Annotated in this window: 43 protein-coding genes (2 of these 43 cut by a window edge); 21 read left to right on the forward strand and 22 right to left on the reverse strand. The window is 67.0% G+C overall.

The genetic code is table 11. From position 1 onward, the window contains the following. The 9 genes from K5H97_RS16280 to K5H97_RS16320 form a co-directional block, all read left to right on the forward strand. On the forward strand, positions 1–733 hold the 3' portion of the coding sequence (locus K5H97_RS16280) for a PepSY-associated TM helix domain-containing protein (RefSeq protein WP_028692198.1). Its footprint begins 461 nt before the window's first position; 733 of the gene's 1194 nt are visible here — the last part of the coding sequence; its start codon lies off the left edge, out of view; its stop codon occupies positions 731–733. 114 nt (positions 734–847) lie between these two features. Next, positions 848–2047, forward strand: a complete 1200-nt coding sequence (locus tag K5H97_RS16285) for a PepSY-associated TM helix domain-containing protein (RefSeq protein ID WP_028692197.1) — start codon at positions 848–850, stop codon at positions 2045–2047. Next, positions 2044–2580, forward strand: coding sequence for a hypothetical protein (locus K5H97_RS16290; RefSeq protein ID WP_028692196.1), 537 nt, complete (start codon positions 2044–2046; stop codon positions 2578–2580). Before K5H97_RS16285 ends, K5H97_RS16290 begins: the two co-directional genes overlap by 4 nt. Next, entirely contained in the window at positions 2577–2894 is a 318-nt protein-coding gene (locus K5H97_RS16295) for a hypothetical protein (RefSeq protein ID WP_028692195.1), read from the forward strand. Before K5H97_RS16290 ends, K5H97_RS16295 begins: the two co-directional genes overlap by 4 nt. Beyond that, on the forward strand, positions 2891–3460 hold the full coding sequence (locus K5H97_RS16300) for a DUF6162 family protein (RefSeq protein WP_028692194.1): 570 nt from the start codon (positions 2891–2893) through the stop codon (positions 3458–3460). The genes K5H97_RS16295 and K5H97_RS16300 overlap by 4 nt, the downstream gene beginning before the upstream one ends. 10 nt (positions 3461–3470) lie before the next feature. After that, positions 3471–4382, forward strand: coding sequence for a metal ABC transporter substrate-binding protein (locus tag K5H97_RS16305; RefSeq protein ID WP_028692193.1), 912 nt, complete (start codon positions 3471–3473; stop codon positions 4380–4382). Then, a complete protein-coding gene (locus tag K5H97_RS16310; RefSeq protein ID WP_028692192.1) occupies positions 4379–5125 on the forward strand; it encodes a metal ABC transporter ATP-binding protein in 747 nt (248 codons plus the stop codon). The genes K5H97_RS16305 and K5H97_RS16310 overlap by 4 nt, the downstream gene beginning before the upstream one ends. Further along, positions 5125–6024 (forward strand): metal ABC transporter permease, encoded by a 900-nt coding sequence (locus K5H97_RS16315; protein WP_028692191.1) that lies wholly within the window; start codon positions 5125–5127, stop codon positions 6022–6024. Before K5H97_RS16310 ends, K5H97_RS16315 begins: the two co-directional genes overlap by 1 nt. After that, on the forward strand, positions 6021–6890 hold the full coding sequence (locus tag K5H97_RS16320) for a metal ABC transporter solute-binding protein, Zn/Mn family (RefSeq protein WP_028692190.1): 870 nt from the start codon (positions 6021–6023) through the stop codon (positions 6888–6890). The genes K5H97_RS16315 and K5H97_RS16320 overlap by 4 nt, the downstream gene beginning before the upstream one ends. A gap of 187 nt (positions 6891–7077) precedes the next feature. Here the strand turns inward: K5H97_RS16320 and K5H97_RS16325 are convergent, their stop codons facing one another. From K5H97_RS16325 to K5H97_RS16370, 10 genes are all read right to left on the reverse strand, one after another. Beyond that, positions 7078–8160 (reverse strand): DUF1615 domain-containing protein, encoded by a 1083-nt coding sequence (locus tag K5H97_RS16325; RefSeq protein ID WP_282718907.1) that lies wholly within the window; start codon positions 8158–8160, stop codon positions 7078–7080. Further along, a complete protein-coding gene (locus K5H97_RS16330) occupies positions 8157–8708 on the reverse strand; it encodes an isochorismatase family protein (RefSeq protein WP_028692188.1) in 552 nt (183 codons plus the stop codon). The genes K5H97_RS16325 and K5H97_RS16330 overlap by 4 nt, the downstream gene beginning before the upstream one ends. A gap of 867 nt (positions 8709–9575) precedes the next feature. Continuing rightward, positions 9576–10601, reverse strand: a complete 1026-nt coding sequence (locus tag K5H97_RS16335; protein WP_197867106.1) for an IS110 family RNA-guided transposase — start codon at positions 10599–10601, stop codon at positions 9576–9578. A gap of 248 nt (positions 10602–10849) precedes the next feature. Continuing rightward, positions 10850–11569: a thioesterase II family protein gene (locus K5H97_RS16340; RefSeq protein ID WP_028688760.1), complete on the reverse strand. Its 720-nt coding sequence runs from the start codon at positions 11567–11569 to the stop codon at positions 10850–10852. A gap of 4 nt (positions 11570–11573) precedes the next feature. Then, on the reverse strand, positions 11574–11795 hold the full coding sequence (locus K5H97_RS16345) for an MbtH family protein (RefSeq protein ID WP_003256222.1): 222 nt from the start codon (positions 11793–11795) through the stop codon (positions 11574–11576). A gap of 145 nt (positions 11796–11940) precedes the next feature. Next, positions 11941–13335 carry an efflux transporter outer membrane subunit gene (locus K5H97_RS16350; protein WP_036985697.1) on the reverse strand — a complete coding sequence of 465 codons (1395 nt, stop codon included), beginning with the start codon at positions 13333–13335 and terminating at the stop codon, positions 11941–11943. Then, the gene (locus K5H97_RS16355) at positions 13332–16415 is read right to left on the reverse strand and encodes a MexW/MexI family multidrug efflux RND transporter permease subunit (protein WP_028688759.1); all 3084 of its coding nucleotides are present in this window, start codon (positions 16413–16415) and stop codon (positions 13332–13334) included. The genes K5H97_RS16350 and K5H97_RS16355 overlap by 4 nt, the downstream gene beginning before the upstream one ends. Before the next feature lie 18 nt (positions 16416–16433). Further along, positions 16434–17528, reverse strand: a complete 1095-nt coding sequence (locus K5H97_RS16360) for an efflux RND transporter periplasmic adaptor subunit (RefSeq protein ID WP_036985695.1) — start codon at positions 17526–17528, stop codon at positions 16434–16436. A gap of 14 nt (positions 17529–17542) precedes the next feature. After that, a complete protein-coding gene (locus K5H97_RS16365) occupies positions 17543–18028 on the reverse strand; it encodes a DUF2165 family protein (protein WP_028688757.1) in 486 nt (161 codons plus the stop codon). A gap of 206 nt (positions 18029–18234) precedes the next feature. Further along, the gene (locus K5H97_RS16370) at positions 18235–19449 is read right to left on the reverse strand and encodes a sugar transporter (RefSeq protein ID WP_028688756.1); all 1215 of its coding nucleotides are present in this window, start codon (positions 19447–19449) and stop codon (positions 18235–18237) included. 210 nt (positions 19450–19659) lie between these two features. Here K5H97_RS16370 and K5H97_RS16375 point away from each other — a divergent pair, with 210 nt between their 5' ends. Next, positions 19660–20976 (forward strand): hypothetical protein, encoded by a 1317-nt coding sequence (locus K5H97_RS16375; protein WP_028688755.1) that lies wholly within the window; start codon positions 19660–19662, stop codon positions 20974–20976. A gap of 249 nt (positions 20977–21225) precedes the next feature. Then, positions 21226–22236 carry a TerC family protein gene (locus K5H97_RS16380; protein WP_036985693.1) on the forward strand — a complete coding sequence of 337 codons (1011 nt, stop codon included), beginning with the start codon at positions 21226–21228 and terminating at the stop codon, positions 22234–22236. A gap of 62 nt (positions 22237–22298) precedes the next feature. Here the strand turns inward: K5H97_RS16380 and K5H97_RS16385 are convergent, their stop codons facing one another. From K5H97_RS16385 to mqo, 3 genes are all read right to left on the reverse strand, one after another. Further along, entirely contained in the window at positions 22299–34790 is a 12492-nt protein-coding gene (locus K5H97_RS16385; protein WP_028688754.1) for a filamentous hemagglutinin family protein, read from the reverse strand. A 206-nt stretch (positions 34791–34996) separates the two neighbouring features. Then, positions 34997–36145, reverse strand: a complete 1149-nt coding sequence (locus tag K5H97_RS16390; RefSeq protein ID WP_028688753.1) for a substrate-binding domain-containing protein — start codon at positions 36143–36145, stop codon at positions 34997–34999. 350 nt (positions 36146–36495) lie between these two features. Continuing rightward, entirely contained in the window at positions 36496–38070 is a 1575-nt protein-coding gene (gene mqo, locus K5H97_RS16395) for a malate dehydrogenase (quinone) (RefSeq protein ID WP_028688752.1), read from the reverse strand. Between the two features lie 213 nt (positions 38071–38283). On the opposite strand from mqo, the gene aroQ reads away from it, so the two are divergent. Together aroQ and K5H97_RS16405 are read left to right on the forward strand one after the other, a co-directional pair. Further along, positions 38284–38733, forward strand: coding sequence for a type II 3-dehydroquinate dehydratase (gene aroQ, locus K5H97_RS16400; protein ID WP_028688751.1), 450 nt, complete (start codon positions 38284–38286; stop codon positions 38731–38733). Beyond that, positions 38730–39575, forward strand: coding sequence for a shikimate dehydrogenase (locus K5H97_RS16405; RefSeq protein WP_028688750.1), 846 nt, complete (start codon positions 38730–38732; stop codon positions 39573–39575). The genes aroQ and K5H97_RS16405 overlap by 4 nt, the downstream gene beginning before the upstream one ends. Positions 39576–39627: 52 nt before the next feature. Here K5H97_RS16405 and K5H97_RS16410 read toward each other — a convergent pair whose 3' ends face one another. From K5H97_RS16410 to K5H97_RS16425, 4 genes are read right to left on the reverse strand one after another with little or no spacing between them, the layout of a single operon-like run. Further along, positions 39628–40362 carry an amino acid ABC transporter ATP-binding protein gene (locus tag K5H97_RS16410; RefSeq protein WP_028688749.1) on the reverse strand — a complete coding sequence of 245 codons (735 nt, stop codon included), beginning with the start codon at positions 40360–40362 and terminating at the stop codon, positions 39628–39630. Then, on the reverse strand, positions 40349–40996 hold the full coding sequence (locus K5H97_RS16415; RefSeq protein WP_028688748.1) for an amino acid ABC transporter permease: 648 nt from the start codon (positions 40994–40996) through the stop codon (positions 40349–40351). Before K5H97_RS16415 ends, K5H97_RS16410 begins: the two co-directional genes overlap by 14 nt. Continuing rightward, entirely contained in the window at positions 40997–41662 is a 666-nt protein-coding gene (locus K5H97_RS16420) for an amino acid ABC transporter permease (RefSeq protein WP_028688747.1), read from the reverse strand. 11 nt (positions 41663–41673) lie between these two features. Next, on the reverse strand, positions 41674–42459 hold the full coding sequence (locus K5H97_RS16425) for a transporter substrate-binding domain-containing protein (RefSeq protein ID WP_028688746.1): 786 nt from the start codon (positions 42457–42459) through the stop codon (positions 41674–41676). Positions 42460–42720: 261 nt separating this feature from the next. On the opposite strand from K5H97_RS16425, the gene K5H97_RS16430 reads away from it, so the two are divergent. Then, entirely contained in the window at positions 42721–43419 is a 699-nt protein-coding gene (locus tag K5H97_RS16430) for a FadR/GntR family transcriptional regulator (protein WP_028688745.1), read from the forward strand. A gap of 6 nt (positions 43420–43425) precedes the next feature. Here K5H97_RS16430 and K5H97_RS16435 read toward each other — a convergent pair whose 3' ends face one another. Together K5H97_RS16435 and quiC are read right to left on the reverse strand one after the other, a co-directional pair. Continuing rightward, positions 43426–44088: a TetR/AcrR family transcriptional regulator gene (locus K5H97_RS16435; RefSeq protein WP_028688744.1), complete on the reverse strand. Its 663-nt coding sequence runs from the start codon at positions 44086–44088 to the stop codon at positions 43426–43428. Between the two features lie 105 nt (positions 44089–44193). Then, entirely contained in the window at positions 44194–46101 is a 1908-nt protein-coding gene (gene quiC / locus K5H97_RS16440; RefSeq protein ID WP_028688743.1) for a 3-dehydroshikimate dehydratase QuiC, read from the reverse strand. A gap of 409 nt (positions 46102–46510) precedes the next feature. Between quiC and K5H97_RS16445 the strand changes: the two genes are divergently transcribed. Then, the gene (locus K5H97_RS16445; RefSeq protein WP_028688742.1) at positions 46511–47884 is read left to right on the forward strand and encodes an MFS transporter; all 1374 of its coding nucleotides are present in this window, start codon (positions 46511–46513) and stop codon (positions 47882–47884) included. Positions 47885–48008: 124 nt separating this feature from the next. On the opposite strand, the gene K5H97_RS16450 is transcribed toward K5H97_RS16445, so the two are convergent. Then, a complete protein-coding gene (locus K5H97_RS16450; RefSeq protein ID WP_028688741.1) occupies positions 48009–49352 on the reverse strand; it encodes an OprD family porin in 1344 nt (447 codons plus the stop codon). Positions 49353–49632: 280 nt separating this feature from the next. On the opposite strand from K5H97_RS16450, the gene K5H97_RS16455 reads away from it, so the two are divergent. Beyond that, positions 49633–49956, forward strand: a complete 324-nt coding sequence (locus K5H97_RS16455) for a DUF2790 domain-containing protein (RefSeq protein ID WP_028688740.1) — start codon at positions 49633–49635, stop codon at positions 49954–49956. A gap of 1 nt (position 49957) precedes the next feature. On the opposite strand, the gene K5H97_RS16460 is transcribed toward K5H97_RS16455, so the two are convergent. Then, the gene (locus K5H97_RS16460; RefSeq protein WP_028688739.1) at positions 49958–51112 is read right to left on the reverse strand and encodes a GGDEF domain-containing protein; all 1155 of its coding nucleotides are present in this window, start codon (positions 51110–51112) and stop codon (positions 49958–49960) included. Positions 51113–51232: 120 nt separating this feature from the next. Next, complete coding sequence (locus K5H97_RS16465; RefSeq protein ID WP_028688738.1) at positions 51233–52117, reverse strand: LysR substrate-binding domain-containing protein; 885 nt, start codon at positions 52115–52117, stop codon at positions 51233–51235. Between the two features lie 105 nt (positions 52118–52222). Here K5H97_RS16465 and K5H97_RS16470 point away from each other — a divergent pair, with 105 nt between their 5' ends. The 5 genes from K5H97_RS16470 to K5H97_RS16490 all read left to right on the forward strand — a co-directional run. Continuing rightward, positions 52223–53179, forward strand: coding sequence for a DMT family transporter (locus K5H97_RS16470; RefSeq protein ID WP_028688737.1), 957 nt, complete (start codon positions 52223–52225; stop codon positions 53177–53179). Positions 53180–53302: 123 nt separating this feature from the next. Then, entirely contained in the window at positions 53303–54139 is an 837-nt protein-coding gene (yghU, locus tag K5H97_RS16475; protein WP_028688736.1) for a glutathione-dependent disulfide-bond oxidoreductase, read from the forward strand. Positions 54140–54342: 203 nt separating this feature from the next. Beyond that, a complete protein-coding gene (locus tag K5H97_RS16480) occupies positions 54343–56046 on the forward strand; it encodes an amidase (RefSeq protein ID WP_028688735.1) in 1704 nt (567 codons plus the stop codon). A 141-nt stretch (positions 56047–56187) separates the two neighbouring features. Beyond that, positions 56188–56883, forward strand: a complete 696-nt coding sequence (locus K5H97_RS16485; protein WP_028688734.1) for a helix-turn-helix transcriptional regulator — start codon at positions 56188–56190, stop codon at positions 56881–56883. Between the two features lie 15 nt (positions 56884–56898). Continuing rightward, positions 56899–57671: the 5' portion of a pyridoxal-phosphate dependent enzyme gene (locus K5H97_RS16490; RefSeq protein ID WP_028688733.1), read on the forward strand. Its footprint extends 142 nt past the window's final position; the window shows 773 of its 915 coding nt (coding positions 1–773); its start codon is at positions 56899–56901; the stop codon falls past the right edge of the window.

Genomic DNA, 57671 nt, shown 5'->3' on the forward strand with positions numbered 1-57671 from the left:
CCTGCCGATGCTGGCCTCGCTGGTCACCGGGCTGGTGATCTACAAGCGGTTCTGGAAAGGTTTCTTCAAGCCGACCCTGCGCTTCAACCAAGGCGCGCGGATCTTCTGGGGCGATTTCCACCGCCTGAGCGGTATCTGGTCGATCTGGTTCATCGCGGTGATCTCCATCACCGGCGTCTGGTTCCTGATCAAGGCCTTGCTCGCCGACAACCACATCTCCATCTCCAGCGAGCCGATCGTGCCGGTGATCGCCCGGGAAAAGGTGCCACTGACCGCCGACGGCAGCCCGACGCCGATGATCAGCCCGGACGAGGCCGTGCGCATCACCCAGCGCGAGATCCCCGGCTTCGACGTCGACTATGTCGGTTTCCCCAGCAATGCCTACGCCCACCTGAGCATCGGCGGCATCAGCTGGTATCCGCTGATGTACCAGAAGGCCGAGATCAACCCCTACACCGGCGAGGTGGACGCCACGCGCCTGCTCGCCGACCGCAAGCCCCTGGAGTTCGTCACCGAGTCCATGCGCCCGCTGCACACCGGCGACTTCGGCGGCCTGCCGGTCAAGCTGATCTGGTTCTTCTTCGGCCTGTTGCTGAGCATGATGGTGCTCAGTGGCCTGCTGATCTGGAGCAAACGCACCGCCCTGGCCACCGCCAACGCACTCAAGCGCAGCCAGAAGCAGGCGCGGGTGGTCAAGGCGCCGGTTTCAACGGAGGTCACGTCCAGCCCTTGAAACATTTTCTTTCATTTGCCTTGGCAGCTTTCTGATTCTCATTCGTCCTTACTGATGCAGCCTTCCAGGTTGAGCACAGACTCGACCGTATTTTTATATGCAGAAGACCGAGCGATGGCCCGACAATCGAGAAAGAAATCCAATTCCAAGCTGTGGTTTTTGGTCCACAGCTGGCTTGCCCTGCCGATCTGGTTCTTCGTCCTGATCGTCTGCTTCACCGGCATGCTCGCGGTGGTCAGCCAGGAGATCGTCTGGCTGGCCAACGCCGATGTGCGCGCCAGCAAGCCCGACGACGACAGCCAGCGCCTGAGCTACCAGCAGGTGCTCGACGCCATGCACAAGGCCGAACCGGACCTGGCGGTGCGCTTTTTCAGCCAGCCGGACGGTTCGCACTTCGCCCTGCAGGCCTCGGTGACCCGCGCCGACGGCACCAACGCACTGCTCTACGTCAACCCCTACTCCGGGGCTATCCAGGGCCAGCGCCCGGACTTCGACTTCGAAGCGTTCACCCGCGCCCTGCACGGCTGGTGGCTGGTGCCCTTCACCAACGGCTACAGCTGGGGCTGGTACCTGGTGTCTCTGCTCGGGCTGCCGATGCTCGCCTCGCTGGTCACCGGGCTGGTGGTGTACAAGAAGTTCTGGCGTGGTTTCTTCAAGCCCCTGCGCACCGGCCACGGCCCACGGATCTTCTGGGGCGACGTGCACCGGTTGGCCGGCGTGTGGTCGATCTGGTTCATTGCGGTAATTGCCATCACCGGTACCTGGTTCCTGATCCAGGCGATTCTCGCCGACAACCACGTGACGATTTCCAGCGAGCCGATCGTGCCGGTGATCGCCCGCGAACAGGTGCCACAGACCGCCGACGGCGGCCCCGCGCCGCGTATCGACCTGGACCAGGCGGCACGCATCGCCAACCAGAAGATCCCCGGCCTGGACATCAGCTTCATCTCGCTGCCGGCCACCGCCTACAGTCACTACAGCATGGGCGGGCGCGGCTGGTACCCGCTGATGTTCCAGACCGCCGAGGTCAACCCCTACACGTCCAACGTCGACAGCCAGTTCCTGCTCCGCGACCGCTCCACCCTGGAGTTCGTCACCGAATCCATGCGCCCGCTGCATACCGGTGACTTCGGTGGCCTGGCGATCAAGCTGATCTGGTTCTTCTTCGGCCTGGTCCTGACCCTGATGGTGTTCAGCGGCCTGCTGATCTGGACCAAACGCACCACCCAGGCCACCCTCGCCGCCCTCAAGCGCGGCGAGCGTCCGCGCTCACGCGCCACGGCCAGCCCAACCACCCTGGAGGCCCAACCTTGAGCCAGACCGACACCCTGCCGCCAAGCGGCCCGAAGCAGCTGTGGCTGAAATGGCGCTTCCATTTGAACATCCTGCTGATCCTCATTCCCCTGGGCTTCATGCCCAAGTACTTCGCCGACGCCAGCCTGTTCCGCGGCGACAGCGGCCTGGGTGCCAATATCGTCAAGGATCTCAAGGTCGGGCGCTGGACCCTGGACCTGGCCGAACTGCGTGACGAAGCCCCACGCGCCGAGGGCCCGGCCGGCTACTTCAAGGCCTTCAACGCCGCCTGCACGAGCTGCGACGAAGGCGTCAAGGCCATCTACCTGCGGGTGGGCAAGCCGCGCAGCCTGCGTGCCGCCGGCACGATTTTCTTCGGCGCGCCGGCGCGCATGGGCACCGCGCTGCCGATCCCGCCGCGCACCCGCCCCGACGCCGACATCTGGATCACCATCGAAGGCTGGGACGGCAAGATGTACCAGGCCTCGGTGCCACTGGCCAAGGCATCCCCCGCCACCGCGGCCTGGCTCGAGAAACAAGGAGGCAACAAATGAAACAGCTGATGCGCAGGCTCGCCCTGCCCCTCTTGGCCCTGGCCGCCACCCCGGCGCTGGCGCACAACCCGATGTGCGAGTGCACCGAACACGGCGAACAGATCACCTGCAAGGGTGGCTTCTCCGACGGCAGCGGCGCTCCCGGCGTGACTCTGGACGTGATCGGCTACGACGAGCAGGTGCTGGTGGCGAGCAAGCTCGGCGACGACTCGACCCTGACCTTCAAGCGCCCCGACGGTGAGTTCTACGTGCTGTTCGATGCCGGCCCCGGCCATGTGGTGGAAGTCGACCACGCCGACATCGGTGCGCCATGAGTCGCGCCCAGGTGGTGCGCCCGGCCGGCGCCGGGCACGAGACCCTCTACGTGCTGTTGGCCGCGCTGCTGATCGTGGTGCTGGCCGCCAGCGTGGTGGCCGCGCGCGGCGAGCGCGAGGATGAACAGGCCATCGCCGCCCACCAGCTCGACGCCCGTCGCGACCTCAATGCCGCCGAACAGGGCATCCACACCGACCTGTGGGTGGCCGTCGAGGAGATCCGTGCCCTGCGCGAGGATAACGGCACCGCCCCGGATGCACAGGCCCTGGCCGACGAGGGACTGCCGCCGTTCGTCAGCGACGCCAGCAGTCAGAGCCGCGGCAGCCACCAGTGGTCGCTGCTGGCCAACGGCGCCTACCTGGGCCGCAGCCAGGACGCCCAGGTGGCAGGCAGTTTCCTGGTGATCCTGCCCGCCGCCAGCGATGCCCAGCCGGATGTCTGGTTGCGCCGCGACAGCACCGCCCTACCCCCCGACGCGCTGGACAGCGACGCACTGATCGCCGCCGGCTGGCAACAGATCGTCACCCACTACGACGCCGGGGTCACCCGTCAACACCGTCACTAAGGACCTGCCCATGCTCCGCTTCGCCCGCCGCACCCTGGCGCTGCTCCTGGCCTGCGCCCTGCCCGCCGTGGCCCTCGCCGACAATGGCAAGCCACTGCGCATCGGCATCACCCTGCACCCCTACTACAGCTACGTGAGCAACATCGTCGGCGACAAGGCCGAGGTGGTGCCGCTGATCCCGGCCGGCTTCAACCCCCATGCCTACGAGCCCCGCGCCGAGGACATCAAGCGCATCGGCAGCCTCGATGTGATCGTGCTCAACGGTGTCGGCCACGACGACTTCGCCGACCGCATGATCGCCGCCAGCGAAAAACCCGATATCAAGACCATCGAGTCCAATGCCAACGTGCCGCTGCTGGCGGCCACCGGCATCGCCGCCCGCGGCGCCGGCAAAGTGGTCAACCCGCATACCTTCCTGTCGATCAGCGCCACCATCGCCCAGGTCAACAACATCGCCCGCGAGCTGGGCAAGCTCGACCCGGACAACGCCAAGTTCTACACGCAGAACGCCCGGGCCTACGCCAAGCGTCTGCGTGCTCTGCGCGCCGAGGCCCTGGCCAAGGTCACCCAGGCGCCGGACGCGACCTTCCGCGTGGCCACCATCCACGCCGCCTACGACTACCTGGTGCGCGACTTCGGCCTCGAGGTCACCGCGGTGGTGGAACCGGCCCACGGCATCGAACCGAGCCCAGCACAGCTGAAGAAGACCATCGACCAGCTCAAGGCCCTGGATGTGAAGGTGATCTTCTCGGAGATGGACTTCCCGTCAGCGTACGTCGACACCATCCATCGCGAGTCCGGCGTGCGCATCTACCCGCTCACGCACATCTCCTACGGCGACTACACCCAGGAAAAGTACGAGGTGGAGATGAAGCGCAACCTCGACACGGTGGTCCAGGCCATCCAGGAGAACCGCACGTGACCGCCGCCGCCAACCTCACAACCGCCAGCGGGCCACGCATCGAGTTCGACGGCATCGACCTCACCCTGGGCCGCACGCGCATTCTCGAGAACGTGCGCTTCAGCGTCGCCCCCGGCAGCGTGCACGCCATCGTCGGCCCCAACGGCGGCGGCAAGAGTTCGCTGATCAAGACCCTGCTCGGGCAGATGCCGCACCAGGGCCAGCTGACCCTGCACTGGCCCGGTGAGCGTGAAGTGATCGGCTACGTGCCCCAGGCTCTGGAATTCGACCGCGGCCTGCCGATGACCGTGGACGACTTCATGGCCGCCATGTGCCAGCGCCGCCCGGCGTTCCTCGGCCTGTCACGGCGCGTACGCCCGGCGATCGACGCGGCGCTGGCGCGGGTGGGCATGCTCGACAAGCGCAAGCGGCGCATGGGCGCGCTGTCCGGCGGCGAGCGCCAGCGCGTGCTGCTGGCCCAGGGGCTGATCCCCGAGCCACAGCTGCTGGTGCTGGACGAGCCGATGTCGGCCCTCGACGAGGCCGGCATCCAGGTGTTCGAGCAACTGTTGCACGGCTGGCGCCAGGCCGGCACCACCGTGCTGTGGATCGAGCACGACCTGGAAGCGGTGCTGCGCCTGGCCGACCGGGTCACCGGGCTGAGCCGCCAGGTGCTGTTCGACGCCCCGCCGGCCCAGGCCCTGACCCCCGAGCGCCTGCTCGGGCTGTTCTCCGTCCACCCGCGCAGCGAGAGCCTTGCCTGATGAGTTTCGAATCGTTCCGCCAACTGGTCCAGGACTGGGCCACCGCTGGTTACCTACCGGAAGCCCTGGCCTACGGTTTCGTGGTCAACGCCCTGCTGGCGGGCCTGATGATCGGCCCGGTGCTGGGCGGGCTGGGCACCCTGGTGGTGGTCAAGCGCTTCGCCTTCTTCTCCGAGGCGGTCGGCCATGCCGCGCTGACCGGCGTGGCCATCGGCATCCTGCTCGGCGAGCCCTACACCGGCCCGTACGGCAGCCTGTTCGGCTACTGCCTGCTGTTCGGCATCCTGCTCAATTTCCTGCGCAACCGCACCGGATTGTCCCCGGACACGCTGATCGGCGTGTTCCTCTCGGTGTCGCTGGCCCTGGGCGCGAGTTTGCTGCTGATGCTGGCCGGCAAGATCAACGTGCACATCCTCGAGAACGTACTGTTTGGCTCGGTGCTCACCGTCAGCGCCCATGATCTGCTGGTGCTGGGCATCGTCGCCGTGCTGGTGCTGGCCTTGGCCCTGCCGCTGTACAACCGCATCATGCTGGCCAGTTTCAACCCGCAGCTGGCGGCGGTGCGCGGGGTGGCGGTGAAGACCCTCGACTACCTGTTCGTGGTGCTGGTGACCCTGGTCACCGTGGCCTCGGTGAAGGTGATCGGCGCGATCCTGGTCGGTGCCCTGCTGGTGATCCCGGCGGCGGCGGCGCGGCTGGTCAGCCAGTCGCTCAAGGGCTTCTTCTTCGTCTCGGTGATCATCGCCACCCTGAGCACCCTGCTCGGCATCCTGCTGCCGATCGTCTTTGACCTGCCAGTGCCCTCGGGCGCGGCGATCATCCTGGTCGCCGGGATCTGCTTCGCCCTCGCGGCCCTGGCCCGCGCCCTCGTCCCCCGCCTGCAAGGAAACCCGGCATGACCCTGAACAAACTGCCCCTGGTCCTGGTCCTGAGTGGCCTGCCACTGCTGGCCAGTGCCACCGAAGTGCTGACCACCCTGCCGGTGACCCACAGCCTGGCCAGTGTATTGCTCGACGGCACCTCGGTGCAGCTCAAGCGCGCCGCCCCGGCCAACCTGCCAGCCAGCCGCCAGCCCTCGTACTTCAGTGGCCGTGGCGGCGCCAGCCTGCAGAAGGTGGCGCTGAAAGCCGACGCGGTGATCGGCGTGCGCTCGATCTGGCGTGACGATCCGCTCTACCCCATGGCCCGACGCAGCAATATCCGCATCGTCGAGATCGATGCCGCGCGTCCGGTGGACGGTGCCCTGCCCGGCATTGCGGTCAAGGGCGACGAGGCCTTCGCTGCCTACCCCTGGCTGAACCCGACCAACCTGGGGCGCATGGCCGATGTCGTCGCCAACGACCTGGAGCGCCTCTCGCCAACAGACAAGGCCAAGATCCAGGGCAACCTCGCCGGCCTCAAACGACAGATGCTGGAGCTGACCGCCAGCAGCCAGACACGCCTGGCCGAGGTCGACAACCTGACCGTGGTCAGCCTGTCCGAGCGCCTGGGCTACCTGGCCAGCGGGTTGAACCTGGATATGGTCGAACAGCCGCTGCCAGCCGACGGCAAGTGGGACGAAGCCGCGCTCAAGGCACTGGGGGAAAACCTCAAGGCGCAGGATGTGGCCCTGGTGCTGCACCATCGCCAGCCAGACGCAAAGGTGGCCGAGGCGATCGCCGCTTCCGGGGCGAAGTTGCTGGTGGTGGACAGCGATCCGGACGACACCGTGGCGGGGCTCAAGGCCAGCGTCGAGCAGGTGGTCAAGGCGCTGGGCGACAGTTGAACGCCTCTGTAGGAGCAGCCTTGCGTCGCGAAAGGGCTGCGCAGCAGCCCCAGCAATGTTGATGGTGGCTTAGAACCTGGGGCCGCTGCGCGCCCCTTTCGCGACGCAAGGCCGCTCCCACAGGGGAACAGTTCCCTGCGCGACTGCGCAGCCCCTAAGGGCTGGGCTATCGCCTACAGGGACCGCCTCAACGCTTCATGCAGCGCTGATAACGCTCATCCACCCTGCCGGCAAACCACGCCGTGGTCAGCTTGCGGGTAATCTTCGGGCTCTTCAGCTCGATCCCCGGCAGCACCGCCCGTGGCAACGCCTTGCCCGCCTTCGCCTCAGCCAGGGCGAACACCCCGCGATACAACGCGGTGTCCTCCAGCGCCAGGCCATTTTCCTTCTCCAGCTGAGCCCTGATCTGTGGATTGCGCAGCCCAAGCTTCGCTCCCAGCTTGCGCGCCGCCTGCTCGGTGGTGCCGGGCAGGATGGCGCCGGGGGCGATCAAGTCGCCGTCGAGCGCCAGCGACACCCCGCTCGCCCGGCTCAATGCCGCCTGGAACGCCGCGTTGCGGCTGGCGTACCAACCGGCATTGAAATCGGCGAAGCGGTACAGCTGACGCTCATAGTGGGTGGGATAGCCAAGCAGGTGGGCGATGCCGAAGTACATCCCGCCGCGACGGCTGAACACCTCCTGACGGATGCTGCCCGTGTGCTCGTAGGGATAGCCCTTGGCGTGCCGCTCGGCGAAATCCACGCTGACCTGCATCGGCCCACCGGTGCGCACCGGGTTCAGCCCGCCGAGCAGCGAGCGCCCCAGCGGCAGGCCGCCGATCACCTCATCGTAGAGGGCGCTGAGCTGCTTCTCGCTACGCACGGCGAGCAGCCGTTGCTGGTAGGTCTTGCCGTTGGCCGAGGGCGTGCTCAGGGCGCCATCGACCAACAGCCGGGGCACATGCAGGCGCGCCGCCCGACGGTCGATCTCCTCGCGGGCGATGCGCCCCAGGTTCGGTACCTGCGGGTCGGCGTTGAAGGTCGACTCCTGCTCGGTCACCGCCAGCACCGCGCACAGGTTGCTCTTGCTCGGGCTGAGGCCCTGGGCCTGGAACGCCACCTGGATATCCTCGGCCCAGCCCTGGCGGTCCTTGACCTGGGCCGGCAGCAGGTGCAGGAGCTGGGCGCGAACCTTGGCCGGGTCGGCCTCGCCGGCCTCCTCACGTCGTCCGGCGCAGCCTTGCAGCAGGCCCAGGGCCAACAGCGCGGTGGTCAGCAGGCAGGCGTTCAGGGCTGTTCACCGACCAGGTAGGTCTTGCTGATCTGGCGGAACAGCGGGTGGCTGGAGCTGCCCAGCAACTCGAACAGCACCATCTCGCGGGTGACCACCTGCGCCCCGGCATCGCGCATGCGCGCCAGGCCCGCTGCCTTGCTGGCCGGGGAACGGCTGTCGCAGGCGTCCTCGACCACGAACACCTGCTTGCCCAGGGCCCGCAGGCCGAGCACGGTCTGCAGCACGCAGACGTGGGTCTCCATGCCGCAGACGATTACCTGTTCGCGGTCGAGCAGGCTGGGGGGCAGGCATTCGGCGGCGACGCAGGAGAAGTGCAGCTTCTCGACGATCTCGGCGGCTGGCGCCGCGGCTTTGAGGGCGGCCAGGGTGTGGCCCAGGCCCTTGGGGTATTGCTCGGAGATCACCGTGGGGAGTTTTAGTTCGGCGGTGGCCGCGAGCAGCCAGCGGGCGCGGGCCGCGGTGCCCTCGGGGTCGCTCATGGCGCCTATCAGTTTTTCCTGGATGTCGATGACCAGCAGCGTGGCCTTGCGGGGATCGATCAGCATTGGCGGACTCATGGCTTGGGAGGAAGGGGTAGCCTTACCCAGGCGGGGAGTGGCGTCAATCAGAGGCTGCTGGTTTTGAAGGCGGAACCAGTAACTGCTGACATCTGAATTTAGTGCGCCTGTAGTTTTAAAGTTTGTTTTTATAGTTGTATACGCATTCATTGGCGATGGTGACGCATCGTCACCTTTTCGCCTTTACGGCGACCTACTTTTGCTCTTTCTTGGGCAAAAGTAGGCAAAAACCGCTGGCTCCATTCATCCGGCCCCTGCGCTTCGCTCCGGGGTTCCCTCGCTCCCACGCTATTCCCGCCCCAAGCTGAATCATCTGCGTGGGAGCGGGCTTGCCCCGCGAAACAATCGAGAGTTTAACTAAAAACCAACTAGCGACAGCTGCGCCAGTTCAGGCGCCGCCCGTAACTTCGCGACTTCAGGAGGCCGAACGCAGGACTTGCGGAGGGAGGTGACGGGCATGGATGCCCGTCAAGCGCTGGGGCCCAGGATGGGCCCTGCAGCGCGGTCCTCCCGGGAGCAAGGCCGGAGTGAGGGAACCCGGAGCGAAGCGGAGGGCCGGATGAATGGAGCGCCACGGCTTTGGTTACTTTGGCCACGACCAATCTATGGTCACCCCATTTTTTGCAATACTGTTCATCAGATGGAATGGATGGCTTGCTTCAATCTATCCGGCGTCTATTGGGCTCGCATCCCGCGCCACGATGAGCATTCGCACCTGGCGATCCTAACAAAGTAGGCGGCTTCCAAGAGCCAATTGGTCGTTCAGGATCATCGCCAGGCCGATCGGCCGTTTATTTCATCTGTTGTTCAGCTATCGCAAAACCTGATGGTGAAACTCGGTGCAGCACAACGGGGTCAGGCGTTTATCGCGTCTGGCTCCGTTTTATATTGCGTGTGCCGAGTGGCAATGGCCCACGCAATGCGTGCCAGTTTGTTGGCCAACGCGCAGGCCACCACATTGGAGTGACGTCGCGCGAGCAATGAACGCACCCAATCGGCCAATGGGCCTTTCTGATACTTCAGGCGAAGCATGTAGACCCGTGCGCACAGCACCAGCAAATGCCGAAGGTTCTTGTCGCCACGCTTGCTGATCCCCAGCAAAGCTGGCCTACCACCAGTGCTGTACTGGCGGGGCACCAGACCTACAGAGGCCGCAAAGTCCCGGCTACTGCCGTACTGCCGAGCATCTCCCATTTCTACAGCCAGCAGGCTGGCGGTGATCGGCCCAACACACGGCATGCTCAGCAAACGACTGCCTAGATCATCGTCAGCCAGTTGGCTCTCCAGCTCTTTGTCCAACACCTTGATCTGCTCGCTCAAGTAGACGAAATGATCATGCAGGCGCTGCAGTAATGCGACGAGCCGTATTGGCAGGTCGTGCTCTTCAAGCACCGAAGCAAGGCGTTTGACCACTGCCAATCCGGTCGGCAGGCTGACACCGAATTCGAGCAGGAACCCATGCATCTGGTTCACCGTCTTGGTTCGGTCGCGGATCAATGATTCACGCATCCGATGAGAAACAGAGAGCGTTTGCTGCTCAGGCGATTTTGGCGTCACAAAGCGCATGGAGGGTCGGGAAGCGGCTTCGCAGATGGCTTGCGCATCGACGAAGTCATTCTTGTTGCTCTTGACGAAAGGTTTAACGAACTGCGGCGAGATCAGCTTGGCCTCATGATCCATCGCTTTGATTTCTCGCGCCAGGCAGTGTGAACCGGCACAGGCCTCCATCACTACCGTGCAAGGGGGATGATTGGCCAGAAACCGCATCATCTGCTGCCTTGAGCACTTCTTGCGCATTACCTCTTTGCCGAACTTGTCCTGGGCGTGCAGGTGGAAGGTATGTTTACCAATGTCGATGCCGATCAGGGTCACGCTGCTCATGATGACGGTCTCCGAAGTAAAAGCACCCTGCGAAAGCGTACGCCTCGCAGGGTGCCGGGTTGACCATCTCATTAAGTAACCCGCCGTAAGGGCGGAAAGGTGAATAAGCGTCGACATCACAAATGAATGCGCATACAACTTCCAAAACCAACAACAACAACAACAACAACAACAACAACAACAACAACAACAACAACAACAACAACAGATCAAATATCAGCTATAGCCAAACACCCCAACCCCACCAATCAAGCACAAAGCCTCAAAGGCTCCAACGTCCGGCAAAGCACATCAAGCACCCGCTCTTCCTGCTCATGAATAAAGAAATGCCCACCCGGAAACTTCGTCAGCGAGTACCCCCCGCCAGTCTCCCGCCCCCAAGCCTGCAACTGTTCATCACTGGCCCGATCCTCTTCACCACCCAGCACATGCAACGGACATTGCAACAACTGACGCGGCTCATACACATACCGCCCACAAAGCAAAAAGTCCGCCTGCACGATCGGCAAGGTCAGGCTCATCAGCTCCTGGTTGGCCAGCACTTCTTCAGGTGTCCCCCCCAGCTTGCGCAGTTCGCCGATCAGTTCGGCCTCCCCCCGAGGCTCGGTCCATTTGCCACCGGCATAGTCCTCCCGCCGGGTCGGCGCCGCCGTCCCACTGGCGAACAACGCCACCGGCGCCGGACAACCCAGCGCCCGCAGCTCGTGGGCCAGCTCGAAGGCGACCAGCGCCCCCAGGCTGTGCCCGAGCAGCGCGTAGGGCGCCTGGGTGGCGCCACGCTGCTCATGGGCCAGCTGCCGGGCCAGCCCCCGCAGGTCGGTGTGCAGCGGATCGCCCATGCGCGCGCCACGCCCGGGCAACTCCACCGGGCGCACCTGCAGCCAGGCCGGCAGCTTGCGCCGCCAGCGGCTGTAGACCATGGCGCTGGCACCGGAGTACGGCAGGCACAGCAGGTTCAAGCTCGACACCGCCTTATTGCGCCGCGGCTTCGGCCATCTTCTGGCGCAGGCTCAGTGGGCGCATGTCGGTCCAGACCTCATCGATGTAGGCCAGGCAGTCCTTCTTCAGGCCGCTCTTGCCCACCGCGCGCCAGCCGTTGGGGATCGCCTTGTAGTCGGGCCAGATGGAATACTGCTCTTCGTGGTTGACCACTACCTGGAACTGGATATCGTCGCGGTCGAAAACGGAAGTCATTGCCTGTCTCCTTGAATGATGAGTGCCGAACGCGCCGGGCGCAGGGCGGCTTCCATGAAAACGAAGACCGCACCGGAAAAATTAGGCCCATCCTGGAACTCTTGCTCGCCGCCCATGGCGCCCACAGGGTAACAACCAATGAGGGCTACTGTGCCGCACTCCCCCACCCCAACGCCTTGTACAGCGCAATCGCATCCAGGTACGACGCCGTTTCCGCCTCGGCCACCTCGCGCTTGATCGAGAACAGCGCACGCTGGTTCTCCAACACCGCCAGGTAGGTCCCCGCTCCACGCCGATAGCGCTTGTTGGCAATGTCGATGGCCTCGCTGCCGTGGCCGGCGGAAGCCACCAGGCTTTGCAGCCGCGCCTGGTTGCGCACCAGTTGCGTCACCGCGTTCTCCACCTCTTCGCGGGCCAGCAGCACGGCCTGCTGGTAGCGTGCCTGACTGCCCTCGGCCAGCGCCTCGCGCACCCGCAGGCGGGCACGGGCGTTGCCCAGGCGCAGCGCCGGCCAAGTCACCACCGGCGCCAGCTCGTAGGCGCGGGCGGCACTGCCCAGGTCGCCGCCGCGCAGGGCGAAGAAACCGATGAAGCCGCCCAGGTCCAGACGCGGGTACAGCTCGGCGGTGGCCGCGCCGACATCCTCGGTGCTGGCCGCCAGCTCACGCTCGGCGCTGACCACATCAGGGCGCTGGCCGATCAGCGCGTCGACATCGCCCAACGGCAACTGGCGCGCCAACGGCGGCAGGAACGGCGCGGCGCCCTGTTCCTGGCTGCCCGGCACCTGCCCGGTCAGCACGTCGAGGCGGTAGCTGGCCTGCTGGATTGCCGCCTGCAACGGCGGCACCGCCGCCTCGCTGAGCAGCAAGTTGGCATGGGCGTTCTGCTGGTCCTCGTACTGGCCGCTGCCGGCGCGCACCTGGGCGCTGGTCAGTTGCAGGGTCTCGCGCCAGGCCTCGACCTGATCCTCGGCCACGGCCAGGCTGCGTTTGAGCCCAAGCTGGAGGTAGTAGTTGCGGGCGACTTCCGCGGCGATACTCAGGCGCGCCTGGCGCAGGTCCGCCGCCGCCGCGTCGGCGCGGGCCTCGGCGGCGTCGGTCAGGCGTTGCAGGCGACCGAACAGGTCGATCTCCCACTGCACGTCGAAGCCGGCGCGGTACTGCTCGGTGCGCATGCGCCGCGGGTCGCTGCCATCAGCCGGTTGCTGCTGCTCCAGGCTCTGGTTGTAGCCGGCGCGGGCGGTGACCCAGGGATAGCGGTCGAGGCTGCGGTCGTCGAACAGCGCCCGCGCCGCCAGCAGGTTGGCATGGGCCTGGCGGATATCGTGGTTGTTGGCCAGGGCCTGGTCGACCAGGCGCACCAGCTGCGGGTCGTCGAAGAACCGCCACCACTGCGCCGGCAACTCGCCACGGGCGGCGAAGGCGGCGCGCTGCGGGCTGTGCACGCCACTGGCCGGTACCTCGGCCTTCTGGTAATCGGGGCCGACGCTGCACGCAGACAAGGCCAGGGCCATCAGGGAGACGACGAATACAGGCTTCATGGCTGGCCCTCCAGGGTTTCGGCCAACGACCGCGCCCGCGCCGAACGCGCGGTGCTGGCATGGTCACGGGCCAGCAGGCTGTAGATAGTCGGCAGCACGAACAGGGTGAACAAGGTCCCCACCAGCATCCCGGTGACGATCACCACGCCCAGCCCGAAACGGCTGGCAGCGCCAGCGCCCGAGGCGAACAGCAGCGGTATCAGCCCAACCACCATGGCTGCCGTGGTCATCAGGATCGGCCGCAGGCGGATCTGCGCCGCCTTGCCGATCGCCGTGCGCCGGTCCAGGTGCTGCTCGGCCTGCAGGGTGTTGGCAAACTCCACCATGAGAATGCCGTGCTTGCTGATCAGCCCGATCAGCGTCACCAGGCCGATCTGCGTATAGATGTTCACCGTGGCCACCCCCAGCGCCAGGGGCAGCAGCGCGCCGCTGATCGACAGTGGCACGGTGATCAGGATGATCAGCGGATCGACCAGGCTCTCGTACTGCGCGGCCAGCACCAGATAGATCACCACCACGGCGGCGAGGAACGCCAGCATCAGGGCGTTGCCCTCCTGCTGGTACTGGCGGGCGTCGGACTGCCAGTCAATGCTGAAACCAACGGGCAATTCAGCCGCGACCTGTTCGAGGAACGCCACCGTGTCGCCCAATGTGACCCCGGCCGCCGGGATGCCCTGGAAAGTCGCGGCGTTCTGCTGGTTGAACTGGGTCAGGCGGTTGGGCTCGACCTGCTCGCTGACCTGCACCACGGTGGACAACGGCACCAGCCGGCCCTCCTCGCTGCGCACGTACTGCCGGGTCAGGGCCTGCGGGGTCAGGCGCTGGTCGCGCGGGCTCTGGGCGATGACGTCGTAGGAGCGGCCGTCGAGGCCGAAGCGATTGAGGTAGTTCTCCCCCACCAGCACCGCCAGCGACTCGCCGATGTCCTGCATGCGGATGCCCATGCTGTTGGCCTTGGCGCGGTCGACCCGCACCTGCACCACCGGGTTGTTGTAGTCCAGGTCGCTGTCGACCACGGCGAACAGGCCGCTCTGTCGGGCCTTGGCCTTGACCTGCTCCATGGTGTCGAACAGCACTCGGTAATCCTGGGAGCTGCGCAGCACCATCTGCACCGGCAGGCCGCCCGTCGAACCCGGCAGCGCCGGCAGCTGGAAGGCAAAGATGCTGGTGCCTTCGACATCGTTCACCGCCGCCTGCAGGTCGAGCTGGATCTGCGAGGCGTTGCGCGCACGCTCGTCCCACGGTTGCAGGTTGATGCCGCCGATGCCCGAGGCGATGCCATCGCTGCCGTTGATGATCCAGGTGCTGACGGTCTCCGGCAGGGTGCGGTAGACCGCGTCGAGCTTGTCGGCGAATCGTTCGACATAGGCCAGGTTGGCATGCTGCGGCGCCTTGATCGCGGTAAGCAGCCCGGCCTGGTCCTCGGTCGGCGCCAGCTCGCGCTGCGGCAGGCTGTACAGCAGCGGCAGGCTGACCAGCACCAGCAAGGCGAAGCCGACACTGATCCAGCGATGTTTCAGCGAGAACCCCAATACATGGGCGTAGCGCTCGGCCAGCCAGTCGAAGAAACGGTTGGCGGCATGGGCCATGCGCCCTTCGGACTGACGCGCATCAAGCAGGAACGAGCTCATCACCGGCGACAGGGTCAGCGCCACCACGCCGGAAACCACGACCGCGCCAGCCAGGGTCAGGGCGAACTCGCGGAACAGCGCGCCGGTCAGCCCGCCCATCATGCCGATCGGCGCGTACACCGCGGCCAGGGTGATGGTCATCGCGATCACCGGCCCGGCCACCTCGCGGGCGCCGATCAATGCCGCCGCCACCGGTGTGCGCCCCTCCTCGATATGGCGGTGGACGTTCTCCACCACGACGATGGCATCGTCCACCACCAGCCCCACCGCCAGCACCATGGCCAGCAAGGTGAGCAGGTTGATGCTGAAACCGAACGCCAGCATCAGCGCCGCCGCCCCAAGCATCGACAGCGGGATGGTCACCACCGGGATCAGTACCGTGCGCAACGAACCCAGGCACAGGTAGATCACCACCACCACGATGGCCAGGGCTTCGAGCAGGGTCTTGGTGACCTCGTCGATGGAGGCCTGGATGAACCGCGCCGTCTCGAAGGCCAGCTCGGCCTTGACGTCCGGCGGCAGGGTCTGGCGAATCTGCGGCAGCAGCTGGCGGATGCCCTCGACGATCACCAGCGGGTTGCCGCCCGGGGTGGCGAACAGGCCCAGGTGCACCGCCGGCACGCCGTCCATGCTGGCGCTGGTTTCGGCCGAGGCGGCGCCGAGCTCGACGGTGCCGATGTCGCGGATGCGCACCAGGCCGTTGCCGTCGTTGCGGATCACCAGCTCGCGGAAGTCGCCGACCGAGGTCAGGTCGGTGTCGACGCGAATATTGGCGATCACGTACTGCCCCTTCACCTTGCCGGGTGCCGCCTGGTAGTTGTTGCGCCGCACCGCCTCGGCCACATCGGCGGCGGTCAGGCCCCGGGCGGCCAGGCGCGCCGGGTCGATCCACAGGCGCATCGACAAGGTCTGGCCACCGAACACCTGGACCTTGGCCACGCCTTCGATGGTACTGAGCAGCGGCTCGACCACCCGCGTGAGGTAGTCGGTCATGGCCGGAATCGGCAGGCTCGGGCTGGCAAAGCCGATATAGGCCACCGCCGTCGACTCCCCGGCCGAGCGCTCGATCACCGGGTCGTAGGCGCGCTCCGGCAGGCGGAAGCGCACCTGGTTGACCTTGGCCATCACCTCGGTCAGCGCCTGGGTCGAGTCGCGGTTGAGCTCCATGCGCACGGTCACCAGGCTGCGGCCCTGCACCGAGGAGGACGACAGGTAGTCGATGCCTTCCACCGACGACACCGCCTGGGCGATCGGCTGGGTGACGAAGCCCTGCATCAGCTCGGCCGGGGCGCCGGGGTATTCGGTGGTCACGGTGATGGTCGAGCTTTCCAGCAATGGGTACTGGCGGATCGGCAACTGCAGCAGCGACAGCAGCCCCAGCAGCAGGATCAGGGTGCTGACCACCAGCGCCAGCACAGGCCGGCGCACGAACAGGTCGGTGAATGTCATGGCGTGTTCTCCCTGGGGTCAGGCGCCGCTGGCCGGGGCCTGCAGGGTGTCTTCGGTGGCTTGCACGGCGGTGCCGTCGCTCAGGCGCAACTGCCCCGACACCACCACTTGGTCGTCCTCGTTCAAGCCCTGTTCGATCACCACCCGACCGGCCTGGCGCTCGCCGGTGCGCACCGCCACCCGCTGCACCACCAATGCACCGGCGGCGTCATCGTGGCGGGCGACGAACACCGTGTCGCCATAGGCGGTATAGGCCACCGCGGTTTCCGGCACGGTCAGCACCTGGCCGTCATCGGGGCTGGCCACCTGCACGCTGGCGTACATGCCGGCCGCCAGGCGCGCATCGGACTTGGCCAGGGTGGCCTGGACCTGCACGGTGCGCGACCGGTCGATCAACGGGTCGATGGCCGTGATATGGGCGGTGAACGGCGTGTCGGGGAAGGCATCCAGACGCACCTCGACCGGCTGGCCGGGGCGCAGTTGGGCACTCAGCTGCTCTTCGAGGGAGAAGTTGACGTACAGGCTGCGGGTGTCGATCAGGCTGACCACCGGATCACCGACATTGAGGTACTGGCCCTGGTTCACCCGGCGGATGCCCAGGCGCCCGTCGAACGGCGCGCGCACCGCTTTCTGGGCGATCACCGCCTCGGTGCGGGCCAGTTCGCCCTGGGCCATGTCGCGGGCCGCCAGGGCGTTGTCCAGCTGTTCCTGGGTGGCGGCGTTCTCGCGCAGCAGGTCCTTGACCCGCCGGTGGTTGGTCCACGCATTGTCCAGCTGGGCCTTCAGGCGCAGGCGCTCGGCCTGCTCGGGGGCATCGTTGAGGGTGACCAGCACATCGCCCTTGCGCACCTGCTGGCCGGACGTGAAGTTGATCGCCGTCACCCGTCCGCCGATTTCGGCCGACACCAGCACCTGGTGCACCGCCTCCAGCTCGCCGACGCCGGCGAAGGCACGTTTCTGTGGTGCTTTCTGCACCGTGGCCAGGGCCACCTTGACCAGGTGCCGCGCCGGTGTCGCCGTGGCCTGGGCCTGGCCGGCATGGCGCCAGGCCAGACCGCCGGCAGTCACAAGCGCCAGTACCAGGACGCTGCCGAGTATCGCCTTGCTCTTCATCGCGCGTCCTCGCCTCAGGCCCAATTCAGGTTGAACAGGAAGAACGCCAGGATCGCCCACAGCACCAGCACCAGATGGGTGAGCTGCAGGCCTTCCTGGCGAATCCAGTAGCCGAACCACAGGCCACCGAGCAGCATGGCAAAGGTGAAGGCGAGGAAGGCGGCGAGCGCCAGGTTCAGCCAGGCGCGGGCCATGAGCGGGTCCTGGGCAACGATCAGCCCGTAGCAACCGATCCAGGCCGCCACGCTGGCGACCACCTGCAGCAGCAGGATCACCAGCAGCGCGGCGCGGGCCAGGCCGGTCGACTGGCAGGCCCGGCGCAACAGGGGGAAGTCGATGGCCGGTGGCTGGCGCAGCGGCGCCATGGCCAGGGTGGCGCCGATGGCGCCAACGGAGCTGGCGAAAGCCTGCAGGTTGTTCAACACCGCGATGCTCAGCCACAAGGCCAGGCCCACGGCCTGGATGGCCTGGAACAGCCACAGGGAGGTGTGCAAATCCATATCAACGTCCGTATTGATGGCCTGGCCAGGGGGAACAGGCAATTACACAAGAAACCGCTTGGATATTAGTGGCAGCCTTGCCGATACACAAGCGCCCCTATTACAGGGGCGCATATTGTCTGAGGGATTGATGCGGATCAGTCGATGGGCATTCGCGTGCCGGGGCTGCGCTTCGATGCTCGGGCAGCCCCTACAGAGGTCGCGGTTCAGACCTGGCCGGGAACGCGCGTCAAGGCCTCACGAAAGCGCTGGGTGCTGGCCAGCGCCAGCACCAGGCCAACCACCGCCACGCCGCCACCGACCAGGCCGATATGCGCCACGCCCAGCTGGCTGCTGACGATGCTGCCCAACAGCGCGCCGCCGCCGATGCCGATGTTGTAGATTCCCGAGAACAGCGCCATGGCCACGTCGGTGGCATCCGAGGCGAGCTTCAGCGTCTTGGACTGCAGGGCCAGGCTGAAGCTCAGGATCGCCACGCCCCAGACCATGCTCAGCCCGGCGAACACCGGGAAATTGCCCGACAGCGGCAACAGCAACAACAGGCACGCCGCCAGGGCGCCGATGGCGCCCACCAGGAAGCCATGGGGGAACCGCTCGCTGTAACGGCTGAACAGCACCGAACCGAACACCCCGGCGCCACCGAACAGCAACAGCAGCAGCGTGGTGCGCTCGCCGCCGATCTGTGCCACATGCAGGGCAAACGGCTCGATATAGCTATAGGCGGTGAACTGCGCGGTGATCACCAGCGTCACCAGCAGGTAGGTGATCACCAACGCCGGGCGCTTGAACAGGATCGGCAGGCTGCGCAGCGAGCCGGAGTTCTGGCTCGGCAGCAGCGGCAGCGACTTCATCAGGCACAGCATGGTCGCCAGCGCCACCCCGGCAATGCACAGGAAGGTGATGCGCCAGCCCAGCGCCTCGCCCACCACCCGCCCCAGCGGGATGCCCATGACCATCGCCAGGGTGGTACCGGTGGCCAAAAGGCCCAGCGCCTTGGCCTGCTGGCCGGGCGGCGCCACGCGCACCGCCAGCGACGCGGTGATGGCCCAGAACACGGCGTGGGCCAGGGCAATGCCGATGCGGCTGACCAGCAGCATGGCGAAGCTCTGCGACAACCACGACAACAGGTGGCTGGCGATGAACACCAGGAACACGATCAGCAGCAGGCGCCGCCGCTCGATGTTGCGGGTCATCAGCATCATCGGCAGCGACGCCAGCGCCACCACCCAGGCATAGATGGTCAGCATCAGGCCGACCTGCGCGGTGGTCATCTCGAAACTGCGACCGATGTCGCTGAGCAGCGCCACCGGGACGAACTCGGTGGTGTTGAAGATGAACGCCGCCAGCGCCAGGGCGATGACGCTCAACCAGCTGCCGTTGCCGGCTGCAGGGGGCATGGAGGTGGGTACGGGTCCATTCATGTGAAGAGGTTTTTCTCCGCGGGCAAGGCAACAGGACGCACATCGCCTGCCCAGGTGCCAGGCCGGTGATGCACGTTTTTGATTATTGGAAGGATGCTCAGCATGGTACGCATCAAGCCCGGACCTCACAACCACGGACGCCGACGGAGTACCATGCACCCTTTTGTGGCAGCGCCACTCACCCTGCGGAACAAGGAGTTCGATCCGCCCATGGACAAGCAGCACCCCCAGCAGCAATGGCGCGAGGCGGTCATCGCCTACGCCGAGGCCATCAACCGCTATGTCGCGCAGGGCCGTGCGCAAGGCTGGGACGATCTGGAGGAGCCGCAGGCAGCGGCGACCGAACACCTGCTCGACGCCTGGCTGGCGGCGCTGCGGGCCATCAACCGACCCGGCGTCGAGCCGGCGCAGCGCCAGCTGTTCCGCGAAGCCTGGCCGCCAGCGCACCTGCCGCTGGTGCCCCTGTTCGAGGAACAGGCCCAGGGCATCGGCAACCTGCTGCTGCTCGACGACGGCAGCCTGCTGGCGCGCATCGGCATGCCGTTCGACCGGGGCCAGGTGCTGCGTATCGACGACCAGGGCATCACCCCGGTGATTGGCGTCGAGCACTTCGGCCGCTGCCCGCAGCGGCGCTACTACGCCCTGGCCAATGCCGAAGGGGTGCGCGTGACCGATGGCTGGGGCGGCCCGCAGGTGGCCAGGCTGGCCTGGCCCCATGGCCTGGAAGGCTTGCCCGCCGGCTACCCGTTCGACCCCTTCGACCTGCCGCCGACGCCCACCGCGCTGCTGCCCTTCCCTGACGGCCAGCGGGTCCTGCTGGTCAGCAGCGACGGCATCTTCGTCCTCGCCGCCAACGGTGCCACGCGCCTGCTGCCACGCCAGGAGACGATTCTCGAGGACCTGCGCCAAGGCACCGATCCGGACGACATAGCCCTGGGCCTGGCCATGGAGCACGCCGCGTTGTCACCGGATGGCCGGCTGATCGCCCTGGGTGAGCAGTGCGGCCGGCACCTGGTGCTCGACGAACACTTCAGGCCCATCGCCGAAGTCGGCCCGGCCAGCGAGTACCCGCACTTCGCCCTGTTCAACCGGCGCGGCGACCAGCTGATCCTCAACGCCTGCCATTTCTACCAAGGTGGCACCGTCGGCGTGCAGGTGGCCGACCTGCCGGGGCTGGACACCGGCTTCTACAGCGAGGACCCGCGCACGCCGCTGTTGCAGGACGGCGCACGGATCTACGCAGGCGTCACCCGCGAAGGCGAGTACATCGTCGGCGACGCCCATGGCTATCTGCGCGCCTTTGGCGAGGACGGCAGCGAGCACTGGCAGCACTACCTCGGCTCGACCATCAGCGCCATGGACATCAGCGCCGACGGCCGCACCCTGGCGGTGGCCAGCCATGCCGGCTTCATTTCACTGATCGCCCTGGACAGCGGCCGACCGCAATGGCAGATCGGCACCGGGGCGCATGGCGAGGTACGACGCTGGGTGTGCTGGAAGGGGTTCGAGCAGCCGCTGGCCTGGTAGGCCGGCGGCGCCCCGGAGATGTGCCCCTAACGGATACGCTGCAAGACCCGTCAGAACCCATAGCGCGCAGTCGGTCCGTCGCGCCGCTGGCCATTGGATCCAGGCAAAGAAATGTAACAGCCTGCCATTCGGCAAGCCCGAGGATCGCGACTAGGCTCAAAATCATGTGATGCCGGGCCCCTCTGACGGTTTGCGCCGCCATGTCGGAATCACTGTTGCCATGCAACGTCGACAATCAAGGAGGGGCTCATGACGGCTCTGCAGCAATTCCTCTTCACGCCTTTTCTCGGCACCAGCGCCTGGTTGTGGCTGGTCTTCATCACCATCGTCATCGCCTTGCTGGTCCTCGACCTGGGTGTGCTGCACCGCCAGGACCGCGAGATCGAGATGCGCGAAAGCCTGCTGCTGTACTCGGGCTACTTCAGCGTCGGCGTGCTGTTCGGCGTGTGGGTCTGGTATGAGCTGGGCGCGCAACCGGCGCTGGAGTTCTACACGGGCTTTCTGGTCGAGCAATCGCTGTCGATGGACAACGTGTTCGTCATGGCGATGATCTTCAGCTTCTTCGCCATCCCCCGCCGCTACCAGCACCGCGTGCTGTTCTGGGGCATCCTCGGGGTGGTGGTGCTGCGGGCGATCATGATCGGCGTGGGCGCCGCGCTGGTACAGCACTTCGCCTGGGTACTGTACCTGTTCGGCGCCTTCCTGCTGTTCACCGGGGTGAAGATGGCGCTGTCGAAGGACGACGCCCACCCGGACCTGGCCAACAACCCGGTACTGCGCTTCGTGCGCCGGCACATGCGCGTCACCGACGAGTTGCATGGCCGGCACTTCTTCGTTCAGCTCACACCGCCCGGAGCAACGCGGGCTATCCGCTATGCCACGCCGCTGTTCCTGGCCCTGGTATTGATCGAACTGGCCGACCTGGTGTTCGCCGTCGACAGCGTACCGGCGATCTTCGCCATCACCCAGGATCCGTTCATCGTCTACACCTCGAACATTTTCGCCATCCTCGGCCTGCGCTCGCTGTACTTCGCCCTGGCGGCGCTGATGCACCGCTTCGTCTACCTCAAGTACGCGCTGGCGCTGGTGCTGATCTTCATCGGCTGCAAGATCTTCTGGCACGGGCTGGTGGGCAAGGTGCCGGCCGGGGTGTCGCTGGGGGTGACGTTCGGCCTGCTGCTCGGCGGCGTGCTGCTGTCGCTGCTGCGCACCCGCGACAAAAAGGCGGACCCGACAGCGGTCGATGAAGCCCGACGATAACGAGCCGGGCAGCAGCGAAGGCCAGGACTCCTGGCCCATCGCCGCTGCCCGGCAGCCCCGGCTCATAGCAACAGGTTGCCCCGCTCCTCCTCGCTCAACTGTGCCTTCGCCCGTTCATCCAGCGCCCCGGCCCCGAGCACCTGCACCGGGCTCTGGCGATTGTACTGGGGGTTGAGGCTCGCCCCGTCCTGCCCCGGCACCAACCGCTCGCCACCGAAGCCCAGCACCTGCACGGTGATCACCGACGGCTGGCGCTGCCTGGACGCGGCCTGCTGCTGGCGCCCCGCCTCTTCGGCGGCCTGGCTGGCCGACGATGCCGCGGCGCTGGCCGAGGCGATCGCCCCGGTATTCACCGAGGCCACCGCCGGCATGCCCTTGGCGTCGCCCTGGACCTGGATGTTGGCGGCGTTGACCACCTGCAGCGCGGCGATGTTGACATTGCCCGATACGCGGATCCCGGCCTCGCCAGCGTCGATGGTGCCCTGCGGCGCGATCAGGTCGATATCCCCCGGCGGCACCTCGGCGATCGGGTTGAGCGTGGCGATGCCGGCGCCGGTGCTCGGCACGCTTGGCGCCAAGCCGACGTTGCCCCACAGGTCGTAGGTGCGTTTGGGCGGGGTATACACCACGGTGGTCTTCGAACCGCGACCGGCGTTGATGTCGCCCTGGGCCGACCAACCGAGGATCGAGCCGCCGAAGGTGGTCATGATCCGGCTCTGGCCGAGCAGGATGCTGCCGTGCGAGTACAGCTGGATATCGCCGCTGCCCTGGGTGATCACCCCGGCGGTGGACGGTGGCGCCTCGCCCTCGATGCCGAACACCTGCTGGCCACCGGGTGTCAGCACCTGGATGCCGCCGCCGAAGTCGGTATGGATGCCCGCCCCGCCATAGAACGTGGCGCTGCCGCCATAGCTGATCGGATTTCCGGCCACATCCCGCTCAGGGAACAGCGTGGCGATCGCCTGACGGCCGCGTACATAGCTGCCGGTACGCGGGCCGTTGACGTCGTTGTACTCGCGTCCGCCTTCGCGCAGTTCGCTGAAGTAGACCTGCCGGGCGAAGATGCGCTGCTGCTCGGCGGGCAAGGCGGCGAAATAGTCACCGCTTGCGGCGTTGTCGCCAGTAAAACCGAAACGTTCGCGCAGCCAGGCCTGCAGTTCCTGGTCGTAGACCTTGAACGGCTGGTCCGGCTGGCCCTGCTTCGTGCCCAGGTAACGCTCGAGCAGGCGGGTATAGTCCGGCCCGGTCTTGCCAGCGCCGACGACGATGGCGATGGCCGCGCCGTCGTTCCCGCCACCGCTACCATCGACCCGGCCAATGCTGTTGATCGCCGCCTCCTGGTAAGCCGAGCCCACGCCCTGGCCGGACTGGAACAGGTTGCCCCCGGCCACCACTTCCAGCTGGCCGGGCCCGGCAACATTGAAGGTGCTCAGGCGAATGTCGCGGCCGGCGCTGATCAACGAGACATCCAACGCGTCGCCATGAATGATCAGGTTGCCCGAGGAATGGATGTTGCCCTGATCCCCTGCCACCATGCCCGTCGCCCCGAAGCGCTCGGTCCCCAGCGCCTTGCCGGCATTGACGATATCGCGCCCGGCCATCACCCGCACCGGCCCTGCGCCCTGGTACAGCTTGAGCCCGGTCTGCTGGTATTCAATGATTTCGCCGGTGTTCAAGCCGAGGATGTCGCCCGCCAGGGCATAGAAACGCGCAGGCGCCTGCGGCCGCTGCCCGGCCCTGTAGGTGTTGAGCCCATAGGTGAACAACGGCGCCGTATCCAGGCTGGCGGCAACGTCCCCGCTCAGGTTGCCGGCCCGGTACACGAACGCGAAGTCCTGGCCCAGCATGGCAGGTCGCTGCGGCGTGGCGATGGCTGAGGTGTCGGTGCCGGCCTGGCTGATCACATAGCCACCGGCATAGATCGACTCGCCCGCGATCAGTTGCAGGGCGCTGCGCGCAGACGGCGCGGTCATCAGCGAGTACGCCGACGTCGCGACGCCCCGCTCGCTGGCCGAACTGCCGTAGTACAAGCTGCCGTTAGCCGCCAACACGCGCAGGGCCGTCGGGTAGAACAGCCGCCCACCGTAGAGCGGCAGGTTGCGCCCGGGTCGGGTGTCGTCGAGGTTGACCGGCGTGACATTGCCGCCCAGGGCCAGCAAGTCAACGGCGGTGGTCTCGCGCCACAGCGAGAACCAGCTGCTGCCCTGCCCGGCATAGCGCATACCGTTGTCGCCGAGGAAGCCGGTCATGTTGAACTGCGGCACCCGACCTGGGTCGCCCACGCCTTGCACCACCAGGTCGCTGCGGCTGTCCAGGCGCACGGCGGCATCGCCCGGCATCAGCGTCAGGCCACCCAGCGCCGCCGCCTTGGTCGAGGTGAAAGGGTCGTAGGCACGCGACTCGCTGCTGTCGTTGAAGGCGAAGCTGCTGCCATAGACCTGCCTGACCACGCCGATACTGCCCGCCTGCACATTCAGGGCGCCGCGCAGGTTGACCAGCGTGCCGCCCAGGTCGGGGGTGACGCGCGCCATTTCCAGGGCACTGGAATCTGGGTTGATGGCGCCGGCCACACGCAGGTTCAGGTCGCCGCCTCCGGTCTGCACCAGGCGGCCGTCCTCGGTCATCCGGCCACTGCCGCCTACCACCAGGTTCAGGCCCTGGCTGCGCTCGGCCTCGACGCCCGCGGTGTTGCTGCTCTGCAGCAGGCCCGCCGAACCGTCCACGCCGACATCCAGGTTGCCGCCGCCCAGGGTGCCGATGCCGGTGAAGCCCACCAGCCAGGGCTCGGCCACCGTGGCCTGGGGCTGCTGGGCGAAGGTGCCGAAGTTGACCCACCAGGCCGCCGGGGTATCGGCGCTGGGCTGTCCCTGGCGCCACAACCAGTTGCCCACCGCGGCCGACGCCACTTGCGGCCTGGCGAGGGCACTGCCGGTCCTGGTCGCCACCAGGTTGCCCGTCAGGTCGCCGCCGGCGGCGATGCGCAGGTTGCCGCCCTGCTCCGGATACCAGGCGCGGTACAGGCTGTCGGTCAACGCTTCATAGGCCGTGCCGGCGCCGCCCAGCACGCTGCCGTCGGCCAGCCGGCCACGGGCGACCTGGTGCGGATCACTGCCGTCGCGCCATAGCGACGGCGCCTGGGTGCCGGCGGTGTAGACTCCGAACAGCGAGTCCATGCGCCAGTCGCCGGCGCTGAGCAGGTCCAGATCGCCGGTGCCTGTACGCAGCACGCTGAACATCAGGGTCTGCGGCGTGACCTCGATACGCTCGGGCTCGCTCGGCGCATCAACCTCCACGCACCAGCCGGGGATTGAGCACAGGTCCATGTCGGCTTCCGCCACCGGGGTGCCGGGCTCCATGCCATAGGTGTTGTCCGGCCCCCAGACCCAGATCTTCTTGCCGCCCACTGTCTGGTCCACGCACCAGCCGGCGATGTCGCACAGCACCAAGTCCTCGGGCGCCACCGGGGTACCCGGCTCCATGCCATAGGTGTTGTCGGGGCCCCAGACCTTGATGGTCTTCACTGCCGGCTCGCACCAGCCGGCGATCTCGCACAGCGCCAGGTCCTCGGGCGCCACCGGAGTACCTGGCTCCATACCGTAGGTGTTGTCCGGCCCCCAGACCATGCCGGTGCCGGTATCCCCGCCGCCGCTGCGTTTCTGCTGCGCCATGTAGTGCAGGTCGGCCAGGCGCAACACGCCGGCCTCGGTGTCGGGGCGGGTGATGCGGCTGTCGGCGGCATCCAGGTCGGCGCCGGCCACCAGGCGCATCGACCAGGACTGCGAACCTTGCGCCAGCATCTGCGCCAGCGCCCAGTTGCGCCCCTGCTGGCCATTGACCGCGGGCCGCAACTCGATCAGGTCGACGCCCTCGGCCAGCTTGACGTCGGTGCCGGCCGGCAGCCGCGAGCCCACGGCCAGGCCCAGCACGCCGCGCAGGGTCAGACCGCTGCTGGGCAGGGCAACGCCCTTGCTCCAGGTGCCGCCCTGCACCGCCACGCTGACCGGCAGGCGGCTGCCCGCATCCAGACGCGTGCCAACGGCCAGGGTGACCGGCTCGCGCAACAAGGTGCCGGCGGCATACAACAGGTTGCCGCCGGCATCGCGCACCGGGGCCTCGAGCACCGTGCCCGCAGGCAGGGTCAAGGGCGCCGACAGGCTCAAGGCACTGGGCAGGCGCTGGTTGGCCGGCAAGGTGGTGGCGGCGAACGGCAGGTCGAAGTTGAGCAGGCTGCCTTCGGGGAACCGCGTGCCCTCGGCCAGTTCGACGCCGCTGCGCGGGATCACCAGGTCGCTGTCGAAGGGCTGCTTGCCGGGCACCAGCAACCAGCCCTTGCCGTCCGTGCGTGTGTCGTCGGTGGCCAGGTCCACCGGCATGAAGCCGTCGCTGATGCTGCCGTACACCTCCAGGTTGCCCCCGGCGCGCAGCACCAGGTTGCCCACCTCGCCTGAACCGTAGACCGAGGTCTGCGCGGTCAGCGGATTGAGGCTGGCGTAGCGATGGCCGGACAGGTCCAGGTCGCCCTGCATCACCAGGTCGGTGCGGGCATCGGCCGTGGCGATCTCCACGCCCGGCCGCAGGTGCAGGGCCTGGACGTAGCGGGTGTTGTTGAGCCCGGCCAGACGCACCTCGAGCAGATCGCGATTGCCCAGCAGGTGGTTGATGAACTGCACGCTCAGGTCGTGCTTGCGGTTCAGGTAATCCTGGTCGATGACCTGGACCGGCCGACCACTGACCGAAGTGCCGCCCGGCGCCGCGTCGGTATAACGCTGGTTGCCGACCACCGCGATGGAACGGGCACCGAGAATGTCCACAGGGCCGCGCACGTCGATGGCGATATCACCCGCGGTATCGCTGCCCTGGCGCGGGGCGATCAGCTCCAGGGTGCCCCGTGGGCGGCCATCGCCCTGCCCGGCGGCGGTGCCGTGGCGCAGGTCGATGCGCGCGCCGCTGGCCAGGGTCAGCTGGCCCTGGCCACTGTTGAGTTCGACCACGGCGCGGTTCGGCGCGTCGATGATCGCGCCGTAGCTGTCGACCCGCAGCCCACTGCCGTGGGCATCGAGCAGCGCCCCAGCGCCGAGGGCAAGGCCACGTCCGGCGGCCAGGCGGATGCTGCCGACTTGCTCGCCGCTGGCATCGACATGGCCCTCGATCCTGAGCTGGCCATTGTCCAGCGACACGTTGATCTGCCGTGCCTTGAGCTCATCGCCGATCACCAGGTCGCCCTGCTTGATCTGGAAGCTGCGCGCGCCGAACACTTCGTCGCGGTTCAGGCGCTGGTTGAGGCCGGCGAAATCGTCTAGGTGCCGGGCACGGATATCGACCGCGCCACCCGCGTAGGGGACCCGCGTGCCGGCGGCATCATACTGGCCGCTGGCAGCCCCAAGAATCCGGCCGAGCAGCTCGATGCCCCCGCCCTGCTCACCCAGGGCGATGGCGCTCAGGCGACCGGCGCGGTTGTTGCGGGCACTGAGGTCGATCAACGCGCCGGCGGCCTGGTGAATGTTGCCGAACTGACTGCCGAGCACCAGCTCGCCACCCCAGCTGTACTGGGTCACATCATTGAAGGTCAGGGTGCGCCCGGCCAGGTCCACCCGCGCGGCGTCGCCCAGGCGCAGGTCGTCCACGGCCTGCAGGGTCAGGCGGCCACTGGGCAGGCTGAAGGTGCCGTCGACCAGCAGTTGCCGCGCCTTGAGGCTCAACTCGGCCCCCAGTGCCTCGCGGCCGCTGGCCAGTGTGCCCGCAGCGCCTTGCACACGCAGGGTGCCGCCGGCCTCGATGCGGTTGAGCGAACCCGCGGTGCCGGTCCACAACGGCGTGTCCACCAGCAGGTCGCCACCGCTATAGGCGAAGCCGCCGTCGGCCTGGTAGTCGCCACGGCGGTGATGAACCAGCAGGCTGCCCTTGTGGTTGGCCGTCACCTGGTGGCTGGCGTGCAGTTCCACACGGCTGAAGCCCAAGGTCTGGCGCGCCATGTCGGCGCTGCCGTCGGGCTGGCTGTTGGCGCCATAGCCGAATTCCAGGTCCTTGACGCGGATGGCCAGCACGCCATCGCCACTGCCGGCCCCACCCGCGATCGGCGCACCCGCGACGTTACGGGCACCGCTCCAGATCAAGCGTTCGGTGCGGATGGTCGCCTGGTCGCCGGCCAAGCCACTGCCATGGATGGCCGGCACGCCGAGGACCAAGGCCTGCAGACGGTTCTTGCCGGTGACCGGGTCGTAGGTGTCGAGCGCGGTGGTACCGAAGAAATTCAGCGAGTCGGACGCCGCCAGCGTCAGGGTCTGCAGAGCAGGCACGCCATCGGCCGGGCTGCCCTGCAGCAGGCGGTCGAGCACCTGCTGGTTGAGGGTCAGGCCCTGACCCAGGACACCATTGGCCAGGGCCTGGGCCAGCGCCTCGGCGCTGCCGACGTTGATCCGACCGACCGACAGGCCCAGGTGACGGGTGCCGAAGGCCACGCCATCATCGAGGCTGAAGGTCTTGTCGGTGGCGGCGAACAGCGAGCCTTCCGAGTACAACCGGGTGCTGCCCTGGCAACCGCCAGCGCTGCAGCCGCCAATGAGAATGGAACCCGGCGCCCCGCTGGTGGTGAGTGGCGAAGACAGCACCTCCAGCCGACCATTGGACACCGCCAGCAAGGCGCGGCCATTGCTGTTGATGAAGTAGCCGTCATCGGCACCGAAGGGCACCGCGCCACGGCCAAGGGTGACGAGACCGGCCCCCTGCTCGACGACGATACCGCCGTGCGGATCGTTGCTGGTCAGGAACACTTCGCCGGCCCGCAACTCGGCCCCCGAACGCACCCAGATATCGCGGGTGCCTTCGAGGAAGGTCATCTGGTTGCCGCCCTGGCCGTAGAGCACATTGGCCCGCCCGCCCAGGGTCAGCCGGGGTGCCTGCAAGGCATTGAGCTCGCGTGCCGACAGCACCGCGATGTTGTCGCCGATGGCCTGGCCGCTGCCGCCATCGGCGACGATCTCCAGGCCCCGGGCGCCGAACACCGCCGCGCTGCCGGCATGACCGCCCTGGGCGGCGGCGAAGTTCACCCGCCCGGCGACACGCAAGGTACTGGCGGCGTCATTGTTGGTCTGCACCCGCAGGTTCAGCCACTTGCCATCGGCCTCGATCGCCGCGCGCGGCACGCCCTTGGCCACGGCATCGGCGCGCACGAAGTCGGCGTAGGCCATTTCGTTGTACTGCGAATAGCGTCGCAGCACGTCAGCTGCGATCAGGATCACCTGGCTCGGCAGCGCCTGGCGGATACCGGTGTTGGCCACCGACAGGCTGCCCGTGGTGGTCCATGAGCCGTTGCGCATCGCCTGGCTGCCAGAGCGTCCCACGGCCGTGGCCAGGCCATTGAGCTCGACCCTGAACGCGCCCGGCAGCAGGGCGTAGCTGGCCGGCAGCAAGGTGTAGGTGCCTGCCGCCAGGCCTGGAATGCTGCCATCCAGGGTAATCTGCTGGCCGATCCCCGGCGCTGCCACGCCGGCTTCGCCGGTGACCGGTGCGTAGGGGCCGGTGAAGCTTGGCACGATGGCATAGACCGGGTTGCTGTCCAGGGTGGGCAGGACCAGGCGCCCCTCGCCATCGAACTGCATCAGCGGGTGGTAGCGGGCATCGGTGGAGCCGCCACGTCCGGAGACGAATCCGGCCCCGGTCAACGTGCCGCCCCCGGACAGGTCGATCAAGGCGTCCTGGCGGACATCGATCGATTTGCCGTTGAGCGACACCCCATAAAGGCTGTCGCCTGCCGCCCCCACCAGCTTCACCGCCTCGCCACCGAACAGGTAGCTCAAGCCGTCCACCGTTGCGCCATAGGGCATGACCAGCCCGGCCGCGCTGACCGAAGTGATGCTGCCCGGCAGCAGGGTCACGGACTGGGTGCCCCCCGTTTCCTGCCCCAGCGACAACCCGCCCAGCGGCGCCCGCAGCACGCCGCCCTGCTCCACCTTGCCGGCGATCAGCGCCAGCCGGCCGAATACCGAGAACGGTTGCTCGGGCGTGTTCAGGCCACGCCTGCCAATGCGCAGGGTGGCGTTGGCGCCCGTCTCGATCTGGCCGAAGGCACCGGTGGTCGGGTAGATCTGCGCGGCGAGCAGCTCCAGGTCGGCATTGCCGCGCAGCAAGGTGCGGTCGGTGCCCTCGCCGACCTTGCCCAGCACGCGCAGGTCGCCCTGGCTGCGCAGGCTGCCCAGAGCAAAGCCACGCCGATCGAAATCCAACGTGCCGCCCGTAGCCAAGGCCAGGCTGCCATGGGCGCCCAGGGTCAGCGCATCGCGCAGGTCCAGCAGCTGCGCGTCGACCTGCAACAGCGCCGCGCTGTCCTGGGTCGACAGGCCGCCCTTGAGGGTCGGTCGGGTCGCCTGCTCAGCGCTGCGGTGGTTGCTGCCCGCGAGCCGCACATAGGGCGCCTGCAGGTGAACACGGGCGTTGCCTGCGCTCCCCTGGGCCAGCACCAGCGAACCGGTGTACAGCTGCAGGCTGCGGGCCATCTGCAGATCAATGTCGCCATCGAACGCCACCACGCCGTCGCTGAGCAGCGACAGGCTGTCGAAGCCCCCAGCAGCGATCCTGGCGACGTCGAGGCGCCCCTGGCCATAGCGCAACGGTCCGTTCTCAAGGCCAGCAGCGCCCTGGGCAAGGGTCAGCTCGCGGGGTGCCTTGACCCCGTCGACCAAGCTGGCATTGAGGTACAGACCGGTGTCCAACGCCACCTCCAGGCTGCCGCCCGCAGCGCCACGACCACCGGAAGCGGCACTGAAGCTGCCGTTCAGGCGCAACCCATGGCTCGACGCCAGGCTGATGCGCCCGCCGTTGCTGGCCACGGCCACCGGCCCCTGGCCACGGATATCCAGCGTGGCCTGGGCGCCATCGGCGCGCAGGCGGGCGCCTTCGGCCATGTCCAGGAACAGGTAGGCGCCGTTGCTGGTGCCCAGGTTGTGGTCGATCTGCCCGCCGATGACGATGCTGCCGCCGTCATCAACCCGGCCATAGCGGCGCCCCTGCAGGTCAACGGCCGTGACCGCCCGACCGGACACATCGATCAGGGCCTGGTCGCCGAGGCGGATGGAGCGCTGGTGCGCGCCTTCGGATACACCGGAATCCATGGCCGGCAGCCACGGCTGCAGCAGACTGACACTGCCGCCCCAGGCATTGAGGGTGCCGTCCAGGGTCAATTGCGCGGTGCTGCCCAGGCTGATGGACTGCAACGGGTCGACACTGATCGTCGCGCCGCGCCCGACCTCGAGCAACGTTGCTTCGCGCACGGTCTGGGCGAAACGGGTATCGCCCGCCGCCAGGGCCAGGCTGGCGCCGGCACGCGACTCCAGGGTGCCGGCCACGGCGTTCTGCACGAGCGGCGGCGCCAGCCAGACCTGCGCCTGACCACTGACCGGCTGGCTGGCGTCAAGCCGCTCCACAGGCCGGGTGACCTCGATACGGCTGCCGGCGGACACGCTCAGGCTGTGATTGCCGGTGATGGCGTAGTGGGCGAAGCCGCGGCTGAAGAAATCCTCGGCCAGATGCACGCTGGCCTTGCCATCGGCGGCGGCGCCAATGCTCACCCGGTCGGCGGCCACGGTCAGGGTGCCCGCACCACTGCTGCCGTAACCGCGCAGCTCACCATCGAGGCGCATCCGGCCGGTCCCGGCGCTGTTCAGCACGCTGCTCTGCAAGGTCAGGTTGCCGCCACTGCCGCCGAGCAGGCGGTTGGCTTCGCGGCGCACCACCCCACCGGATACGTCCAGCACGCTGCCGCTGTCCAACAGCACATCACCGCTGCTACGCAGGCTCAGACTGCCGCCGTTGCGCCAGGCCCGCTCGCCGGGACTCACACCTTCACTGCGCAAGCCGCTGACATCCAAGCGTACGCCGGCGGCCACGCCGACCTGCGCGCGCAGCCCTGTCGGGGTAACAAGCGGCAGGTCCTGCAGGCTGGCGAGGACCCGCTGCCTGAGCACATCGCCCAAGACCATCTGCCCGCCTCTGGCGGTCAAGTCGGCATTGACCTGCACCTGCGGGGCATAGAGCGTCAGGCTGCCACCGTCGGCCAGACGCAGGGCATCATCGACCTGGATACGCTGCTGAGCGGCGACCGTAAGGCCGCCCAGGGCCGAGCCGTTGAGCCAGTCGCTGTCGAGCAGCAGTTGCCCGCGACGCTTGTCGTCCAGCGGTGCCTGCAGGCCGATATCGGCGCTCTGCCCGCCCGCCCCTTGCCGCACCAGCACCTGCTGCATGACCGGGGTCAGGCTCATGCCCAGCGCCTTGGCATCGGAGAGATAGCCGGGCACCTGCTGGCCGATCACCAGCTGCGCGCCCTGGGCCCGGGCGCTGTGGACCTGGCTATAGCCGTCGCCTCCGCGCACCGGCGCCTGGACCTGGCGCTCGTCCTGCCAGGTCTGGCCGACCAGCTGGCCATCAAGCACCGCGCTGTGGGTCGCCACCACCAGGCTGCCGGCATCGCGCCCCACGGTGTAGCCCTGCTCGAAGCGCTGGCCGGGGGCGATCAGCGGATTGTAGAAGGTGCGGGTCTGGTCCCAGCGTGCGCTATGCGCCTGGTAGCCTTTGTACAGGCCGGTGTAGAGCAGGTCACCCGGGGCCCGCGACAGTTCGTACAGGCGTCCGTCCTCACCACGCAACCAGCTCTGGCGGATGTAGCCGTCCTGCACCGCCAGGGTGCCACCGGACAGGTTGATCTCGGCGCCGGCACGGGTCACCAGGTCCTGGCCGGTGAAGATCACCGTGCCGCCCTGGGCCATCCACTCGCCGACACTGTGGTTGCGGGTGCCGAGGTAGCCGCCGACCTCAAGCAGGCCACCGGCGGTGTACCAACGATCGCTGGCGTAGCCGTTGACGCCCTTCTCGACATGCACCAGTTCCCGTACATCCACCCACACATCGCTGTTGATCAGGCCGCCCTTGTCACGGTTGCCGGCCGCGTCGCGCTGCTCGTTACCTTGCACGTTGATCTTGATGACATTGCTTTCCATCGCCACCTTGACCCCGAGGGCCCCGGCCACATCGATGCGCGCGCCCTCGTCCACCAGGCTGCGCAGGCCGGCACTGACCGCCACCTGGCCGCCGGTGGCCAGGGTCAGGGCGCCTTCCTGGAAATGCACGGTGCCGCCACTGACCACCTCCACCCGCGACTGTTCGGGGCGGTCGATGACCTTGCTCAGGTTGTCGAAGCGGCCCGTGGCATTGTTGCCGCTGACACCATCCACCACCTGCCGCGAGGCCTCCCGCTGGCTGTCGAGGGCCTGGCTGTCGTCGAGCAGCACGGCGGTGACGCTGCCCTTGCCGAAGCTGACCGTGCCGTTGGCGTCACTGGCCGAATTGAGCAGGTGGATGCTGCCACGCCGGTCCACCGCGGTGCTGGCCAGGGCCACGCCGTCCTGGCGCACGGCATGGCCGGTCAAGGTGATGTCGCCGCCTGCGGCCTGGATCAAGCCACCGTTGGCCACGCTGCCGGCGCTGCTGCCGGCCTTCAGGCTGCTGGCGACCTCGTTGCCACGGGTGGTGGAGAAGGCGTTGGCCTGGGTGCCCTTGCCCCGGCGGATATAGAAGGCGTCACCGGCGGCAAGCGTGGCCTGGCCCTGGGGCGTGATGATCTGGCCTTCGTTGCTCACCTCGCTGCCCAGCAACAGCACGTAGCCGCCCCCTTCGGTGGAGCTGGCCGGCGCGCGGGTCTGCAGCTGCGCGCCGCGCTCGACCTGGAGCTTGCCGGCGGCCTCGGTGAAGGTGGCCTGGCTGGCGTTGTTGTCGACATAAAGCCCACGCTCGCGGAACTGCTCGTCGCTGACCTGCGCTGCCGCCGCCACCAGGTTGCGCACGTTGACCTGGCTGCTGCCGTTGAACACCACGCCATTGCGGTTGACCAGCATCACCGTGCCCTGGGCCTCGATCTGGCCCTGGATCTGGCTCGGCCGGGCATTGGGGTCGTTGACCCGGTTGAGCACCGCCCACTGCGCCTGCTGATCGAACTTGACCGTGGTGTCGCGGCCGACGTTGAAGGTCTCCCAGTTGAGGATCGCCTTGTCGGCGGTCTGCTCGATCAGCACCTGCGTCCTGCCGCCCACCTGGCTCTGCTGCGGCGCCTTGGCATTCTGCCAGCCCTTGGTCAACGGGTTCTCGTCGACCTTCAGGCCGCCCTCGCCCAGGCCGTTGGGCACGGTCTGCGGCTGCACCTGCGCCAGGGTACGCCCGGCGGCCTGGGCGGCCTGCTGCGCGGCGATGGCGGCCACGGTGTTGTTGAGGTTGCCCACCGACCGCTGGAACTGCTGGTTCAGGCGCTGCTGCTGTGCCAGCGGCGGTGGCGCGCCGGGCAGTTGCACGGTGCCACCGCCGCCGACGCTGCCCCCACTGGCGGGCGCAGCGCCCTTGGCCGCAAACCAGGCCGAGCTGAACGGCTGCGCGGCGTGGGCCGTGCCCGCCAGCATCAGCAGCGCGATGGCCTGGGCCAGGGGCTTGAGCAGCATGGGCTCATGGCCGACAGGCTGGCCACGGCGCTGGACGACGGTGGCTGGAAAGTCTGGCTGGTGCTGGCCGCGCGACATCGCAGGGTTCCTTGTGCTGGGTCATGGAAGGCAGTTCGGTGCGGCCGTGATGCCGCTTTGCCATAAGGCAGTCGGCCCGGGCCCGGACCGAAGTTTTGTCATGCAAAGTTCATCTGCCTGGGTTACGCGCACACGCGAAAACCGACGGTGCCGTACCGGCCACCGTCGGTTGTCCGCCCGTTGCGGGCTTGGGCTTTCGCGTGCGCTTACAGTCGGCCGATGCCGTTGCAGACCGAAGCGTTGGCGATGTCGGTGCCTTCGTTGTAGCCGTTGTCCAGGAACACCTTCTTGATCTCGGCGGCGTAGGCGGCCGGCAGGCTGACGAAGGAGTGCTGGGCGATGGTGGCGGCCTTGGTGCCGGAGTACAGGTCGTTCAGGAAGCTGCGCACGGCGGTGGCGTCAGCCGCGGTCTGGTAGCACTGGCCGACCAGCAGGTTGGTGTAGCCGACGATCGGATAGCCCGAGGTCGGAACGATGCCACCGGCGTTGAAGATCGGCACCCACTTGCTTGGGTCGGCGCGATCGGCCGCGGAGCTAGGGGCGACGGCGGTGCCCAGGGCGGTACGGGCGTTGGCGGCGGTCGGCAGCGGCGCGGTGCCGGCGGTCATGGCGTTCTTGCTGACACGGGCGACCACGGCGTTGTTGCCGGTGGCGACATAGTCAGGGCTGACGTAGCCGATGGTGCCATCGGTGGCGTTGACCGCGTTGACCACATCGGCGCTGCCGGCAACGGCTTGCCAGGTGGCCGGCTCGCTGCCGACGTTGGCGGTGGTGAAGGTGCTGCTGACCACGAAGGACGATGGGCAGGAGTCAGCCAGGAAGCGCGACAGCAACTCGGTGGTGCCGCTGCTGCCGGAACGGTAGATCACCTTGATCGGGGTGGTGTCGGCGCTGCCCAGCAGCTGGCCCCAGGTGGTGGTGGTGCCGGAGAACACGGCGCACAGCTGGGCGCCGGTCAGTTGCAGGTTGGTCACGCCCGACTTCTTGTAAGGGATGGCAACAGAAGTGCCCACGGACGGGATCTGTACCAGTTTGCCCCAGGTGGCGGCCTTGGTGCTGTTGTAGGTCGACAGCTCCGAGGCGCTCAGCACCGAATCGCTGCCGGCGAAGTCGACGTTGGTGCCGGCCGGCTGGTTGATCGAGGCCGGTGCGTTGGTCAGGAACGCCGTCTTGCCACCGCCGCTGCCCACGCCGGTGTAGCTGAAGTCGGCCGGCAGCAGGCGTGGCAGGGTCGAGGTGCCGTTGTAGAGGTTTTCCGGCAGGGTGGCGCCGCCACCGACAACAGCAGCCATGGATTGGGCCGAAGCCAGGGTAGCAGCCACCAGGGAGGCGGCGATCACAGTACGCTTAAACATGAAGCAATCTCCTATCGTCGTGTTCGTACGTTGAGTGGGTCGCGCATTGCTGTGGCCACAGGCCGCATCCCCTGATCCAGAGGGGTTGGCGGCTGGGCCACGAAGGCAACATTCGCAGCTTGTGGTGACAGGCAAAGGAAAAAACATCGGGAGTTCGGCAGGGAAAAGCTCGGGTGTCGGCGGGCGGTTTCCGGGCCTGCGGCAGGCTGGCCAGGAGCCGGGGCAGGCAGTACGGGAGGGATCGAACCGGAGGATGGCAGCTCAGGTACTCGGGAGCTTGGCCGGGGGAGAAAAAAACATTGCGCCAGTGCCGGCCACTTCACAGTGGCCGGCTGGTCATGGGCGGGTCTTCAGGGCGCGGCGACCTCGCTGGGCGTCGCCAGTTGCAGAACCTCGCTGGTGTAGGCCCACGCTTGCTGGACCTTGTCCGGGTGCTCGTTCAGGCGGATGCCGTAGGACGGGATGATCTGCTTGATCTTCGCCTGCCACTCGGGCGTGGCCACCTTGTCCTTGAACACCTTGCTCAGCAGGTCGAGCATGATCGGCGGCGCGGTCGAGGCGCCCGGCGAGGCGCCGAGCAGCCCGGCAATGCTGCCATCCTTGGACGTCACCACTTCGGTGCCCAGCTTCAGCACTCCGCCCTGGTTCTGGTCTTTCTTGATGATCTGCACCCGCTGGCCGGCCTGCCACAGGCGCCAGTCTGCCTTCTTGGCCTCGGGGAAGTAGGTCTGCAGCGCAGCGAAACGGTCATCGTCGGACTGCATCAGCTGGCCGATCAGGTACTGCACCAGGTCGAACTCGCGCACCCCGACCCGCACCATCGGCCAGGTGTTGTGCAGCGACATGCTGGCGAACAGATCAAGCAGCGAACCTTCCTTGAGGAACTTGGTGGAGAAGGTGGCGAACGGCCCGAACAGGATCATGCGCTTGCCATCGAGCACCCGGGTGTCCAGGTGCGGCACCGACATCGGCGGCGCGCCGGTGGCGGCGATGCCGTAGGCCTTGGCCATGTGGCGCTGGGCGATGGCAGGGTTGTCGGTGACCAGGAACGAGCCGCCCACCGGGAAGCCGGCATAGTCCTTGGCCTCGTCGATGCCGGACTTCTGCAGCAGCGGCAGCGCCGCGCCGCCGGCGCCGATGAACAGGAACTTGGCATCGGTGGCCGAGGTGCTGCCGTCCTTTAGGTTCTTGTACTCGACGTGCCAGCTGCCGTCGTCGTTGCGGGTGATGTTCTCCACTTCGCTGGACAGCTTGAGGTCGAAGTTGGGCCGGGTCTGCAGGTAGCCCACGTACTGGCGGGTGATCTCGCCGAAGTTGACGTCGGTGCCGATGGGCGTCCAGGTGACGGCGAGCTTCTGGTTGGGGTCGCGCCCCTCCATCATCAGCGGCACCCACTTGGCGATCTGCGCGTGGTCCTCGGAGTACTGCATGGGCTTGAACAGCGGGCTGGCCTGCAGCGCTTCGTAGCGTTTCTTGAGGAAGCGGATGTTGTCGTCCCCCCAGACGAAGCTCATGTGCGGCGTGGTGTTGATGAATGAGCGCGGGTTCTTCAGCACACCCTGCTTGACCTGCCAGGCGAGGAACTGACGGGTGACCTGGAACGACTCGTTGATCTCCACCGCCTTGCTGATGTCGATCTTGCCGTCCTTCTCCGGCGTGTAGTTGAGCTCGGCCAGCGCCGAGTGGCCGGTGCCGGCGTTGTTCCAGCCGTTGGAGCTTTCCTCGGCGACCTTGTCCAGGCGCTCGACCATCTCCATCGACCAGCCCGGCTCCAGTTCGTTGAGCCAGACCGCCAGCGTGGAACTCATGATGCCGCCGCCCACCAGCAGCACATCGACCCGCTTGCTGTCGGCGGCGTGGGCGTGGAGGCCCAGGGCCAGGACCAGTGTCGCGACTGCCCACCTGGGCGTTTTGCTGATGTTCATGTGCGCTCCCTTGTTGGTCATTGCGTGCACCTGCGCGATCAAGCTTAGTCGACTGGATTGCTCGGGCATGGCCGCGGTGTTTTTAATGCCTTTGGCGGATCTGTCGCGGGCCAGGTCCGATAATCGCCCGCTTTCGATCGATGATGATTTGACGAAACTAACCAGGTAGTACAATTATCGAGACATCCAAAAACAACAAAGTGATACCCCGCCATGACACCCCGAATCCTCGTGCTCAACGGCCCCAACCTCAACCTGCTGGGCACCCGCGAACCCGCCCAGTACGGACATGAAACCCTTGCCGACCTGGCCCGGCTGTGCGCCGCCAGCGCCGCTGAACTGGGCCTGGAACTGGAGTTTCGCCAGACCAACCACGAAGGCGAGCTACTCGACTGGATCCATGCCGCCCGTGGCCGTTGCCACGGCATCCTGATCAACCCTGCCGCCTGGACCCACACCTCGGTGGCCATCCGCGACGCCCTGGTGGCCAGCGAGCTTCCGGTGATCGAGGTGCACCTGTCCAACGTGCACAAGCGCGAGCCGTTCCGTCACCTGTCGTTCGTCTCCAGCATCGCCGTGGGGGTGATCTGCGGCCTCGGCAGCCAGGGCTACCGCATGGCCCTGGGCTACTTCGGCGAACACCTGCGCGAGCACGCGGCATGAGCGGCACAGGCATCCTTGCCGGCCTCATTGGCCGTGGCATCCAGGCCTCGCGCACACCGGCGCTGCACGAGCGTGAAGGCGACGCCCAGGCGCTGCGCTACCTGTACCGGCTGATCGACGCCGACCAGCTGGGCCTGGACGACAGCGCCCTGCCCGCCCTGCTCGATGCCGCCGAGCGCACCGGGTTCACCGGGCTCAATATCACCTTCCCGTTCAAGCAGGCGATCCTGCCGCTGCTCGACGCGCTGTCGGACGAAGCGCGTGGCATTGGCGCGGTGAACACCGTGGTGCTGCGCGAGGGCCGGCGGGTTGGCCACAACACCGACTGCCTGGGCTTCGCCGAAGGCTTGCGGCGCGGCCTGCCCGGCGTCGCGCGGCGTCAGGTGGTACAGCTGGGCGCGGGCGGCGCGGGCGCGGCGGTGGCCCATGCGCTGTTGGCCGAAGGCGTCGAGCGCTTGCAGCTGTTCGAGGTCGACCAGGCCCGCGCCCGGGCACTGGTGGACAATCTCACCCAGCGTTTCGGCGTCGGTCGCGCCGTGCTCGGCGAGGACTTGGCCAGCGCGGTGGCCGACGCCGATGGCCTGGTCAACACCACACCCGTGGGCATGGCCAAGCTGCCCGGCACCCCCTTGCCTCCCGCGCTGCTGCACCCACGGCTGTGGGTGGCGGAGATCATCTACTTCCCCCTGGAGACCGAGCTGCTGCGCCATGCCCGGGCCCTGGGCTGCCGCACCCTGGACGGTGGCACCATGGCAGTGTTCCAGGCGGTCAAGGCGTTCGAGCTGTTCAGCGGGCGCCCGGCCGATGCCGAGCGCATGCAGGCACACTTCGCCAGCTTCTAGCAAGCCCGCGCGTGCGCAATCAGGGCTGCCGCGCGACGAAGCGATGCAGCCCTCAGGCCCCCGCCACCGCACCGATGAAGTTGGCCAATTCCGCCGTGCGCGGTGCGGCAAACACGTCGCGCGGGTGGCCGGTCTCGTGCACCTTGCCCTGGTGCATGAACACCAGCTTGTCGCCCACCTCGCGGGCGAAGCGCATCTCGTGGGTGACCATGACCAAGGTCATGCCCTCCTTCGCCAGCTGGCGCACCACGCCCAGCACCTCGTTGACCAGTTCCGGGTCCAGTGCCGAGGTGATCTCGTCGCACAGCAGCACCTTGGGTGACATGGCCAGCGCCCGGGCGATGGCCACCCGCTGCTGCTGCCCACCGGAAAGGCGGTCAGGGTAGGCGTCGATCTTGTCGCCCAGCCCTACCCGCTCGAGCATCCGCTCGGCCAACTGGCGTGCCTCGGCCCTGCCGGTCTTCTTCACCACCTGGGGCGCGAGCATCACGTTCTCGCCCACGGTCAGGTGCGGGAACAGGTTGAACTGCTGGAACACCATGCCGACCTTCTGGCGCAGCGCGCGCAGGTCGGCACGGCCGGCATCGAGGTATTCGCCATCCACCTCGATCACCCCGTCGCTGATCGACTCCAGGCCATTGAGGGTGCGCAGGAAGGTGCTCTTGCCCGATCCGCTGCGGCCGATGATGGCCACCACCTCACCCTCCTCGATGCTCAGGTCGACCCCCTTGAGCACGTGGTTGTCGCCGTAGTACTTGTGCAGCGCGGACACTCTAAGCAGGGGCATGCAGCCTCCTTTCCAGGTAACGGGCGCTCAGCGAGAGCGGGTAGCAGAGGATGAAGTAGCCCACGGCCACCAGGCCGTAGATCAGGAATGGCTCGAAAGTGGCGTTGGCCAGCATGCCGCCGGTCTTGGTCAGCTCGGTGAAACCGATGATCGAGGTGACCGCGGTGCCCTTGACCACCTGCACCGAGAAGCCCACGGTGGGGGCTATGGCGATGCGCAACGCCTGGGGCAGGACCACATGGCGCAACTGCTCCAGGCGGCCCATGGCCAGGCTGGCGGAGGCCTCCCACTGGCCCCGCGGGATCGCCTCCACGCAGCCGCGCCAGATCTCGGCGAGAAAGGCGCTGGTGAACAAGGTCAGGGCGATGGCCGCGGCCATCCACGCCGACACGTCGATGCCGAACAAGGCGATGCCGAAGAACACCATGAACAGCTGCATCAACAGCGGCGTGCCCTGGAACAGCTCGATGAACGCGCGGGCGGCGCCGCGCAGCAGTGGCCGGTCACTGATCCGCGCCACCAGCAGCAATAGCCCGCCGACGCTGCCGCAAGCGAACGCCACCAACGACAGCAGCAAAGTCCACTGCAACCCGGTCATGAGGTTGCGCACGATATCCCACAAGGTGAAGTCCATTCAGCGTCTCCCCATCAGCAGGCGCTGGCCGATCCAGGCCAGCAGCTGGCGCACGACGATGGCCATCAGCAGGTACAGCAGCGTGGTCAACAGGTAGGTCTCGAAGGCGCGAAAATTGCGCGACTGGATGAAATTGGCGGCGAACGACAGCTCTTCGGTGGCGATCTGCGAACACACCGCCGAGCCGAGCATGACGATCACGATCTGGCTCGTCAGCGCCGGCCACACCTTGGCCAGAGCCGGTTGCAACACCACGTGGCGAAACGCCTCGAAACGGCTCAGGGCCAGCGCGGCCGCGGCTTCGAGCTGGCCCTTAGGGATCGCCTGGATACCGGCGCGGATGATCTCGGTCGAGTAGGCGCCCAGGTTGATCACCATCGCCAGCACCGCTGCCTGCCATTCGCTCAGGCGCACGCCCAGCGCCGGCAGGCCGAAGAAGATGAAGAACAGCTGGACGATGAACGGCGTGTTGCGGATCAGCTCCACGTACAGCCCGAACAGCGCGTCGAACGGCCGCAGGCGCCAGGCCCGGGTCACCGCGCCGAGCACGCCGATGGCGACCCCGAGCACGGTGCCGACCAGGGTCAGCTCCAGGGTGAACAGCATGCCCCGCAGCAACAGGTCGCCCTGCGCCAGCACCGGGGCGAAGTCGAATTGATAGGCCATCGCTCAAGCGCTCAGAGATCGGCCGGCAGCGGCTGCTTGAGCCACTTCTCGGCGTTGCGGTTCAGGCTGCCGTCGGTCCTGGCGGCGTCGAGGGTGGCGTTGACCTTCTGCAACAGCGCCGGCTCGTTCTTGGCCAGGCCCACGTAGACCGGCGAGTCCTTGAGCTTGACCTTGAGCACCGGCACCTTGGCCGGGTTCTTTGCGGCGATGGCGGCCATCACCACGCTGCCGCTGGCGATCAGCTCGACCTGCCCGGACAGGTAGGCGGCGATGGTCGAGTTGTTGTCCTCGAAACGCTTGATGATCGCGCCCTTGGGCGCCACGGCGCTCAGTTCCATGTCCTCGATGGCGCCGCGGGTGACGCTGATGGTCTTGCCGGCCAGGGCTTCGATCGCGTCGACCGGTGCCTCGGCCGGGCCGAACACCGCCAGGTAGAACGGCGCATAGGGGCGCGAGAAGTCGATCACCGCGGCGCGCTCAGGGTTCTTGCCCAGGCTCGAGATCACCAGGTCGACCTTGCCGGTGGTGAGGAACGGGATGCGGTTGGTGCTGTTGACCGGGGTCAGGGCCAGCTTGACGCCAAGCTTGTCGGCCAGCAGTTGCGCGGTGTCGATGTCCAGGCCGCGAGGCTTGAGGTCCGGGCCGACCGAACCGAACGGCGGGAAGTCCTGGGGCACGGCCACCTTGAGCACGCCGCGGGCGGTGATGTCAGCCAGCGCGTCGGCCTGGGCCAGGGGCATTGCCAGAGGGGTGGCGCAGAACAGGGTGGCCAGGAACAGGGAGCGGAACGTCTTCATCGAAAGGCCTCGCAGGAGTCCGGAAAGGGGCTGCGGTGCCAGTGCACGGGCCATGCCAGTCTTGGGCAAAACACCTGCGAGCGGCGTGGCGCAAGGCACCGATCAGGTCTTACTGGTCTGAACAGTTGAGACCTCGAAGCATCCCGTGCCCCGCTTTCGCGCAACGGCCGCAGGGCCTGCGCCAGGACGAGGCAAGGCTTGCCACGCCGTGCCGATTGCCCGTAAAAGGGAGGCCATCGCCCTCAGACCGGTCTGAACAGCATGCTCGCCACCGCCACGCGCCCCGTCCCGGAAATCGCCCTGCAGGCCATCCGCCAACTGATCGAGCAGGACGGCTACCAGCCTGGCGACGCCCTGCCTTCGCAGCGCGACCTGGCCGAACGCCTGGGCGTGAGCCGGGCGTCGCTGCGCGAGGCCTTGTCGTCGCTCAGCGCCCTGGGACTGGTCAGCGTGCAACCGGGCAAGGGGGTGTTCGTCCTGGCTCCGGCCACTGGCCAGCCATCGCCAGGCAGCTTCGCCTGGCCCTATGCCGAACAGGTCTCGGCCGCCGACACCTTCCAGCTGCGTTACGCCCTGGAAGGCTTCGCTGCCGGCCAGGCGGCCCTGGCGTTGACCGCCGATGACCTGGACGCGTTGCAGGCCAACGTCGAGGCAATGGCCGTGGAGTTGCGCGCCGGGCGCTTCGAGGCCGCCGCACGCCTGGACTTCGCCTTCCACCAGCAACTGCTGCAGGCCAGCGGCAACCGCGCGATGCTGCAGGTGATCACCGCCAGCCAGGATATTTTCCTGGAAAGCCAGAAACTGCCGTTCATCCGCCCCGAGCGGGCCATGGAAACCTGGCAGGAGCACCGCAAGATCCTCCGCGCCCTCGCCCGCCGCTCCCAGGCCGGCGCGCAACGGGCAATGCAGGAGCACATCCGCAACGCCGCGGCGCGCACCGGGGTGGTGTTCGCCGGTTGAGCGGGCTCAGGCCTTGATGTAGCGCATCACCGCCTCGCAGATCACCTGCTTTTGACGCTGCTTGACCTGCTCGTCGGCCAGGTCGATCTGGAAGATGTCGCCGAAGGTGTGGCGGTTCGACACCCGATAGAAGCAGAACGAGCTCATCAGCATGTGCAGGTCGATCACCTCGATCCCCGGGCGGAACACGCCCTGCTCCACGCCGCGGGCGAGAATCTTGCCCAGTGCGTCGAGCACCATGCTGCTCATCTCGCGGATCACCGGCGACTGCTTGACGTACTCGCCATAGTGGATGTTCTCGGTGCAGACGATGCGCACGAAGTCGACGTTGTCGGCGTGGTGGTCGAAGGTGAATTCCACCAGGCGCTGGATCGCCTGTTCAGGCGACAGCGAGTCGAGGTCCAGGCTGTGCTCGGTCTTGCGGATGTCGCCGTAGAGCTTGACCAGGCATTCGACGTAGAGCTGCTCCTTGCTGCCGAAGTAGTAGTAGATCATGCGCTTGGAGGTGGCGGTACGCTCGGCGATGGCGTCGACCCGGGCACCGGCCAGGCCCTGCTGGACAAACTCGGTGATGGCGGCCTGGAGAATGTTCTCGCGGGTCTTTTCCGGGTTGTTCTTGCGCGATCTGCGCAGCCCTTCGACTTCAGGCTTTGCTACCGAATCACTCATACCGACTCACAGGCTCGTTATAGGAATCCGGACGATTATCCGTGAGCCGGGCGGTGCAGGGAAGCGTGGTGTTGTGAGCGGCTTGCCCCGCGATGGGACCCTGATTTACAACACCGCCGTGCGCGCCGTCCCGCTGCGCGCCTTGGCCATCGCCGCCAGGCGCACCGCGACGTTGGCCGCGCCATAGCCGGCGTAACCGCCCTTGCGCTGCAGGACCTCGAAGAAAAAGCGCCCTTCGAACGGCTCGGTGTACACATGGAACAGCTCGCCGCCCTGGGCATCGCGGTCGTACAGCACGTTGTAGTACGCCAGCTCGCTGAGGAACTCGTCATCGAACTCGAAGCGCGCCGCCAGGTCGTCGTAGTAGTTCAGCGGGATCTCCAGCAACGGCACGCCGGCCTCCTTGGCCCGGGCCACCTCAGCGAAGATGTCCTCGCAGTCAAAGGCGACATGGTGCACGCCCGAGCCGCGATAGCTGTCCAGGGCATGGGCGATGGCGGTGTTGCGGTTCTCCGAGATGTTCAACGGCAGCCGCAGGCTGGCGCAGTGACTGCGCAGGGCACGGCTCTTGACCAGGCCATAGGGGTCAGGCAGTACCACCTCGTCGTCGGCGGTGAAATCGAACACGCTCTTGTAGAACAGCACCCAGCTGTCCAGCGCCTCGGCCGGCAGCGCCAGGGCCATGTGGTCGATGCGCTTGAGCCCGCCGCTGGCCCGGGCGTTCTGATCCAGGTGGAAATCGATGTCGTAAAGGCTCGGGCCGTCGGCGTCCGGTTCCACCAGGTACAGCAGGCTGCCGTCGGGCGCGCGCACCGCCGGGATCTCGCGCTCGTTGGGGCCGACCAGGCCACGGAACGGCTGGCCACGGTAGGCGGTGGCGCGCCGCAGCGCGGCCTGGCCGTCATTCACCCGCAGCGCCGTGGCGCACAACGACGGACCATGGGCCTCGAAAAAGTTGTGGGCGAACGAGTAAGGTTCGGCGTTGAGCACGATGTTGATATCGCCCTGGCGCAGCAGGCGTACCGCCTTGCTGCGATGTTCGCCGGCCTCGGCGAAGCCCAGGCGTTTGAGCCACCCACCCAGGCGCGCGCCGACCGCCTCGTCGACGGCAAACTCGATGAACTCCACGCCGTCGTAACGGCTTGCGCCAGGCGGCGCGAACAGCACGCCAGGCTCGACGGCGCGTGCCTCACGCTCCAGCTCAACGCGGGTCTTTTCTTCGAGGTACAGCAGCGAGCGCAAGCCGTCGGCGGCGTTCTGCCGGGTCGGTGCCGCACGGAAACCGTCGTTGAAGACCTCCAGCGACAGCGGACCGCGGTAGCCGGTGGCCAGGATCGGCGCGAGAAAACCCGCCAAGTCCATCTCGCCCTGCCCCGGGAAGCAACGGAAATGCCGGCTCCACTCCAGCACGTCCATTGCCAGGATCGGCGCGTCGGCCATTTGCACGAAGAAGATCTTCTCGCCGGGGATATCGCGAATGCCGTTGGGATCGCCCTTGATCGACAGGGTATGGAAGCTGTCGAGGATCACCCCCAGCGCCGGGTGGTCGGCCTGGCGCACCAGGTTCCATACCTGCTGCCAGGTGTTGACGTGGCGGCCCCAGGCCAGGGCCTCGTAGCCGATGCGCAGGCCGCGGGCGCCGGCATGCTCGGCGAGCAGGCGCAGGTCGTCCACCAGCAGTTGTTCGTCGCCCAGCGCGTCAGGCTGGACGTTGCTGCACACCAGCACCAGGTCGGTGCCCAGCTCCTGCATCAGGTCGAACTTGCGCTCGGCGCGGTCGAGGTTCTTGTGCAGACGGTCACGAGGACAGCCCTCGAAGTCGCGAAACGGCTGGAACAAGGTGATCGCCAACCCCAGGTCCGTGCACAGCTGGCGGATCTCGCGGGGGCTGCCGGCGTAGTACAGCAGGTCGTTCTCGAAGATCTCGACGCCGTCGAACCCTGCGGCGGCGATGGCTTCAAGTTTTTCCGGCAAAGTGCCGCTCAAGGAAACGGTGGCGATCGAACGGTGCATGGCGGGTGTTCCTTGTTATTGAGAGAGGCGGCTGGTCAGGCCCTGGCACGATCGATTATTCGCAGGTAAAGTCGCCCCGGCAATGAGCTTTGTACGAAACAGTTAGTTTTTGTTCGATTACCGAACAAAACCCGTTCCGGCGAATTGATTCACCCACCCCCGTGAACAACCATGAACACCAGTCGCAGGCCCGTCGGCCCTTCTCGCTGCCACGCCGGTCGTTCGGCGGGCCCTGCGCTGCAACGCCCAACGTCACCACATAATAAGTTCAAGAAAACGGGTACCGACCTATGCACACCTTGCTCGCCCTGCGATCCACGCCGCCGCGTTCGTCTTCTCCCTACAGCCCCGTTGCCGTGCCCTGCGCGCGCTGACCATACGGCCCCCTGACAAGAACAACGGAGACAACATGGCCCGCTCAAGCTCCCAAGCCAAGAAAGCCACCGCCAGCGGATGGATCGGCTCTGCCCTCGAGTACTACGATTTCTTTATCTACGCCCAGGCCGCGGCGCTGATCTTCCCGCAGATCTTCTTCCCCTCCAGCGACCCGAAGATGGCCATCATCGCCTCACTGGCCACCTACGGCGTGGGTTACCTGGCGCGCCCGATAGGCGCCTGCGTGCTCGGCCACTGGGGCGACACCCGCGGACGCAAGAACGTGCTGCTGCTGTGCATGTTCCTGATGGGCCTGTCGACCATGGCCGTGGGCCTGCTGCCCACCTACCACGACATCGGCCTGCTGGCCCCGGCGCTGCTGGTGCTGCTGCGCCTGGTCCAGGGCTTCGCCGTGGCCGGCGAGATCTCCGGGGCCAGCTCGATGATCATGGAGCACGCGCCGTTCGGCCGCCGCGGCTACTACGCCAGCTACACCCTGCAAGGCGTGCAGGCCGGCCAGGTGATGGCGGCGGCGGTGTTCCTGCCGCTGGCCTACTTCATGCCCAGCGAGGCCTTCAACGAGTGGGGCTGGCGCATCCCGTTCCTGATGAGCGCAGTGGTGCTGATTGCCGGCTTCATCATCCGCAAGGAGGTGCACGAGACCCCGGCCTTCGTCCAGGAGGAGAAACAGGACAAGGTCGCCAAGTCGCCGATCGGCGAAGCCTTCCGCCACAGCTGGAAGCACATGGTGCTGGTGATGTTCATGGCGCTGATGAACGTGATTCCGGTGGTTGCCACCATCTTCGGCGCGGCTTACGCGGTGCAGCCGGCCTACGGCATCGGTTTCGACAAGAGCGTGTACCTGTGGATCCCGGTGGTGGGCAATATCGTCGCGGTGCTGGTGATCCCCTTCGTCGGCAACCTGTCCGACCGCATCGGCCGCCGCCCGACCATGATCGCCGGCTGCCTGGGCTCGGGCCTGCTGGCCTTCGTCTACCTGTACGCGATCAGCATCCAGAATGTGCCGCTGGCCTTCGCCGCCTCGATCCTCATGTGGGGCATGGTCTACCAGGGCTACAACGCGGTGTTCCCAAGCTTCTACCCGGAGCTGTTCCACACCCGCTACCGCGTCTCGGCCATGGCCATCGCGCAGAACATCGGCACCATGATCACCGCCATGCTGCCGGCGCTGTTCGCCGCCGTGGCGCCTCCGGGCTCGGAGCATATCTGGCTGGTGGTCGGCGGCCTGGCGTTCCTGGTCACCTGCGTATGCGCATTCGCCGCCTACCTGGCGCCGGAGACCCATCGCCTGGCCATGGAAGACCTGGGCAACCCGCAGGCACGGCCAATGGAGCGGGAGGCTTATGAAGCCAGTCGCAAAGGCAGCCTGAAAGCGTTCGGTCATTGAGGCCAACGCCCCAAGACTTTCGGTTTAAGCCCGCGGCAAAAAAAAGACGCCTCGTTCGAGGCGTCAATACATTCACCTGTAACCAAAGGAGCACAGGGGCTTCTCAAGGTGAATAGGGGGTTGATCAGAGAATCGACAGCGGGTACTCGACGATCACCCGCACCTCGTCCAGGTCCGACTCAAAGGCCGTGGCCCGGGTGGTGGCCTGGCGCACGCGCAGCGACAGGTCCTTGGCCGCGCCGGTCTGCACCACGTACTTGACCTCGATGTCACGCTCCCAGCGCTTCTGGTCGGTAAGCGGATCGCCGTTGTCGTCGCGGCGCATGTAGTAGGCGTTGGCGTTGCTGTAGTCGGCGTCGCTGCCCCGGCCGTAGCGGGTCATGAACGACAACCCCGGCACGCCGTAGGCGGCCATGTTCAGGTCGTAGCGCAGCATCCACGAGCGCTCCTTCGGCGAGTTGAAGTCGCTGTACTGGATGGAGTTGTCGAGGAAGATCGAGTCGGACTGGCGCAGGTAGTCGAAATCGTCATCGCCGTTGTTGCGCTGGTGGGTCAGCGCCACGGTGTGGGCGCCGTAGCGTACGCCGAACCTGGCGCTCCAGATGTCGTTGTCGAACTGCCCCAGGCGCTGACGCCCTTCGTCCTTGGCGTTGTAGAAATTGAACCCGCCGATCAGCGCCAGTTCGTCCGACAACGGCCAGGTCACGCTGGTGCCGGCGTAGTACTGGTTCCACACATCCTTCAGGCGGCTGCCGAACAGGCTCACGCTGACGTTTTCATTGATCGCGTAGTCGCCACCGCCATAGGCGATCCATGGCGAATCCACCGGGCCGCCGTAGAAGGTCACGAAGTTCTCGCGCAGGTCGCTGGACACCGGCTGGCTCATGGCGTGCAGGCGCCCGGCCTGCAGCGTCAGGCCTTGCAGGCTGGTGTTCTCCAGGGTCACCCCGCGAAAGCTTTCCGGCAGCAGCCGTGAGTCACCGGCCGCCACCACCGGGTTGACCGGGAACACATCGCCCACCCGCAGCACGGTGTCGAACAGGCGCACCTTGGCCGCGCCGCCGACCTTGCTGTATTCGTCGCGGGCCTGGCCATCACGGTCCACCGGCAGCACGTCGAACGAGCTGCGCCCGCCGTTGCGCCCGCCACCGGTGTCGAGCTTGAGACCGAGCATGGCGAAGGCATCCACGCCGACGCCCACCGTGCCCTGGGTGAAGCCGGATTCGAAGCGAGTGATGATGGCGTGGGCCCAGGCTTCGGAGTAACCGTTGTCACTGGCCTTGCCAGGGTTGTAGGTAGGGGCGTAACCGTCGCGATGGTCACGATTGAAGTAGTAATTGCGGTTGAGCACGCTCAGCCGGCTGCCCTCGATGAACCCTGCCTGCTGCGCTTGCGCGGCCGAGGCCACCGGGCCAAAGCCGGCCAGGGCCAGCAGGGCGGCCAGGGAAAGTGTTGGATTGCTTGTCATCCGTTGCTCCTTCGATTGCGGCTGTTCTTGTTCTCGGGCCTTGGCGCTGGAGCGTCCCTGGTCTGGCCAGGTGCATGCGCGCCCAGCCCCGTTGGCCAAGCCTGATGCTCGCCGCCGGCGGATAACGGGAAGGTGATGGGAGGATTACAATCGTGTCATTCACGGCCGCGGGATCGGCATCCCCCGGCCACCTTTCATATCTGTAACCCGGGCGTCATGCCGCTGTCGGCTGCCCGTCGCTAGCGTGGACTGCGAAACGAACCTTTCGGAGACACGCACCATGCTACGACCGACCCTGATCGCCGCCCTGCTGGCGCTTTCCCTTTCGGCCCAGGCTACGGGTTTTTCCAGGCAAGACAGCGAGCAGTTGATTGAGGACCACCAGCAGGCCGTGGCGGCCTACGCGGCGCAACGCGCCAAGCCGATGCCGGAGATCGTCGACTATCGCTATGGCATGAAGCTCGACGTCGCCCGCCTCGTGCGCCAGTCGGGCGACCCGCGCACCTGCGAGGTGGTGCCTCGGCTGATGACCTTCGAGGACAGCCAGGGCACCCTGCGCACCGTGCGCTACTCGGTGCAGTCGCAATGCATCAACAACAAGTAGCTCAGCCGCGCAGCCCGTCCACCAGCTGCAGGCTGTTGCGCCCGCCGCGCTTGGAGGCGTACAGCAGCACATCGCCCTGCTCGATCAGGGCCGCCAGGCTGGCCGGTGGCCGGTCGAACAGGTTGGCGCCGATGCTCAGGGTCACCGCCTCCGGGGTGCGGAACGACTGTTCGGCCGTGGCCTGGAACTGCCGACGCAAGGCATCGGCCAACTGCTCGATGGCCTGGCGCGAGGCATCGCCCAGCAGGATGACGAACTCGTCGCCCCCCAGGCGCGCTGCGATCGACCGCTCTGGGAGCAATGCCCGGATCATCTCGCTCAAGGCCACCAGCAGGCGGTCGCCGGCGGCGTGCCCGTGCAGGTCGTTGACCAACTTGAAGTGGTCGATGTCGATCAGCAGCAAGGCGCCCGGACGTTGCGCCGAGACCTCCTTGAGCAGGTTCGCCGCCCGTACCTCCAGGGCGCGACGGTTGTACAGCGCGGTCAACGGATCACGCGCGGCCAGGCGCTCGATGCGCTCTTCGCGGCGGTAGCGCACGGTGCCGGTCATCGACAGGGCGATCAGCATGATCGCCATGGCGCCCTCCAGCAGCGACGCCTGGATGATCTGCCCACGGAACGCCGTGAGGTCGATCAGTGTCCCTGGCAGCAGCGCCGGCAAGGTTTTGGCCAGGTAGAACAGGCCGTGCAGCAGCAGGATGTAGCGCAACTGGACCGCCCCCACGCTGAGGGACTTGCCGTGCGGGCGCAGCAACGCGCTGGCGTACAGGGTAAAGCCGGCGACCAGCAGCGAGTTGAGCACCAGGAAAGTCTTCGACCACAGCGGCCATTGCGGCAGCAGCAGCAGGCTCGCCCAAAGCAGCGGCGCCAGGTAGCAGGCCCGCGACAGGCGCGTCTCGGTGAAGCGCGAAACACCCAGCAAAAACAACCAGTGGGCGGCGACCAGCATGCCATTGGCGAACCAGATGCCGATGAACAGATAGCCGCTGCCGCGCAGCAATGCAAGCGAGGAGCCGACGCTGATGGTGGCGAAGCTGGCGCTCCAGCACAGCAAGGAAGACTCACGTACGCTGATCCACTCCACCGCCAGGTACAAGGCGGCGACTGCGGCCAGGGCGATGGAGAGGGTCAGCAGGGTGCAAGCGTCGAACGCCATGGGTGGGTGTGGCCTGTGAATTACCGTTCAGAGCGCTGATTGTATGCGTTCGAAGGCTTTTGCACAGGCACATTTGATATCCAAATGATGGCATTCTGACGAGCAACCCATTCGCTCGCGTTATTGCTCGGAAAGAAAGCTCACCAGTTGCCGCCCATGGGAGCTCAGCGTCTCCCAACCACGCAAGCAAATGCGCAGTTCCAGGGTCGCCCAGCGCTCCTCCAGAGCCACCCGGCGCACCGCCAGTTCCTGCTCGGCGCGCACCGCGGCGGTCTCGGGCATCAGGGCGATGCCGGCGTGCTGGGCCACCAGTTGGGCGATGGCTTCGAAGCTGGGGGCACGCACCCGTACCTTCAGCGGCATGGCCAGGTTCATCGCCAGCTCCTCGACGAAACGCTGCATGGCGCGCTCGGCCGGCAGGCAGACGAAAGCAAACCCCAGCGCATCCGCCAGTCGCAGCTGGCCGCGCCCGGCCAACGGGTGATCGACCGGCACCAGCAACACCAGGCGTTCGGTGCGAAACGGCAGCGACACCAGGCCGTCATTGACCAGGTTGCCGTCGTACACGCCGATCTCGCACTCCCCGGCCAGCACCACGCGCAGCACATCGATGCTCTTGTGCTCGACCAGTTGCAGGTCCACCTCCGGGTAGTCTGCCAGGAACGGCCCGAGCACCGCCGGCAGCAAGGTGCTGTTGGTCACCGTGGAGGCCGCCAGGTGCAGGGTGATGCGCCGCTGGCCGGCAAGTTCGTTGAGGGTGTCGTGCAGCTTCTGCGCCTCGCCCAACACGCCGCGCGCCGACTCCAGCACCAGGCGCCCGGCAGGCGTCAGCTGCATGCCGTCGGCCTTGCGCAGGAACAGGGTCAAGCCACAGCGCGCCTCGAACAGGCGCAGCCGGGTGCTGGCGGCCGATACCGCCACCGGGAAGGTCGCCGCCGCCTTGCTCAGGCTGCCGGTCGCGGCAATGGCCGCGAGCAGGCGCAGGTCCGCGAGGTCGAAGTGCATCAAGGCTTCTCCAAATCAGAACGCCATGTTCGAAAAAAAGCGATTCTAGCCTGCCTGTGTTCTGCGCAGAATAAGCCACGCCCCCTTAGCCGTCACGGACCTGTCATGACCCGCCTGCCCGCCCCGCTCCACCGCGCCCTCGCCAACGGCAGCCTGTATGCCGTGCTCGCGGCCCTGGGTTTCAGCTTCAAGGCCATCTTCGTCAAGCTCGCCTATGCCGCAGGCCCGGTGGACGCCATCAGCCTGCTGGCGCTGCGCATGGCCTTGTCGCTGCCGCTGTTCGCCTGGCTGGTGTGGGCCAGTCGTGGCCAGGGCGGTGCGCCGCTGAGCGCCGGCGATGGCCTGCGGGTTGCCCTGCTTGGCCTGTTCGGCTACTACCTGGCCAGCCTGTTCGACTTCTATGGGTTGCAGTTCATCAGCGCCGGCCTGGAGCGCCTGATCCTGTTCACCTACCCGACCCTGGTGCTGGTGATCCAGGCCGTCGTCCAACGCGAACGCCCCACCCTGCGCACGCTGGCGGCCATGGGCCTGTGCTACCTGGGGCTGGGCATCGCCTTCGTGCATGACATCGCCAGCGCGGGCACCGGCAACCAGGTGCTGGTCGGCTCGCTGTGGGTGTTCGCCAGTGCGGTGACCTATGCCCTGTACTATTCCGGCACCGGGATGATGCTCAAGCGCATGAACTCGATGCGCCTGGCCGGCCTGTGCGGCAGCGCCTCGTCGCTGATGGTGCTGGCCCATTACCTGCTGGTGGCGGATGTCGCGCCGTTGCTGCAACTGCCCAGCGCGGTGTGGCTCAACGCGGCGCTGATGGCGTTGTTCTCCACGGTGCTGCCGATCTACTGGGTGGCCCTGGCGATCCAGCGCATGGGGCCCACGCACACGGCCGCGGTGGGCAACCTGGGGCCGGTGCTGACCATGCTGGCCTCGTGGCTGATCCTCAGCGAGGCGGTTTCGCTGTACCAGGTGGCCGGGCTGGTGCTGGTGCTGTTCGGCGTGTCGCGGCTCAAGCCTGCGAAGAAACCCGAGGCCCAGGCCGCAGCCCCTGCACGGTCCGTGTAGGAGCGGCCTTGCATCGCGAAAGGGCTGGGCGACCTCCTACAAAGCGCATGTCGCGCTTGTGACCATTGGCGAATCCATGGCATAGAAGCAGTCACCCGCATTGCGCCACCCTGGAGATTCCCCATGAGCAAGCCCTACGTTCCGTCCAAGGTCTGGACCTTCGAGGCGCCCTCCGGCGGCCAGTTCGCCAGCATCAACCGTCCGGTGGCCGGCCCCACCCACGACAAGCCGCTGCCCACCGGCAAGCACCCGCTGCAACTGTACTCCCTGGCCACGCCCAACGGGGTCAAGGTCACCATTCTCCTGGAAGAACTGCTGGCCCTCGGCCACAGCGATGCCGAATACGACGCCTGGCTGATCCGCATCGGCGAGGGCGACCAGTTCGGCAGCGGCTTCGTGCAGGTCAATCCCAACTCGAAGATCCCCGCCCTGCTCGACCGCAGCGTCGAACCGCCGGTGCGAGTGTTCGAGTCCGGTTCGATCCTGCTGTACCTGGCGGAAAAGTTCGGCGCCTTCCTGCCCAAGGACCTGGCCGCGCGCACCGAAAGCCTCAACTGGCTGTTCTGGCAGATGGGCTCGGCGCCTTACCTGGGCGGCGGTTTCGGCCACTTCTACGTCTACGCGCCGGAAAAGTTCGAGTACGCCATCAACCGCTTCACCATGGAAGCCAAGCGCCAGCTCGATGTGCTCGACCGTCGCCTGGGCGAAAGCGCCTACCTGGGCGGCGACGCCTACAGCATCGCCGACATCGCCGTGTGGCCCTGGTACGGCCAGCTGGTGCGCGGCAACCTGTACGGCGCGGCCGAGTTCCTCGCGGTGCACGAGTACCCAAACGTGCAGCGTTGGGCCGAAGCCATCGCCCAACGCCCGGCGGTGCAGCGCGGCACCCGGGTCAACCGCACCTGGGGCGAGGAAGCCAGCCAGGTGGCGGAGCGCCACGCGGCCAGCGACCTGGAGTGATCCTGCCACCCCACACACCGCGACGCGAGCACCTCATCCGTGTTGTCTATGCCTCGAGGGGCATAGGCAACCGCGCACACCGCCCCGCCGTTCGATTGCCTGGCTGCAACCAACCATTTCCCCGCTGCATGCCTGCGCCCAGCAGGACCTTCTTGCTACACTCGCCGCCATGATTTTTCCACCTGCACAACTGTGGTGACAGCATGATCGAGGTAACCGAGGTTTCCATTGCCGAGCTGCGCGACGCGCTCGAGTCCGGCCGCACGACCGCCGTCGAGTTGGTCAAGGCCTACCTGGCGCGCATCGACGCCTACGATGGCAAGGACACCGCCACCGCACTCAATGCCGTGGTCGTGCGCAACCCTGACGCGCTCAAGGAGGCCGAAGCCTCCGACGCCCGCCGTGCCCGCGGCGAGACCCTCGGCCCACTGGACGGCATTCCCTACACCGCCAAGGACAGCTACCTGGTCAAGGGCCTGACCGCCGCCTCCGGCAGCCCGGCGTTCAAGGACCTGGTCGCCCAGCGCGATGCCTTCACCGTCGAGCGCCTGCGCGCCGGCGGCGCCATCTGCCTGGGCAAGACCAACATGCCGCCGATGGCCAACGGCGGCATGCAGCGCGGCGTCTATGGCCGCGCCGAAAGCCCGTACAACGCCGCCTACCTGACCGCGCCCTTCGCCTCCGGCTCGTCCAACGGCGCCGGCACCGCCACCGCCGCCAGCTACAGCGCCTTCGGCCTGGCCGAGGAAACCTGGTCCAGTGGCCGTGGCCCGGCCTCGAACAACGGTCTGTGCGCCTACACCCCGTCACGCGGGGTGATCTCGGTGCGCGGCAACTGGCCGCTGACACCGACCATGGACGTGGTCGTGCCCTATGCCAGGACCATGGCCGACCTGCTGGAAATCCTCGACGTGGTGGTGGCCGACGACAGCGACACCCGCGGCGACCTGTGGCGCCTGCAGCCATGGGTGCCGATTCCGGCCGCCTCGAGCGTGCGCCCCCGCTCGTACCTGGACCTGGCCGTAGGCGCCGAGTCGCTCAAAGGCAAGCGCTTCGCCGTGCCACGCATGTACATCAACGCCGACCCCGACGCAGGCACCTCGGAAAAACCTGGCATCGGCGGCCCGACCGGACAGCGCATCAACACCCGCGCCAGCGTGATCGAACTGTGGCAGCAGGCGCGCCAGGCCCTGGAAGCGGCCGGCGCCGAAGTGGTCGAGACCGACTTCCCGCTGGTGTCCAACTGCGAGGGCGATCGCCCGGGCGCGCCGACCGTGTTCACCCGCGGCATCGTCAGCAAGGAGTTCCTCCATGACGAACTGTGGGAACTGTCCGGCTGGGCCTTCGACGATTTCCTGCGCGCCAACGACGATCCCAAGCTCAACCGCCTGGCCGATGTCGACGGCCCGCAGATCTTCCCCCATGACCCGGGCACCCTGCCCAACCGTGAGGACGACCTGGCCGCCGGCATGGACGAATACGTCAACATGGCCAAGCGCGGCCTGAAGACCTGGGACCAGATCGCCACCGTGCCCGATGGCCTGCGCGGCCTGGAAGCCACCCGCAAGCTCGACCTGGAAGACTGGATGGACGCCCAGGGCCTGGACGCGGTGCTGTTCCCCACCGTGGCCGACGTCGGCCCGGCGGACGCCGATGTGAACCCGGAGTCGGCGGACATCGCCTGGAGCAACGGCATCTGGGTGGCCAACGGCAACCTGGCGATCCGTCACCTGGGTGTACCGACCGTGACCGTGCCGATGGGCGTGATGGCCGATATCGGCATGCCGGTGGGGCTGACCTTCGCCGGCAAGGCCTACAGTGACAACAATCTGTTGAAATTCGCTGCTGCCTTCGAGTCGACCGGCTCGCGCCGCATGATCCCGCCGCGTACGCCAAAGCTGGGCTGATTCGCCTAACAACGGGGCCAACTTGCTCCTGCAGCCCGCAGGAGCGGGTTGGCCCCGTTTTCATGTGGGCCAAACAACTGCACTCGCCAGATTCAACTTTTTGTGTAAAATTCAACACATTATTGAATCAGGCCCCTTCCCATGCCCTCTCCCACCACCCAGCAAGAACGCCAGCTCACCCTGACTGTTCTCCAGGCCACCCTGCAGGCCTTGGGCAGTGTCGTCCCACGCAACGTCGAGATCCTCCTGCACGACCTCGAACACCCGGAGCACTCGGTGGTGGCAATCGTCAACGGCCATCTTTCCGGTCGCCGGGTCGGCAGCCCGATTCTCGCCGCCCCCGAGCAGGACCAGGGCTTCAAGGCGTTGATGCAGGCTTCGGCCGACCAGCAGGGCTGCGCGCCGGTGGTGCTGCCCGACTACCCCACCACCCTCAAGGGCCGCAGCCTGCGCAGCGCCACGGCGATCTTCCGCGACCGCGACGGCCTGCCCTTCGCCAGCCTGTGCGTGAACACCGACGTCACCGGCCTGGAGGCCGCCATGGCCTTTCTCCAGCACTTCCAGCCACTGGGCACGACACCGGCGCCGGCCGACGAGGCGGCCGACATGACCGCGCTGATGGCCGGGATCATCCAGGATGCGCTGCAACGCAGCGGCCAGGGGCGGATGAACAAACAGGCCAAGGTCGAGGCCGTGCGCCTCATGCAGGGGCGCGGCCTGTTCATCGTCAAGGGTGGCGTGGAGAAAGCCGCCGAAGCCCTCGGCGTGACCCGCTACACCGTCTACAACTACCTGGAGCAGCTGCGCGGCGAGCCCGCCACGGCTGCACGCGACTGAACCCCGGAGCCCATCATGCCGCTGCACATTCCTACCCCGCTGATCGAATCCCGCCCATTGTCCCTGAGCGCCGACCGCCCGGTGTGGCTCAAGCTCGAAGCCCTGCAACCGTGCGGCTCGTTCAAGCTGCGCGGCGTCGGCCATGCCTGCGAGGTCCACCATGCCCGGGGTGCCCGGCATTTCGTCTCGTCGTCCGGCGGCAATGCCGGCCTGGCGGTGGCCTATGCCGGCCGCAAGCTCGGTGTGCCGGTCACCGTGGTGGTGCCCGAGAACACTACCGAACGGGCCAGGGAACTGCTGCGCCTGGAAGACGCCCGCGTGATCGTGCGCGGCAGTTCCTGGCAGGAAGCCAATGAGCACGCCCAGACCCTGGTCGGCGCGGACGACGCCTTCATCCATCCGTTCGACGATCCGCTGCTGTGGACAGGCCACGCCAGCATGATCGACGAGGTCGCCGCCGCCGGCTTCAAGCCTGACGCGGTGGTGCTTTCGGTCGGCGGCGGCGGCCTGCTCCGCGGCGTGGTTGAAGGCTTGCAGCGCAACGGCTGGCAGGATGTGCCGGTGCTGGCGGTGGAGACCGATGGCGCGGCGTCGCTGCACGCCGCCATCGCCGCCGGGCACACCGTGGAACTGCCGCGCATCGCCTCGGTGGCCACTTCGCTGGGCGCCAAACGGGTCGCCGAGCAGGCGCTGGCCTGCACCCGCCAGCACCCGGTGCGCAGCCACCTGGTCAGTGACCGCGAAGCCCTCGATGCCTGCGAGCGGCTGCTGCGTGATCATCGCCTGCT

The organism is Pseudomonas mosselii, from assembly GCF_019823065.1.
GTDB classification, from domain to species: domain Bacteria; phylum Pseudomonadota; class Gammaproteobacteria; order Pseudomonadales; family Pseudomonadaceae; genus Aquipseudomonas; species Aquipseudomonas mosselii.

What these genes read in the sequence shown, in the direction of transcription:
- K5H97_RS16285 (WP_028692197.1), top strand. Translation starts at nt 848, where the DNA reads ATGGCCCGACAATCGAGAAAGAAATCCAATTCCAAGCTGTGGTTTTTG.
- K5H97_RS16295 (WP_028692195.1), top strand. Translation starts at nt 2,577, where the DNA reads ATGAAACAGCTGATGCGCAGGCTCGCCCTGCCCCTCTTGGCCCTGGCC.
- K5H97_RS16300 (WP_028692194.1), top strand. Translation starts at nt 2,891, where the DNA reads ATGAGTCGCGCCCAGGTGGTGCGCCCGGCCGGCGCCGGGCACGAGACC.
- K5H97_RS16305 (WP_028692193.1), top strand. Translation starts at nt 3,471, where the DNA reads ATGCTCCGCTTCGCCCGCCGCACCCTGGCGCTGCTCCTGGCCTGCGCC.
- K5H97_RS16315 (WP_028692191.1), top strand. Translation starts at nt 5,125, where the DNA reads ATGAGTTTCGAATCGTTCCGCCAACTGGTCCAGGACTGGGCCACCGCT.
- K5H97_RS16320 (WP_028692190.1), top strand. Translation starts at nt 6,021, where the DNA reads ATGACCCTGAACAAACTGCCCCTGGTCCTGGTCCTGAGTGGCCTGCCA.
- K5H97_RS16330 (WP_028692188.1), bottom strand. Translation starts at nt 8,708, where the DNA reads ATGCTGATCGATCCCCGCAAGGCCACGCTGCTGGTCATCGACATCCAG.
- K5H97_RS16335 (WP_197867106.1), bottom strand. Translation starts at nt 10,601, where the DNA reads ATGAGCAGCGTGACCCTGATCGGCATCGACATTGGTAAACATACCTTC.
- K5H97_RS16345 (WP_003256222.1), bottom strand. Translation starts at nt 11,795, where the DNA reads ATGACTTCCGTTTTCGACCGCGACGATATCCAGTTCCAGGTAGTGGTC.
- K5H97_RS16350 (WP_036985697.1), bottom strand. Translation starts at nt 13,335, where the DNA reads ATGAAGCCTGTATTCGTCGTCTCCCTGATGGCCCTGGCCTTGTCTGCG.
- K5H97_RS16355 (WP_028688759.1), bottom strand. Translation starts at nt 16,415, where the DNA reads ATGACATTCACCGACCTGTTCGTGCGCCGGCCTGTGCTGGCGCTGGTG.
- K5H97_RS16360 (WP_036985695.1), bottom strand. Translation starts at nt 17,528, where the DNA reads ATGAAGAGCAAGGCGATACTCGGCAGCGTCCTGGTACTGGCGCTTGTG.
- K5H97_RS16365 (WP_028688757.1), bottom strand. Translation starts at nt 18,028, where the DNA reads ATGGATTTGCACACCTCCCTGTGGCTGTTCCAGGCCATCCAGGCCGTG.
- K5H97_RS16370 (WP_028688756.1), bottom strand. Translation starts at nt 19,449, where the DNA reads ATGAATGGACCCGTACCCACCTCCATGCCCCCTGCAGCCGGCAACGGC.
- K5H97_RS16375 (WP_028688755.1), top strand. Translation starts at nt 19,660, where the DNA reads ATGGACAAGCAGCACCCCCAGCAGCAATGGCGCGAGGCGGTCATCGCC.
- K5H97_RS16380 (WP_036985693.1), top strand. Translation starts at nt 21,226, where the DNA reads ATGACGGCTCTGCAGCAATTCCTCTTCACGCCTTTTCTCGGCACCAGC.
- K5H97_RS16385 (WP_028688754.1), bottom strand. Translation starts at nt 34,790, where the DNA reads ATGTCGCGCGGCCAGCACCAGCCAGACTTTCCAGCCACCGTCGTCCAG.
- K5H97_RS16390 (WP_028688753.1), bottom strand. Translation starts at nt 36,145, where the DNA reads ATGTTTAAGCGTACTGTGATCGCCGCCTCCCTGGTGGCTGCTACCCTG.
- mqo (WP_028688752.1), bottom strand. Translation starts at nt 38,070, where the DNA reads ATGAACATCAGCAAAACGCCCAGGTGGGCAGTCGCGACACTGGTCCTG.
- aroQ (WP_028688751.1), top strand. Translation starts at nt 38,284, where the DNA reads ATGACACCCCGAATCCTCGTGCTCAACGGCCCCAACCTCAACCTGCTG.
- K5H97_RS16405 (WP_028688750.1), top strand. Translation starts at nt 38,730, where the DNA reads ATGAGCGGCACAGGCATCCTTGCCGGCCTCATTGGCCGTGGCATCCAG.
- K5H97_RS16410 (WP_028688749.1), bottom strand. Translation starts at nt 40,362, where the DNA reads ATGCCCCTGCTTAGAGTGTCCGCGCTGCACAAGTACTACGGCGACAAC.
- K5H97_RS16415 (WP_028688748.1), bottom strand. Translation starts at nt 40,996, where the DNA reads ATGGACTTCACCTTGTGGGATATCGTGCGCAACCTCATGACCGGGTTG.
- K5H97_RS16420 (WP_028688747.1), bottom strand. Translation starts at nt 41,662, where the DNA reads ATGGCCTATCAATTCGACTTCGCCCCGGTGCTGGCGCAGGGCGACCTG.
- K5H97_RS16425 (WP_028688746.1), bottom strand. Translation starts at nt 42,459, where the DNA reads ATGAAGACGTTCCGCTCCCTGTTCCTGGCCACCCTGTTCTGCGCCACC.
- K5H97_RS16430 (WP_028688745.1), top strand. Translation starts at nt 42,721, where the DNA reads ATGCTCGCCACCGCCACGCGCCCCGTCCCGGAAATCGCCCTGCAGGCC.
- K5H97_RS16435 (WP_028688744.1), bottom strand. Translation starts at nt 44,088, where the DNA reads ATGAGTGATTCGGTAGCAAAGCCTGAAGTCGAAGGGCTGCGCAGATCG.
- quiC (WP_028688743.1), bottom strand. Translation starts at nt 46,101, where the DNA reads ATGCACCGTTCGATCGCCACCGTTTCCTTGAGCGGCACTTTGCCGGAA.
- K5H97_RS16445 (WP_028688742.1), top strand. Translation starts at nt 46,511, where the DNA reads ATGGCCCGCTCAAGCTCCCAAGCCAAGAAAGCCACCGCCAGCGGATGG.
- K5H97_RS16450 (WP_028688741.1), bottom strand. Translation starts at nt 49,352, where the DNA reads ATGACAAGCAATCCAACACTTTCCCTGGCCGCCCTGCTGGCCCTGGCC.
- K5H97_RS16455 (WP_028688740.1), top strand. Translation starts at nt 49,633, where the DNA reads ATGCTACGACCGACCCTGATCGCCGCCCTGCTGGCGCTTTCCCTTTCG.
- K5H97_RS16460 (WP_028688739.1), bottom strand. Translation starts at nt 51,112, where the DNA reads ATGGCGTTCGACGCTTGCACCCTGCTGACCCTCTCCATCGCCCTGGCC.
- K5H97_RS16465 (WP_028688738.1), bottom strand. Translation starts at nt 52,117, where the DNA reads ATGCACTTCGACCTCGCGGACCTGCGCCTGCTCGCGGCCATTGCCGCG.
- K5H97_RS16470 (WP_028688737.1), top strand. Translation starts at nt 52,223, where the DNA reads ATGACCCGCCTGCCCGCCCCGCTCCACCGCGCCCTCGCCAACGGCAGC.
- yghU (WP_028688736.1), top strand. Translation starts at nt 53,303, where the DNA reads ATGAGCAAGCCCTACGTTCCGTCCAAGGTCTGGACCTTCGAGGCGCCC.
- K5H97_RS16480 (WP_028688735.1), top strand. Translation starts at nt 54,343, where the DNA reads ATGATCGAGGTAACCGAGGTTTCCATTGCCGAGCTGCGCGACGCGCTC.
- K5H97_RS16485 (WP_028688734.1), top strand. Translation starts at nt 56,188, where the DNA reads ATGCCCTCTCCCACCACCCAGCAAGAACGCCAGCTCACCCTGACTGTT.